The following is a 57671-nucleotide window of genomic DNA, read 5'->3' on the forward strand; positions in this document are numbered from 1 at the left end:
GTGAGTAACAATAACCATCTTTTTGCTGATGATGTTCTGCAACAGTACCTGAAAGAGGTGCGATCTATTCCGCTGCTCTCTGAAGAGGAAGAGATTCAACTGGCTCAACGGGTCAGAAAGGGGGATGAGGAAGCCAAAAAAAAGATGATTGAAGCCAATTTGCGACTGGTGATGCATCTGGTGAAAAAATATATCAATCGGGGATTGCCCGTTGCAGATCTGGTGGAGGAGGGGAACCTAGGGTTGATTAAAGCTGTTGAACGATTTGATCCGGCCCGCAACTGTCGCTTTTCCACCTATGCCGTCTGGTGGATCCGGCAATATATGAAACGGGCAATTATCAATCAGAGCAAAGTCGTGCGGCTGCCCATTCATGTGATGGAAGAACTGAACCTGTATCTCAAGGGTTGCCGGGATTTTATTATGAAATATAATCGTGACCCCTCCCTTGAGGAAGTTTCGCAATACCTTGACCACCGCTTCAGTACCATCCCCTCTTTTTTGGGTTCTTTCAGTCAGATGCTCAGCTTATCGTCCGGCCGAAATGACGATGATGATCAGGGCGGCTCATTACTGCTGGATCAACTGGCCGACAAAAACGCAGTGAATCCCATGGAGCATCTCCATCGGGTTATTCGTTTGAAAACCATTTTTCTCTGGCTTAATGAACTCACCCATAAGGAAAAATATATCATTATTCACCGTTTCGGCCTCTACAATGAGGATCCTCAAACGCTTGAGGAGATTGGCCAGTCATTGGGCTTGACCCGGGAGCGTATTCGCCAGGTTGAGGGTAGCGCGCTGGTGAAATTGCGCCATATTATTGAAAGTCACAAAATATCATTGGATGATCTGGTGTGAAAAACTGTTTTTGAGAGTACCTATGAGTTTTCTGGAAAATATCAATGATCCCGCTGATCTGAGACAATTGAATATTGTCGACCTTATGGACCTGGCGGAGGAAATAAGGGAAGTGATTATCCGGACGGTGGCCAGCAACGGCGGCCATCTTGCCCCTTCCCTGGGGGTGGTTGAATTGACGCTGGCCCTCCATTATGTCTTCCAGACCCCCGAAGATCTGCTGGTGTGGGATGTCGGCCACCAGGCTTATGCCCACAAATTGATTACCGGCCGGCGTGACCGCTTCTCGACCCTGCGCCAGCTCGATGGCCTCAGCGGCTTTCCCAAACGTCAGGAAAGCCCCTATGATGCCTTTGACGTGGGGCACAGCAGCACGTCCATATCAGCTGCTCTGGGGATGGGATTGGCCAGGGAACAGCAGGGGAAAAAAGGTCGGGTGCTGGCGGTGATCGGCGATGGCTCCATGACCGCTGGCATGTCCTTTGAAGCCCTGAATCATGCCGGCAGTCTTGACCGTGATCTGATTGTTGTTCTCAATGACAATGAGATGTCCATTTCCAACAATGTGGGCGCGTTGTCCAGTTATCTCAATCGCCTGATGACCGGAGAAAAAGTGAACCGTTTTCGCCATGATGTAAAATCGGTGCTGACCCACATTCCCGGTGTTGGCAACCCCATTTTCAAGATGGTCAAACGGGCCGAAGGTACCTTTAAAGGTTTTGTTGTTCCTTTGGGTACCCTCTTTGAGGATCTGGGTTTTCAGTATGTGGGGCCGTTGCCCGGGCACAGTCTTGAAGATCTGGTTGATACCTTCAATAATGTGAAAAAGCTTGAAGGACCGATTCTGGTTCATGTCATCACTAAAAAAGGCAAGGGGTACGCCCCGGCGGAAAAAAATCCGGCCGATTTCCATGGGGTAGGACCCTTCGACATAGATACCGGGAGAGTGCTGAAAAAGAAAAATGCCCCCATGTCCTATACTGCTGTTTTTGGCCAGGTGCTGGTGAAGTTGGCGCGGGATGACGAGCGCCTCATGGGGATTACCGCTGCCATGCCGGCGGGTACCGGGATGGAGGTTCTGGCGCGTGATTTCCCCGGCCGGGTCATTGATGTGGGCATTGCCGAACAGCATGGTGTAACGCTGGCGGCCGGAATGGCAACCCAGGGTCTGCGCCCCTTTGTCGCCGTTTATTCCACCTTTATGCAGCGGGCTTACGATCAGATTATCCATGATGTCGCCCTGCAGCAGCTGCCGGTGACGTTGTGTCTCGATCGGGGCGGCCTGGTGGGCGAAGATGGTCCCACTCATCATGGGATGTTTGACCTTTCCTACCTGCGGCTGATTCCCGGGTTGACCATTATGGCACCAAAAGATGAAAATGAGTTGCAGCATCTGATGAAAACCGCCCTGTACCTGAACGGGCCGGCCGCAATCCGCTATCCCCGGGGCAGTGGTTTGGGGGTGGAGATGGACCAGGTTCTCAGCTGTGTACCGGTGGGTTCCTGGGAGGTGCTGCGCGAGGGAGTTGATGGTGCGGTGCTGGCTGTGGGTTCGTGCGTTGAGCCGGCTCGTCAAGCAATTGAGGCACTCATGGCAGAGCGGAACAACCTTAAGCTGGCATTGATCAACTGCCGTTTTGTCAAGCCGATGGACGAAGATTTATTGTGTTCCTGTCTGCGGGAGCAGCCATTTATCCTGACGGTTGAGGAAAATTCGGTGGTTGGCGGTTTTGGCAGTGCTGTGGCCCAGTTTCAGGCAATAACCGGTGGTATTGGTGGTGCCAGGGTTGTTAACCATGGCCTGCCGGACCGGTTTATTGAGCATGGCAGCTTGACCCAGCTGCGCCATAAATATGGCCTTGATGCGGAAGGGATAACCGCGCTCCTGAAGACCTTGTTGCAAAACAGCTGATTTTTTGCTCGTTTTCTTGTGAACATGAAAAAAGGGCCTCGATGTACTCCGTCATCAAGGCCCTTTTTTTGGCTTACTATCCGGTTATTGGCCTGTTGCCGGCGCGATTTTTATCTCTACCCGGCGGTTCATCATCCGTCCTGACTCGGTTTCATTGGTGGCAATGGGTGAACCTTCGCCAAAGCCGATCCGTTCAATTCTCGATGAGCTGACCTGACGCTGGACAAGCAGATCCGCCACCGCCCGGGCCCGTCTTTGGGACAACTCCATGTTATACTGTTCGGAGCCTGTACTGTCAGTATGGCCTTCAACGCGGATTAAGGTTTGGGGATACTGCCGCATGATTTCTGCTATCCGGTCAATCTCCGCATATAAACCCGGTCGAATGGTGGCCGAATCAAAATCAAAGGTCAGGTCGCTTTTGAAGAGAATGGAGAGCAGGTTCCCCTCCCGGCGGATCGTAGCTGCTTCGGAGGCTGCCAGAGCCGCCCGCATATCGCGTTCCTGGTTGTCCATCATCTTTCCGACTCCGGCGCCTGCCGCTCCCCCCAGGGCTGCGCCGATGGCGGCTCCCCAAAGTGTACCTTCGGTGTCTCCACCGATGACCTGCCCCAGCACCGCTCCCGCCACGGCGCCACCGGTGGACCCATAAAGGGTTCCCTGGCCGGTTTTGGTCTGGGGCATGCAGCCGGCCAGCAACAACGCGAGCGTGCACAAGCATAAAGCTATTTTTTTCATCATGATTCTCCTGTTATCCCAGCAGCGCCTCTTTCAAACGGGCATCGGCGGGATTGTTTCCCAGCCAGATGGACCATAAGGCCTGCATGAAGTCCTCACCCGGGATGATCCCCTGCTTCGTACCATTGATGGTGACCGTGGTACCCAGGGCCGGCTGATAGGTCAGTTCCACCCGGTCGCCTTTCACCATATCACGATTAAAAAAGCCGTTGAACTGGTTGATGCGGTCCTGCAGCAGGGAGAGCTTTTCCTGAGAATTGTTAAAAAAACCATCATTCCAGGCGGCGACAATCTTTTCCTGAGCAACCTTGCTGTGGACAAAAACCATGACAATCTGTTTGGCGGCATTGGTGGTGATTGCAACGGCGGCATCTGTGGTTTTTTTTGGCAGATAGAGACCGGTGACATAGACATTGAAAATCAGCTTTTTGCGCATGCCAATGCCGTTCAGGGTCAACTCCTGGCCTGTAACGGCAATCGTGTCAGCCAGGGTTACGCCCTTTAGCGATGCTGCCTCGACTGCTGAGCTAGCCAGTATGGAGCCGACGATAACAACCAGTAGTGTCCGAATCAGTTTTCCCATCATGCTTTCCCTCCTGTCAGTATGGCAACGTACATTCATGCCGGATTGGCATCCTTGCCTCTGCTTTTGTCATAATCAAATTTCTGCTGAACAGCAACGAAAAAAAGAGCAGGTTTTTTATGGAGCAAATTCGATTTTTACCGGTTGGGGGATGAGTCCCGCCTGGAATCCCCGGCGGAACAGCTCAGCCATCCCGGCTCTGGCTGCATCGGGAAATTCAAGGGTGTCCCGGTTGGCGTAGAGAGAAAGATAGCAATCCAGCAGCTGCCGATTATGCAGTGCACGGTCAGTGCGGGTTTCCCTGGCCAGCAGATACTCAATGACCTCCTCCCGGTGTTCCAGTGCATACCTGATGCTTTCCCGGAGCAGCTGAGAAATCCGGTTTATTTTTTCCATTCCCAGTCCCCTGCGGATGACATTTCCTCCCAGGGGCAGGGGGTAGCCGGTTTGTTCCCACCACCAGGCGCCTAAATCAAGAATTTTATAAAATCCCCGTTCGGCATAGGTCAGATTTCCTTCATGGATGACCACCGCGGCATCGACATCTCCTGATCTTAGGGCGGTAAAGGTCCGTTCAAAAGGGGTAATCGGGATAATGACCGGTTCAAACTCCGGGCAGGCAAGCTGAAAGACCAGTGCGGCCGTTGTGTCAAGGCCGGGAAGCGATATCTTCCGGCCGGCAAGCTTGTCAAGCGACCCCGGCTGGTTGGCCAGAACCAATGGGCCATAATTGACCCCGATACTGCCGCCATGGGGCAGGAGCAGGTAATGTTCGGTGAGATAGGCATAAGCATGGATGGAAACGGCGGTAATGTCGACTTGCTGCTGCCGCGCCATCTCGTTCAGGGTTTTGGTATCGTGCCGCAGATGCTCAAACGACATGGCGCCGGTATCGATTTTTCCTTCAAGCAGGGCATAGAACATGAACAAATCATCGGAGTCAACGCTGTAGGCAAGGGTGATAGGGGCGGCAGGCATGATTCCTCCAGTCAGAGTTTTGTTGATCAGGAAAAGTTCGGCAGCACCAGGTTCAGTATTCCCCCCACCGTCACCGCCGTACCCACCATAATCACGCTTGCCAGCAGCATGGCTTTTATCCCCAGTTCCCGCATCAGGACGGCAAAGGTGGCAATGCAGGGGAAATAGATGGAAAGGATTGTGGAGGCAATAATCAGCTGTTTGATGGACATTCCCAGTGGTTCCAGCATGCCGATTGCCACATCCTTGCGGAGAAAGCCGATGATCAGTGAGGAAACTGCTTCTTTGGGCAAGCCCATGATTTTAACGATTACCGGAGCCGTTAGGCTGGCAAGACCATCAATGACGCCGGAAAGAAAGAGGATGTTCACCAGCAGCACCCCAACCAGAACGAGAGGTATCGCTTCTGCCAGAAAACCACGGATTCTCATCCACAGTTTCTTCAGCAGAGTTCCTAGATGGGGAATATGATAGGAGGGAATTTCCAGAAAAATTTCCGGACTGTAGCCGGGGATCAGGGCATTCATCAGACTACCCATCACCAGGGCAACGAGGGCCAGGGTTCCATAGATAATGGCAACATAGGAGAGCCCATAGCGGCCCACCAGGCCGATAATCATGGCCGTCTGGGCCATGCAGGGAACGGAAATGGCCATCAGTGTACCGGCAATGAATTTTTCCCGCCGGCTTTCCAGCACCCGGGTGGCCATCGCCCCCGGGACATTGCATCCCAGCCCCAGAATCATGGGAATGATGGCAAACCCATGCAGACCGATTTTGTGCATGAAGGTGTCGATCAGAATGGCAAAACGGGGCAGGTAGCCGAAATCTTCCAAAAAGGATAAAATCAGATAAAAACTGAAGATATAGGGCAGCACCATGGCAATGGGAACATAGATTCCGGTGGTCAAAAGCCCCAGAGATTCAACGAAATCAGGTGAGGTGCCCAGCAGCAGATTGTGGATGAAGCCACTGGGAAAAGCGTAATTAACCACCTGGTAGATGAAGGGTCGGTAATAGGTTTCAAAAAAAGGATCAAAGACATGACTGATCAGATTCTCACCAATCAGGCGGATGAAGAAGAAGGTAAGAAAGATAACAATGGCTGCCAGCGGCAGACCGGTGAGCGGTTTGATGCTGACATCTTCCAGGCGTTCCAGCCAGGTATGGTGGCGATGGGTTACCCGCTGAACCTGCTTGATAATCATTCCCACCTGCTGCCAGAAATCGCCATCGCTGCACTGGGGGCACGGTCTGGAAACGGTGGCTTCCGGCAAACGGGAAATGAGGTTTTTAATTCCTTCAGCGGTAACTGCTACCGTTGGGATGACGGGAATCCCCAGCAGTCTTTCCAGGGCTTCGACGTCAATGTAAATTCCTTTATGCCGGGTTTCATCCCAGAGATTAAGGACCAGAACCATCGGCTTACCCTGGTCCATCAATTCAAGGGTAAAGCGCAGGTTGCGTTCAAGGTTGGTGGCATTGGCAACATTGATAATCAGGTCGCCGGCAGCCATCATGTCGACGGCAACCTCCTCCGCCTTGCAGGTGGGTTCCAGAGTGTAGGTGCCGGGCACATCAATAATATCCAGGCGTTTCCCTTCATGGAACATGAAGCCTTTGGTGTATTCAACGGTTGTGCCGGCATAGTTGGCAGTTACCACCCGGGCTCCGGTCAGCCGGTTGAAAACCACGCTCTTCCCGACATTGGGGTTGCCCATCAGGAGGATATTCATGCCATCGCGGAGTTCCATTAGAGAGGCTCCACCATGATCCGGGTGGCCATGCCATGGCCGATGGCCAGTTCCAGTTGATCAATTCTGACAACCACCGGTCCCCGGAAAGGGTTGTTGCTTATTTTTTTGACAATTCTACCCCGCAGAAGGCCAAGATTTTCCAGCTTTTTCGTCATTCCTGGGCCGCCGGTAAAATCAGTTACCCGCGCCTGTTTGCCGCTTTCAAGTTCTGCTAATGTCATGAGGTGTGATCTACTCCCTATTTCTTTCCAATACTTAACCTTATATGGCGTACCTAACAAATACCATATAACAGTCTGATAAAAATTATCAATTAAATTTTTTGAGGAATTTTTACAGGTCTGTTTCCATCCTGATAACAATGGCCCGATCAGCAATGACCGGCAGCGAAGCAATCTCTTTCAAGGCGTATTGTAAATCCCTTTCAAGGGCTTGGTGGGTTTGCATAACTATGGGTACGGTGCCACCGGCATCGTTTCTTCCTTTCTGTATAACAGAAGCAATGCTGATACGATGTTGCCCCAGAATGCCGGCAATTGATGAAAGGACACCAGGCTGATCATGGGCCGTAAAACGGAGATAATATTTGCAGCTGATCTCCTCAATGGGAAGGTAAGGCAAAGTTTTTATTGCCTGTGGCTGGCTGCCAAGAAATGGCACCCGCTGGCTGCTGGCAGGAAGAATGTTGCGGGCAATATCAATAACATCGGCGATCACCGCGCTGGCGGTCGGCAGCATACCGGCTCCCTGACCATAGTAAAGACTGGGGCCAAGCATGTCGGCGTCAATATAAACGGCATTGTAAACGCCGTCAATTTTGGCCAGCATGTGCTGTTGGGGGATCATGGTCGGATGGACGCGAGCCTCCACCTTGTTGTCATACGACTTGGCAATTGCCAGCAATTTAATCTTATAGCCGAATTCCTGGGCAAACTCCAGATCCACCGGCTGGACATTGGTTATCCCTTCAACGTGAATGCCGTCAACATTGATTGGTGTGCCAAATGCCAGTGCCGCCAGGATAGCCAGTTTATGGGCTGTGTCAATACCCTCGACATCGAACGTAGGATCTGCCTCGGCATAGCCCAATTCCTGGGCTTCGGCAAGAACATCGGTGTACGCTCGCCCTTCATCGGCCATTTTGGAGAGAATATAGTTGCAGGTACCGTTGAGAATGCCGCTTACCGAAATGATATGATTGGCAGGCAGCGACTCTCTCATGACCTTGATGATCGGAATACCACCGCCAACACTTGCTTCATAGTAGAAGTCAACTCCAGATGCCGCCGCAAGCTGGAAAAGTTCATCCCCATGTTTGGCCAGCAGTGCCTTGTTGGCGGTGACCACCTGCTTGCCGGCTGCCAGTGCCCGGCGGATAAAGGTTTTGGCCGGTTCATAGCCGCCAATCAGTTCAATGACGATGGCAATGTCCTTATTTTCCAGCACCTCACCAACATTGGTTGTCAGTACCCCGTCAGGAAAGGTAATGCCCCGATCGGTGACAATATCCAGGTCGGCAACTTTTACCAGTTCCAGCCGGGCGCCTAACCGGCCGGCAATAAGGTCAGCGTTATCCTTCAGTACGCGGGCGACACCCGTACCGATTGTTCCCAGGCCAATTAATCCGATGCCTATTGTTTTCATGGAGATACCATTCTTGATGCTTTCAACGCCATCTTCTTCATCGCGCTGCAACCTGAGCGGCAGGGCTCTCTTCTAACCCATTCTTCAGGCTTAGCTCGCCTTGAATCTGGAGCCGCTGCTGCACCATCGGCTTGTTAAGGGTTTTGCCAGTTAGTATGAAGCCATCAGAGTTTTGGTGAAAGACTATGAAAATTTTTGCAGCATCTGGCGGATCCCCCTGATTGCCTGCTTGGTACGGTGTTCATTTTCAACCAGGGCAAAACGAACATAGTCATCGCCATACTCGCCAAAGCCGATGCCCGGGGAAACCGCCACCTTAGCCTCCTGTATCATCAGCTTGGAAAATTCCAGTGAGCCCATACCCTTAAACTGTTCAGGAATTTTCCCCCAGACGAACATGGTTCCCAGTGGCTTGTTCACCGGCCAACCAATCCGCTGCAACCCGTCGCATAAGGTGTCACGACGTTTTTTATAGACCCCGACAATATCATCGACACAGCTTTGGTCACCGTTGAGAGCCGCAATGGCGGCAATCTGGATAGGCTGAAAAATCCCATAGTCGAGATAACTTTTAATTTTGGTCAGCGCCTGGACGATGCGCTGACTGCCAACGCAGAAGCCAACCCGCCAACCCGCCATGCTGTAGCTTTTGGAGAGGGAATAGAACTCAACCGCCACCTCTTTGGCCCCATCCACCTGCAGAATCGAGGGGGCTTTATAACCATCGTAGGTAAGATCGGCATAGGCAAAGTCATGGACGATGATCAGCCCATGCTCCCGGGCAAAATCAACCATCCGTTTGAAAAAATCGAGATCCACAACAGTGGTGGTCGGGTTGTGAGGGTAACTGATGATGACCATTTTAGGGCGCGGCCAGGTAAGCTTGGTGGCCATCAGCAGGTCGTCGAAGAAATCCCGGTCCGGGGCGATGGGGATGCTGCGCAGATCGCCGCCGGCAATAATAACGGAATAGGGATGTATCGGGTAGGTGGGGGAAGGCGCAAAGACCACATCACCGGTGTTGATGACCGCCAGTGCCAGGTGTGAAATGCCCTCCTTGGCACCGATGGTAACAACAATTTCCCGGTCGGGATCAAGCTCGATATCATAGCGGCGTTTATACCAGTTGCCCATTGCCAGCCGGAGTTTTTCAATGCCTTTGGAGGCTGAATAGCGATGGTTTTTCGGATTGTAAATGGCTTCAGCAAGCTTGTCGACAATGTGTTGCGGGGTCGGCAGATCAGGGTTCCCCATGCCCAGGTCAACAATATCCTCACCACGATGGCGAGCGTCCATCTTAAGTTCATTGACAATGCTGAACACATAGGGTGGCAGCCGTTTGATGCGGCTAAATTCTTCCATGATAGGACTCCTGTTTAAGTAAACGCTCTGCTTGGCTAAAAGTAAGCTTCAACTACCATATTTCTCAACAGTTTTCAATGCCAACAACGAATAGCAACCGGCTTTTTCTTCGCCCTTTAGCTGACTAAGCAGAAGTTGGCAACAAAAAACATGCTGCTTGCTTGGGATGCAATCCCTTGTCAAGCAAATTCTGTGTGTTTGAAGCCGTCAAAGGCTGGAAGCCGGATCCATTTTTTGCTATCGGTAGATGCCGCAGGGCGGGAAAACCGGTTCTTGGGGATAAGAAACCCCTGGTTTGGCTCGAGGTGCTTAAGTCTGTAGAGGTGGCAAACACTCAGCGCCGGGGATAGGTTTGCTGAAAACTGCAGGGAATGGCAGGAAAAAGGCGCCCTGGCCTTGGAAGCTGAAAAGTAACCATTGCCAGGATAAATTCTAGTGTGTTAACAGGCTTTGGATTGTTTGAGCCATCAGGTTGATTTTACATGGTTTGGGCAGCACGGCCTTAAAACCATAATCGGCGTAGTTTGCCATGACCGGATCATCACAATAGCCACTGGTTGAAATGCCGTTCACCTCGGGGTCCAGTTTATGCAATGCCGCCATGGTTTCAACTCCGCCCATGCCACCCGGGACAGTCAAATCCATAATCACCACCTGATAGGGATCACCGGTGGCCATCGCCTGGCGGTAAAGGGTAACAGTTTCCTCTCCATCCGCTGCCGTATCAACGTTATAGCCTAAAAAATTCAGCAGCTCGGCAGTTGTTTTACGAATCATCTCCTCATCATCCATTACCAGAATCCTGCCAGAGCCGGAAATGAAGGTTTCCTCAAGGGGGTCAACTGGGGATTGAGTTTGCCGGCAGACGGCCGGCAGATACACCTGGAATGTTGCTCCAGCCCCCATGTCAGACTGAACCGTAATATGCCCCTGGTGTTTGTGGATAATGGCATGGGAAGTGGAAAGTCCCAGGCCGATACCTTGCTCCTTGGTGGTGAAGTAGGGGTCGAAAATCTTCTGCTGGATGTCACGGGGAATACCTTGCCCCTGATCAGCGATAGAAATGCAGACATAGCTGCCGGCAGCAAGAGGAACGGGATCATCCTCCGAGATGGTAATGTTCTGACAGGAGACCTTGATTTGACCTCCATCCGGCATTGCCTGGTCACTGTTGATAACCAGATTCTGGATCACCTGATCTATCTGGCCGGGGTCAGCCTTCACCTGCCATAGATTGTCCGGGATGGAGAATACGCTCTCGACGTTGGAGCCTGAGAGGGAAAACCGCACTGAATCATGGAGCAATCTGGCGATGGTCACATCCTGCACCACCGGCATCCCGCCTTTGGAGAAGGTTAGTAATTGCTGGGTCAAATGTTGCGCCCGGACGACGGCCTTTTCGGTTTCCAGCAGACGTCCGTTGGCCTTATTGTCAGCTGGCAGGTCAAAACGGGCCAACGTAATGTTGCTGAGGATGCCGGCCAGCAGATTGTTGAAATCGTGTGCTATGCCGCCAGCCAGGATGCCAACCGATTCCAGTTTCTGGGTCCGGCTCATTTCCAGTTCCAGGCGGCGCTGGATGGTGACATCGCGCAAAATAGCTCGAAAGGCCACCGGTTTGCCATCTGCCATCTGGCAGCTGGCGCTGCCCTCCACCTCAACCAGAGCCCCGTCTTTAGTTTGCATCACCGTACTTATGTGGTCCTGGCCGCTGCCGTTCAGGATAGCTCTGAATTGACGGCGGGCCGTATACTTCTCCTGGGGAGCAATAATATCCTGGATGGCAAGGGCATAGAGCTCATCCTGCCCATATCTCAAAGCATTGCAGCAGGCTTGGTTGACATATTGTATCTGTCCGTCGAAACTGACAATCAGAATCAGATTGGTGGTGTTTTCAAAAAGGTTTCTCAGCCGTTCTTCACTTTCCCGCAGTGCCGCTTCGGAACGGAGCCGTTCGGTGATATCGGTAAAAACAGTTACCACACAGCTTACGTTGCCGTTATTATCCAAAATTGGGGTGGCAACCAAATCATACTGATGATTCTGCAAAGACAGATTCTTTCTGGAGCATCTGCTGCCGCTGGATGTTGCCCGGCTGATCAGGCAGCTGTCAGGCTCGCAGGGATGGTGACAAATAGCGTCATAACAGGTTTGGCCGATAACGTCACCTTGCCCCTGGAAAAGTTGTTTGGCAGCCTGACTGTTATAGGTGAGAATGCGATACTGGGCATCAACCAGAACGATGCCCACGGAAGCGGAGTCGAAAATGGCCTGCAGCTCATCATGGGTTTCCTGCAGTTTGTCGTTCGTCACCCGGAGGTGATCAAGAATCTGGGTAAAGGCATCGCTGACAATGCCTATGGGGTCGAGCTCAATGAGGGTGTCATCGTCAAGCTCTTCCGGCTTTAGCGGTATGGTGCCAACGACGCCAAGCAGTTGATTGACCTTGTCACGAATGTAGAGCAGCGACTGATGATGTTTTGTTTTCAGGACGGCGTTCTGGTGACGAAGCTGCTCAATTTCTGTCATCATTGCCTGGCGGTCTTCCTGATTCATTTTAAAGTAATGCATAATCCTTGATTATTGAAGATGCAATGATCTGTTGGTTGCTGAGTCAGACGGGTTGCCCTGTTACCGTTATGACATAGTAACTGCCTTCTTTGGCAACGGAAACGTTATAACCCATATTGATCAAGGCTTCGGGAATGGTTGTCGTGGCATCCCGGTTGTCGGTCAGCAGGATCAGATGTTGGCGGCCTGCTTTAATCTCCTGTTGCCGCTTGTTGACCTCCCGCAGGGCAACAAGCAGTGAAGAGGGGCATATCTGGCCGCGAATGTCAAATTGTGGATTTTCAGACTGATCAAACGTCATGGTAATGCTTTTCCCGCAGATTGATTTTAGAGAACATTACGAATCATCCCATCGATGGATATCAAGAATTCATAACCAGAATGGTCAGCAAACGACTGCCAAGCCAAGCACCGGGAAGCAGGGCGACCAGAAATACCATGCTTTGCAGACCGAAAATCGGTAGACCACCCATCAGATGCCAGACGTTGCAGGCCGGCGTCATGCGGGATGCCAGAGCCATGATGATCCCCCCGATAAGAACACTGGCATATTGGCGCCGGGGTGCCCGCCAGTAGATTTTGAATTCACCGTTTAGTATGGCTGACAGGGCAGAACCCAGGATAATCCCAATGATTACCGGACCCTGAATGTAGGCGATTGCATCAATCCTGGGGGCGGCGCCACCCTGCAGATGCAAGCCAAGCCACGGCAAGGTGACATTCAGGGGGACTGCTTGGAAATAGCTCAGTGATTCGAGATGCCGAGGCCAGAAAAAATGTTCTCCATAAGCGGCAAGCTTGGCATAGGTGGTTGTAATGCCCAATGGCATGCCGACGATAATGTAGCTGAATAGATTGATAATTGCCAGCCCCAATGCGGCCTTCCACGGCTGCAGGTAATTATTCGCATAAGCGGTTCGCTGCCAGAGGTTTTGTTGCTGCCAGCGATGGAACAGCCAGAGCGAGAATCCGCCAATGGGAAGAATCAGCCAGCCGGGAGCGAGCTGGAGAAGGTGGGGAAGAGTGATAATCCCGGGAAAAAAGGTTGTTTTCTTAACGAAAGTACTCCAAAACGGATGGATTTCAGCGTACAAGCCACTGCCGAAAATCAAACCGATGAAAGCCACCAGGCTGAGAATGCTGCCGGCTCCCATTTTGTAAAGTGTACCAACGACACAGCCGCCGGCCAGGACCATGCCGACCCCAAAGATGAAACCGCCGATAAGTGTTGCTACCGACAGTGCACCCAATAGTGGAAATGGATGAGATGGCAGCAGACCAAGAAGGTGTGCCATTTCAAAAAGCACCATTGAGGTGACAACCAGCAGGAGGAGAATGCGGATTAAAAACCATGAGCGGAACAGAAAAAGATCACGAAACGTGGCGACCAGGCAGAAATCTGAGCGGTGCATCAGAAAACCACTGGCCAGGCCAAGAATCAGGCAGGTCCCGGCAATAATAAAAACTGACAGCATGGATTAATCCTTAATGACCGTTGCATTGTTCTATTTTTAACATAACTATCGGCATGCTGGTAAATATCTTGAGAATAATCATTCAGCATCATGCATAAAAAAATACAACGCGGCAGCCAACGACAAGGGCAACGGTCTTGCATGACATCACACCGTATGTGGCAGCATGTGATGCCGTGACTTACTGGAAAAGCGCTGGGCTGGCGAGGTGCTCTTGCGGATGACCCAACAAGGTGCCAACGGCACGGGGATTCTTTTTTATTGTCAATATTTGGGGTGATATGGTAACGATACAGGAAGCTGGCTGCAGGATGACCGCCTTGCGAAAAGGAGATGGAGATGACGGACCAAGATACTGCCACGGTTGAAACCGGCGAACCGGAAAAGAAGCCCTCGTCCCGGGGATGGATTGTGTTTCTTTCGCTGATCGTTCTTTTTGTGCTGCTGTTCCTTTTTTTCTGGACTTCAAGGTTCAGTTGTCAGATCAGCCAGCTGTCTGCTGAGCTGCATGCTCTCAAGGCCAGCAACCACCGTCTGACTCAGGTGGAAGATATGGTTGGTAAAATGGAGTTGGAAAACCGCCTGCAGACCATCGAACGTTCACTTGGCGACATATCCCGCTTGGCAGGGTTTTTCAAGCATACAGATGCTAAAAAAGCAGCTGAACTGCAGACGGTGGTTTCCTCGCTGGAAAGCGAGAAGGAACTGCTGCAAAAACAATTGGAAAATTTTCAGCAGGCCTTGGACAGACAGCCGGAAGCAGGGGGAAGCATCCCCCGTTTTCAGGCAATGCCGGAAAATGCGGCTGCCGGAGAGATGGACAGCGTCATTGAAAAACCTTCCAGCTGGTGGGAGAAAATTGTCATGTTTCGCCTCTTCCAGGGTCGTTAAAGGTAGGGAGCGTGAGCAAGCCGCAGCATCCAGATGCTGAAACAGAGATAATTTTCGGCATTAATGCCGTCAATGAACTCCTGCAGTCAGGGAATCGGGATGTTGAGGTTTTCTATTGTGAAGAGTCAGCCGGCAAGCGGATAAAGGTCCTTGAATCCCTGGCCAGGCGACAGGGCCTTCTGATCAAACATCTTCCCAAAGCGGCTCTCAGCCGGCTGGCAGGAGTTGACCGCCATCAAGGGGTGGCAGTCAGTGTCGCCCAGTTCAATTATTCTCCCCTCGCTGCTCTCTTGCCTTCCGCAGCTGTTCAACGTCACCCATTACCGGCGATTCTGGCCCTAGATGGGGTTACCGATCCCCAGAATCTTGGAGCCATCCTGCGCACCGCTGCGGCTGCCGGGGTAGCCGGGGTTATCATTCCTGAACGGCGAGCTGCCGGCATCACGCCGGTGGTGGCCAGGATTGCTTCAGGAGGGCTTGAGTATGTGAAAATCTGCCGGGTCACCAATCTGGTGACGGCCCTGCAGCAATGTCGAGAACAGGGCTACTGGATAGCGGGTACGGTGACGGCAGCCGAAGGTTTGTCCGTGTACCAGGCAGATCTGTGCCGGCCACTGGTTATTGTTGTCGGTTCCGAAGCCAAGGGTATGCGGCCGCTGGTCCGCAGGACCTGCGATCTGCTGTTGACCATTCCACTGCGGACGTCAATCGAATCTCTCAATGTTTCGGCTGCTACGGCGGTGGTTCTTTTTGAGATGCTTCGCCAACAGGAGATGGCGGCCGTAGGCCGTTAGCCCGACAGCAGCTGCATCAGGTAGGGAGCGAAAACCAGCACGCCGATAATGGCCGCGCCGATTGCCGCAATCAGTACTGCGCCGGCGGCCAGATCTTTAATGACGGCAATTCGTGGATCCGGTTTGGTGCTCACCATATCGGCCAGATGCTCGATGGCCGTATTCATGGCCTCAGCCGACCAGACCATGCTGGTGGCAATGGCCACCAACGCCCATTCAAGGGATGTCAGGGGCAGGAATATACTGACGGCCAGGACCGCTGCGGTGGCCATTGCGTGTAGGCGGGCGTTGATTTCAGTCCGGAACAGAAATTTAATTCCTTTGGCCGCCCAGAGGATACTCTGCAGACGGCCATGACCGATCCCATGCGGTTTCTCTTTGGTAAAGCGTGGCATCATAGTAGCCGGCCCAGTTTTGCTTCTCATGCACTGCCGGGGACAGTACTCCAGAAATGATTCCGCTTCCAGGTAAGCACATTACCATGAAACGGGCATTTCACCGTTACCTCCTCATCGGTAACGGCAATCACATCCCAATCTTCATTTTTCCCATTTCTCTGGCGGACGATACGCTGACCTACGGTGAAGGGATAGGGTGTGAAGACGATTGCATGGCTATTCATGGTTTCTCCTGCAGGCTGATTTGGTTTATTATTTATCTAATCTAATCCCTGGAAAAAGAGAGTGCAAGGAATAATTGCTGTGTCTTGCGGGATGGTTTCCTGGCCAGCTAAGGGGCTCTGCCGGAATATGGCTGGCAACCGGTAGCAATCTTCCAGTGAAAGTCGGAAAAAATGGGCAAACAGGGAAAAAATCCACGAAACGACAATCGTTTATCCCGGATCAGTATCGTGCTGGTCAAGCCGAAACTCGATGAGAATGTCGGGGCAGTGGCTCGGGCGATGAAAAACTTTACGGCCGGCAACCTGATTCTGGTTGCTCCCCAGTGCGATCACCTTACCGAAGCAGCGCGACGCCGCTCCTGTGATGCGGAAGAAATTCTTGAACAGGCTTGCTGTTTTACTGATCTGGCTGAGGCGCTGGCTCCCTTTCCCATGGTGGTCGGGACCACCGCCCGCCTGGGCAAATACTGCCAACCGGTTTATACTCCGGCCGATATGGCGGCAAAAATAGCTGACCTTGGTGCTCAGATTCCGGTAGCACTGGTTTTTGGCCGGGAGGATTTTGGCATGGACCGGGAAACCAGACGCCAATGTCACTACCTGAGTTCGATTCCGGTTAACCCTGCCTTTGCCTCTCTCAATCTGTCCCAGTCGGTGCTGCTCTACTGCTATGAACTGTTTCGCGAACATGGAGGCGGTCTTGCCACCCTGCCGGCCCGGGATTATGCCACCCATGCTGAGTTGGAAGGCATGTATGGCCACCTGCGTGGCACCCTCCTCGACAACCATTTTTTTGATGATGAAAATCCCGACCACCTGATGGAATATCTGCGGCGGTTATTTGGCCGGGTACAGATGAGCCGGCGGGAAGTGAACATGATCCGGGGGATCATGCACCTGATCGACAAGATGAACAAAAGGGTTGACGGGGATTAATGAGCCTTGCGCGTCAGTTCTTCCATGGCTGATTCAAGGCCTTCCAGGGAAAGGTGATGCATGGGAAAGGTTTTGGCAATGGCACTGACGGTGGGGTGCCCCCAGTAGCGGGGGGAGGTGGGGTTCAACCAGATAACATTGCGAAAATGGCTGGCAATCCGTTCCAGCCAGACAATACCGGCTGTTTCATTGCGGTCGTAGTAATCGATGATGCCGTTTTCCATAAACAGCTCATAGGGTGCCATGCTGGCGTCACCGACGATAATGACCTTGTGGGCGCTGTCGAGGTTTTTCAGCAGATGGGCTGTTGCAATCCGCTCTCCACTTACCATCCCTGTACGCAGATAATCGTAGATGCAGTTATGAAAATAGTAATAGGTGAAACTCTTAAAATGGTTCACTGAGTTGGCGGCGGAAAACAGCCGGTTTACCAGTTTTGCATAAGGCAGCATGGAACCACCGGCATCCATCAGCAGCAGCAGTTTGACATCATTTTTCCGCTCCGGGTGGTAGACCAGCTCAATCTCGCCGGCATTTTTACATGTCTGGTCAATGCTTTCATCAATATCCAGTTCCAGCCGGGTGCCGGTACGCCGCAAATGTCGCAGTTTCTTCAGCGCCACCTTGATCTGGCGGACGTCAAGGGTGAGATCCTTACGATAGTTGCGAAATTTCCGTTCCGTGGCGATTTTAACCGCACTCAGGTTATTGCTTTCACCGCCAACCCGGATGCCGCCGGGATGAACGCCGCCATGACCGAACGGAGAGGTGCCGCCGGTGCCGATCCAGCGGTTGCCGCCATGGTGGGCTTCCTGCTGTTCCGCCATCCGCTCCTTAAACATCTTCTGCAGGGTTTCCCAATCATGTTGAGGCAGGGCCGACAGGTCAACGGAATCCCGATGCCGTTTGAGTGTTTCTTCGCTGAGCCATTGGAGCAGTTCATCGAAGAGTGCTTCAGGCACCTCTAGACCGGTAAAATACTCCCGGAAAGCCAGATCGTACTGATCATAATAATTTTCCGATTTGACCAGCAGCGAACGGGCAAGATAGTAAAAGGTAACCAGGCTGTTACCGCCAAAACCCTCCTCCATAGCCTGGAGGAGGACCAGCCATTCAGTCAGGGTCACCGGCACCTTATGTGCTTTTAAGGTGTAAAAAAATGGGGTAAACATCGATCTTGACGATTATCTCAACGGAAATAGGTGGGCCGCCTGGTAGTGCGGGATGTTCCCAGGTTGGCAACCTGGTCGTAGTCCTGTTCATTCTTCAATAAAGCGCCGAGGAACGGCAGTTTGGGGCCGATATCTCCGGGGCTGGTACCGGATGCCACCAATGCCTTGATCCAGTCAATCAGCTCACTGGTGGATGGCTTTTTCCGCAGATCATCCAGCTGACGCAGCTGAAAAAAGGCCTGCACGGCGGTTGACATGATTTTTTTATTGAGATCGGGAAAATGTACTCTGACAATATCCTCCATGAAGTCTGCTTCGGGAAATTGAATGTAATGGAAAACACAGCGCCGTAAAAAAGCATCGGGGAGTTCTTTTTCCGAGTTGCTGGTGATCACCATGACCGGCCGGTGGAGGGCGGCAATGGTTTCGTCGGTTTCAGGAATATAAAATTTCATTTCATCAAGTTCACTGAGAAGATCATTGGGGAACTCAATATCCGCCTTGTCAATTTCATCAATCAGCAACACCACTTGCCGGCTGGCGGTAAAAGCCTGCCCCAATTTGCCGAGCTTGATATAGCGTTTGATATCGGAGATGTCATGGTCGCCAAAACGGGCATCATTAAGGCGTTGGACGGTATCATAGATGTAAAGGCCATCCTGGGCTTTGGTGGTTGATTTTACGGTCCAGGTCAGCAACTCTGTTTTTAACCCTGCGGCGATGCTTGAAGCCAGCAATGTTTTGCCGGTTCCCGGTTCTCCCTTGATAAGCAGCGGTCTTCCCAGGGCGATGGCAACATTGACATCATTTTGCAGTGCCTCGGAGGCAATATAACTGCTGGTGCCGCCATATCTCTTAAAACGCTCCATTCCCACCTCTTTTTTCCTGATTGAATCAATCCTGTTGAAATCGTTACTTTTTCCTTGCACCTTCGAGCTTATTTTGGATACTATCATAGGCTGTGGAGCACTGTAAAGGCAATTAGTGCTCGTCGTCGGGCCAGAACAGTATCGATTGAAGTCAGCTCTTGGCATTCAGGAACAGTTTCAACCTCTTGTTATCAAGTGCTTTTTTTCAGAGCTGCAGGGCAGCTGGTCTCCAGTTTTCCGGAGTCGGCAACTAAAGGGGAATGCAGGGGGAAGGACGAAGCGATGAGTAAACAGGCGGCGAATGTTCAGGATCAGTTTCTCAACCGGGTGCGGCGGGAGCGCGTTCGGGTTGCCATTCAGCTGGTGAGCGGCAATGTCAATGAAGGGATCATCACAAGCTTTGATAATTTTTCCCTTATTCTCAATGATGGCTATGCCAGCCATCTGATTTATAAGCACGCTATTGCCATGGTTTCACCGCTGGGTGACGTGAGCGGGGCATTAAAAAATTTTGGGGCTGAAGCAGGCCTTGATGAATGAGCCGGATCTAATGCAGGGGTTTGCTGAACGGCAGCAGATGTTTTTGGATTATCTTGCCATGGAGCGGGGATTATCGCCAAGGACCATTCAGTCCTACAAGGGTGACCTGGACCATTTCAAGGCGTTTGTCGACCGGCTGTCGTTGGCATCCCTGGCTGATCTGACATCCGAGCAGTTGATGGAATATCAGTTTATGCTGCAGCAGGTCTATGCCCTGCGCAGCATCAGACGAAAGCTTTCAAGCCTGAAAATGTTTTTTCGTTTTCTGGTGGGGCGGCAGTTTATTGCCAGCAATCCGCTGATCCATCTGGAGATGCCCCGCCTGGACAAAAAGTTGCCGCCGGTAGTTTCTTTTGAGGAAATACGGCAGCTGCTGGCTGCTCCCGATCTGGCTACGGTTCTTGGCCAGCGTGACCGGGTGATGCTGGAAGTTCTGTATGGTACCGGAATGCGCGTCTCTGAACTGGTTTCTCTGCACTTGCTGCAATTGAATTTCAACCTGGGGGTGGTCAGTGTCATCGGCAAAGGGAACAAGGAGCGGCTGATTCCTCTTCCTTTCGGCGTTTTGGGGCGGCTCATGGAGTATCTCCAGGCTGTCAGGCCGCAACTGCTTAAACAGCGGCATAGTGACTACCTGTTTTTGAACCGCTCAGGCCGACCCCTTAGCCGTGAAGGTTTCTGGAAGAACATTACCCGCTATGCCAGGAAGGCCGGTATTCGCCGGAAAGTATATCCCCACCTGCTGCGCCATGCCTTTGCCACCCATATGCTGGCCGGAGGAGCTGATTTGCGGGTGGTGCAGAGCCTGCTTGGTCATGCGGATCTATCAACAACCCAGATCTATACCCAAGTGGACAGCCGACGATTGTTGCAGGTCTATCGGCAGTTTCATCCTCGGGAACAATAAGGGAAAGGGATGCGGTAGATGGATGTTATCATCACCCACCTCAATGCTGATTTTGACGGCCTGGCCTCAATGCTGGCCGCACGTTTGCTCTATCCTGATGCGGTGATGGTTTTTCCCGGCAGTCAGGAAAAAAGTATCCGTAACTTTTTTCTTCATTCATGCACCTACGCCTATCCCTTCAAAAGCCTGAAAGAGGTTGATCTTTCCCAGGTAACCCGCCTGATTATTGTTGATACCCGCCAGCGGGAAAGAATCGGTGCTTTTATTGACCTGCTGGACAAACCAGGCATGGAAATATGCCTCTATGATCATCATCCGGACAGTCCCGGTGATATCCAGGCAACCCAGGAAGAGATTGTCGCCCCGGTGGGGGCAACGGTAACCGTGATGGTTGAAAAGTTACAGGCTGATCATGTTCCTATCCCTGCCGACCAGGCAACCATGATGATGATCGGCATTTATGAAGACACCGGTTCCCTGACCTACAACTCCACCACAGTCCGCGATTTTCAGGCTGCCGCTTTTCTGCTCCAGCAGGGAGGTAATCTGCAACTGGCGGCTGATGTCATCAATGCCACCCTGGACCGCGCCCAGGTTTCACTGCTTAATGATCTGCTGCTGTCATCCAGCGAAGTAATCGTGCGAGGTCAGCGGGTGATTATCGCTGAAGCCAGCCGGGAAAAATATATCCCTGAAGTGGCACTGATCGTTCACCGTTTGCGTGATATGGAAAAAATGGCAGTTCTTTTTGCCCTCATCAGGATGGAAGGGAAAATTTATCTTATTGCCCGCAGCCGCAATCAGCACGTTAACGTCGGCCAGGTCCTGGAGCATTTTGGTGGCGGTGGTCATCAGTCTGCAGCAGCAGCCGTAACCCGGGAACTGACCCTGGTCCAGTGTCGCGAGCAGCTGCTGGCGGCCCTGGACGCAGAAGTTGAGCCATCGCTGGTGGCCGCCGATCTCATGACTTCACCGGTTATGACGGTGTCTGACAATGCGACGCTGGCCGATGCGGCCCTCCTGCTGACCAAATATAACATCAATGTCCTGCCGGTGGTGGTTGGCGAGTCAAAAAAGCTCTGCGGCATTATTACCCGCCAAGTGGTGGAAAAAGGGGTTTTTCACGGGTTGCAGGAGGTGCCCATCCGGGAGTATATGACCACCGAATTTCAACCGGTTGACCGGAGTGCCGATTTATTGCGGATTCAGGAACTGATTGTGGAGCGCAACCAGAAATTTCTGCCGGTGGTGGACCGGGAAAATCAAGTGATCGGTGCCATTACCCGTAAGGACCTGCTGCGGACCCTCCATGAGCAGGTGGTCAAGGAGGGGCAGCTTCTCAATGGCGCCGGCGAAGGCCGGCTGAGGGTAAAAAACGTCACCTCCCTGTTGCGAGAGCAGTTCCCGGCCGCGATTATTGAAATACTGCATCAGGTTGGTGACCTGGCAGATGAGATGCAGCTACCGGTTTTTCTGGTGGGGGGTGTAGTCCGTGACCTGCTCATGCGGCAGAAAAATCTTGATATCGATATTGTTGTTGAAGGGGATGGCATTGCCCTTGCCCGTGCCTTTGCCAGGCTGTATCGTTGCCGTTGCCATGTTCATGCGACCTTCAGGACAGCTGTTATTGTTTTTCCCGATGGGTTTAAAATTGACGTTGCCAGCACCAGGATGGAGTATTATGATACGCCTGCCAGTCTGCCAAAAACATCAGAAAGTTCATTAAAGGTAGATCTCTATAGGCGTGATTTTACAATCAATACCATGGTTGTCAGTCTGAACCGCAAACGCTTTGGCGAACTGAGGGATTATTTTGGTGCTTTTCGGGATTTGAAAGAGAGAACGATCAGGGTTTTGCATAACCTGAGTTTTGTTGAAGACCCCACCAGGGTCTTCCGGGCGGTTCGTTTTGAACAAAAATTTGGCTTTGCCATCGGCCGCCAGACAGAACATCTGATTGCCAATGCCATAAAAATGGGGTTTATCACCAAGCTGTCAGGGATCAGAATCGTTGGCGAACTGAAGCTGATCTGCAGTGAGGCAAATCCACTGCCTATTTTTCGCCGGCTGCATTATTTTGACCTGTGGTCACAAGTATTTCCCGGCATTGATATTGAAGCCGCTCTGGAGAAGATCGTTCCCTCAGTCCGTGATGTCCTTTCCTGGTATGAATACCTGTTTCTAGAACAGAAAGTCGAAAACTGGCAGGTGTATCTGCTGGCTATCCTCAACGGGGTTGCAGCCGATCAGGCGGCCGTGCAGGTTGCCCGCCTCAACCTTCAGCAGACGGTTGCCTATCAGTTTCTGCAGGCCAGGGAACAGGGTATCAGGGCTGCAAAGCAGTTAACCAAGGAGTTCCATCAACGAAGGATGGTCAGTAACTCGCTGGTGGCTGGTTTGCTTAAGCCGCTGCCGCTGGAAGTGATTCTCTATGTGTTAGCCGGTCATGAGCAGCGGGAAATTCAGCGGCTTATCTCAACCTATATTACCACCTTGCAGTTTATCAGTCCCCAGGTAACCGGCCATGATCTTATTGCCATGGGGCTGGTTCCCGGGGTGCATTTCAAGGTGATTCTGGAGAGGCTCCGGGACGCCCGCCTGGATGGTCAGGTGCAAGATCGCGATGACGAGGTCGCCCTGGTGCATAGGTGGTTGGCTGATGAAGAAATAATCAATCAAGAGGGCCTGGTAACAACCGGCAAAACGCCTCGAAAACCGGATGGCACCGTCAAGGCTCCCGATTCGAAACAGGCAGAGTTTGAGTGAGGCGTAACATGCCCAAGGTTGGAGCGTAACTTCCAGCAATCATGGCGCAGCAATAAATAGAGGGAGCGCCACGCGGACGGTCAGCAGGAGCAAAAACCGTGAAAGAAGAAATTTCCTGTCCCCGTTGCCGGTATTCATGGTCAGTGTATAAAAATCCGGTACCAACAGTGGATATTATTATCCGCTACCAGCAGGGGATTGTCCTCATTGAGCGGCAACATTACCCTTTTGGTTGGGCAATCCCCGGTGGTTTTGTTGACTACGGTGAGTCCCTGGAGGCGGCGGCGGTCAGGGAGGCAAAAGAGGAGACCTCGCTGGATGTGGTTCTGGAAGGGCAGTTTCACTGCTACTCGGACCCTCAACGGGACCCCAGACAACATACCATCAGCACGGTTTTTATTGGCCGGGGATATGGCGTGCTCCAAGCAGCGGATGATGCCGTCGCTGCTCAGGTCTTCGGTCAGCATATCCTGCCCGTGCCCCTGGCGTTTGACCATGGCACGATTATCCATGACTATTTTGCCAGCCGGTGGGCGGCCGGCTAAGGCAGCGGTAAACATCACCGTGGAGGCCATCGGCTGGATGGATGAGGTCAGCAGTTAGTCCTCAAGCCGGTCGACAAATTCCTGCAGTCGTTTCATGCCGGTTTTGATGTTTTCCAGCGATGTGGCGTACGACAGCCGAAGATAGCCGGGGGCACCGAATGCTTCTCCCGGAACAGCGGCAATTCTCGCCTCATCAATGAGCAGATCGCACAGGTCCAGGGACGACGTGATGGCGCGCCCGGCGGACGTTCTGCCGATCAGGTCTTCGACCCGGGGAAAGACATAAAAGGCGCCCGCCGGGTTGAAACAGCTGATGCCGGGAATCGCATTCAGCGTTGCCACAATGTAGTCGCGCCGCTCATTGAAAGCCGGCAGGACGCGGGCAATGAAGTCCTGGGGACCGTCATACGCTTCCAGGGCCGCTTTCTGGGCGATGGAGGTGGGGTTGGAAGTGCTCTGGCTCTGAATTTTGGTCATTGCGGCCACCAGGGGGGCCGGGGCGGCAGCGAAACCGATCCGCCAGCCGGTCATGGCGTAGCTTTTGGAAACCCCGTTGAGAATGATGGTCCGCTCTTTCATCTGCGGTCCCACCTCAGCAATGCTCCGCTGGTTGAAGCCGTCATAGACGATGTGCTCATAAATTTCGTCAGAGATAACGAGGATATCATTTTTGACAATTACCGCGGCCAGTTCCTGCAGCTCCTCCCATGAGTAGGCTGAACCGGTGGGGTTGGAGGGGGAATTGATCACCACTGCCCTGGTTTTGGTGGAAATGTGCTGCTGCAACTGTGCCGGCGTTATTTTGAAGCCGTCTGCCTCGGTCGTCGGAATAATCACCGCTGAACCACCGGCCAGCTGAACCATGGGTGGGTAGGAAACCCAGTAGGGGGCGGGGACAATCACTTCATCTCCCGGGTCAAGCATAGCTTGGGCAAGATTGTAAAAAGAATGTTTGCCGCCGCAGGAAACAATAATTTCATCACTCTGATAGGTCAGTCGATTTTCCCGCGCCAGCTTCCTGCAGATGGCTTCCTTAAGCTCCGGGATGCCGGGTACCGCGGTGTAGCGGGTGAACCCGCTCCGGATTGCCTCTATTCCAGCCGCTTTGACATTGTCAGGGGTATCAAAATCAGGTTCACCAGCACCAAAATTTATCACATCAATGCCGGCAGCTTGGAGAGCTTTGGCTTTTGCTGAAATGGCCAGCGTGGGTGAGGGCTTGATTTGTTGAACCCGGGATGCCAGTTTGATCATGGCGCAGCTCCTTGATGTACTCATGCTGAAAGATGGTGAACAAGACCCATTCGTCCCCTATACCATGCTCCGAAAAGCAAGTGCAATGGTAAATTGCAGTTGCTTTTAAGGATTAACTGCGATATGCATCGCCCTCGTCACCATCGACCGACAGGAGAATGACTGATGATCATCACCGACATGACGATGAACGATTTTGCCGCCGGCCTGGAGCAGAGCAGGACGGTGTTTATTCCTTTTGGATCAACCGAAGAGCATGGTTTTCATCTGCCGCTGGCCACCGATACGTTCCAGGTTTATGAAGTCCTGAAACGGGTGGTGGAACGGATTGCGGTGTTTGTGGCACCGCCGGTTCACTATGGTGTCTGCCGCAGTACTGCCAATCATTCGGGGACCATCGGCATTTCTGCCGATACCCTGCGATCCCTGGTCAAGGATCTGGTGGGCTCCTTCTACCGTCAAGGTCTGCGGTCGTTTATTCTTATTTCAGGCCATGCTGGCAAAACCCACATGAGTGCCCTGGTGGAGGTCGGCGAACTCCTCCTGGAACTGTACGGGGATATCAAAATTGCCGTTATCTGCGAGTATGACCTGGCCCGGGAAGTATGCCGGGAAGAGGTGGAAACTGCTGATGATTCCCATGCCGGTGAGATAGAAACATCACGGATACTGCATTCAAGTCCGGAACTGGTTTACGGAACAAGCCCCGCGGAATATCCTGATTTCCCCCGATTCATGCTGGTGCGCAACAAGCAGTCCTATTGGAAAAATGGGGTTTGGGGAGATCCCGGCAAGGCAACCCGGGAAAAAGGCAAGCGGTACTACCAACTGGTGGCCGACCGGTTGGTGGCCTTTGTCCAGGAGATGGAACAGTTCAAGGAGCGGCATTGATGCGGTTGTTTGATAGTCACAGTCATATCAACATGGATGCCTTCGCCGATGATTTGGATGATTTGCTGGCACGGTCTTTTGCGGCCGGCATGGCGGGCATAGTCGCTATCGGAACCACGGTCGCTGATTCAATTAGAGGGGTGGAAATTGCCGAACAATGGCCGCAGGTCTATGCTACCGTGGGTATCCACCCCCATGAGGTCAAAGACGCTACCCTGCAGAGTTATGAGGTCATCAAATCTCTGGCTGCCAGCAGCAAGGTGGTTGCCTATGGCGAGATAGGCCTGGATTTTTTCCGCAACCATTCACCTCGAAAGGTACAGATCACAGAATTTGTCCGGCAGCTTGGCTATGCGGGCGAACTGCAGCTCCCGGTCGTCATCCATGACCGGGAAGCCCACCGGGAGGTGCTGGAAATCATCAAAGCTGAGGAGGCCTATGGGCATGGAGGTATTATTCACTGCTTCTCAGGAGACTACCGGTTGGCTGCCGCTTATGTTGACCTGGGTTTTATGATTTCCATCCCCGGCACCATTACTTTCCGCAATAACCAACTGCAGGCCGAGGTGGTCAAGCATCTTTCCCTTGAAGACCTGCTGATTGAAACCGATTGCCCCTACCTGACGCCGGTTCCCCACCGCGGCCGGCGCAACGAACCACTCTACGTCCACTATGTTGCCGAAGCGGTAGGCCGGCTCAAAGGCATCCCGGCAGCGGCGGTCGCTGAACAAACCTGCCGCAACGCAACACGGCTGTTCGGTGTTGCCAGTGGTGAGTGTGAGAAATGATGCTATCCGGTGACGGGTTTGGCGGTGAAGGTTTTTCTACAGGTCTTTTTCGGTGGCAATCATATTTTTGCCACTTTTTTTCGCCCGGTAGAGGGCATCATCGGCACGCTTGATGAGGTTGTCGACGGTATCCCCGGCTTGGCACTGGGAAATCCCCATGCTGACGGTTATTTTGATCTTTAGAGTTCCATTTTCCGTCTCAAAAACCTTTTTACCCAGCAGCAGCCGCATTTTTTCGGCCACCTGATGTGCCTGCTCAAGGCTGGTTGATGGCAGGATGGCAATAAACTCTTCACCACCAAAACGGGAAATAAAATCAGAGGTTCGCAAGCTGCCTTTAATGAAGTTGGCCAGTTTTCTTAAAATGGCATCCCCCACCTGGTGACCGTGCTGGTCATTGACATCTTTAAAGTCATCAATATCAAGGATCAGCAGGGTGAAAATTTCCTGGTAGCGCTCAACCCGAGAGTGTTCTTCCACCAGTCGGCTGAAGAGTGCCCGGCGATTGTAGAGGCCGGTCAATTCATCAATGGTCGCCAGGTTGGTAATCTGGCTTAGCTGCGACTGCAGTTGCTGAACCTGCTGCTGGGCTTCAGTCAGTTTATGTTTCAGGGAAACATTGCTTTCTCGAACTTGATTGATTTCATCACTGATAAGATGCCGTAAACTGACCAGATCAACGACCTTTTCCATGCCTTGAAGATTTTGCTGATTGCGTTGCAGACTTTGGTCGTGGGCCGCTGCTGATTGATCCAGGCCTTCAATGACCTCGGTGACGGCAGCAACAAGTTGCAGCGTCGCTTCCTGCTGCTTTTTCAGTTCCCGCTTGCCACCGTTGTCCTGCTTATCGATAATCTCCTTGATTTCCTGATCGACTTCATCCAGAAAAACATAAAAATACTTGCTGTAGAGGTCGGGGAGCAAAGGAGTGTGGTGGGCAACCATGTGGTTGAGGGTCTTTTTGGCGATCCGTGCTACCGAGATGTAAAATTGTTCCATGGATGTAGCTCCAATATGGTCATCAATGATATCTATAGCGGACTATTGACTATGAATCGACATGTAGCGAAAAAAAATTGAATTTTTTTTTAGCTTTGCTATATTTTCATCAGGACTGGTGGTTGGAATGACACTGATCGCAAGACAGTTTGCAGCAGGCTTCCAATCAATCGAGAGACTGACAGTCATTTACCGGGTGGGCCATTAGATGATTTCTTCTGAAAAAGCAGCAAGAAAACTTCATGTTGTCCTCATTGAAGACAGTCATACAACAGCGGCCGCCATTGTCAATAAATTGGTCGATGTCCATGGTTGTCGTGTTTCTCATTTTGTCAATGGAAAAGATTTTTTTTCCGGTTTTAATCTGAATGTATTGCCGGATATTTTTCTTGTTGACAGCATTTTAAAAGACCAACAGGGCAGATTGCTGGCCAGTGGTGTAGATATTGTTTCCCGGATAAAAACAATAAAGCGATATCTGAACGTCCCGGTTATCATGATGTCCAGCGCTGGTGACGAACAGGAGCCGCCGTTTCAAGCCATGGTTGACAGCTTCTATTACCAGCAGAAAATCAATGGTCTGATGGCCGGAGCCGCAGATGTTATCTATAAGCCGCATAGCGCTGATCTGGAATCGAATCCAGATATGTTCCCCTTCGATGAATTGGTTCACAAAATCCGGATGCTGACTCAAAGAAGACTGCTGCAGCAGGAACTGAAGAAGAGCAATCGGCAGCTGCGTCAGAAAAACCGTGAGCTGGCCATGCTCAACAATAATTATATTAATGTCCTCAGTTTTGTATCCCATGAACTGAGAAACTCCCTGGTGGTTGTCGGTGGTTTTCTGCGACGCCTTTCCCGGAGTATTATTGGTGATGCGGAACAGAGAGACCTTGACACCATTATTTCCAACTGTGAATTCATGGAAGATATGATCGATCGCTATCTCATCCTGTCGCGGATAGAGATGGGCCGCCTGCGGCTGAATATCACTGATATCGATGATTTCTATCAGATGATTATTGCCCCGGTTTTTAAACGACTTGGCCGGCAGAACCTGGAGAAAAGGATCTCCTACGATGGTCAGCTTGAACTGGCTGCGGTCTCTTTCCATGCCGATCGTTACCTGCTCCAGGTGGTGTTCAGCAATCTTTTCAACAACGCTCTTAAATATGGCATCCCTGAAGGCAAGATATCATATGGTGTCACCGCCTACGACGATGGTCTTCAGTTCCATGTCTGGAATGAAGGAACCGGGATTGCCGATGATAAGATCAATAAGGTGTTTCAAAAATTTCAGCGACTGAAAGATCAGAATATTCCTGAACAGAAAGGCATCGGTCTGGGACTCTACAACGTCAAGGAGATTGTCGAACTCCATGGCGGCAAAATCTGGGTTGAAAGCGAATACGGCCAATGGGCTGATTTTATTTTCCGGCTGCCACGAGTGGTATCGGAATCCCATTGACCTGCACGGCCATTATGTACTACGGTTTTGCAAACAATCTACTGTCTTGAGCATGGAGAGGAGGTCTGCAGATGGAAATGTTTTCATTGGCCCGTAAATTTCTGCTGATGGGGGTAGGGGCACTGTCGCTGACCGAAGAACGTCTAGAGCAGCTTATTGCCTCAATGGTCAAAAAAGGGGAGATCAGCAGCCAGGAGGGGCGTGAGTTGGTTGAAGAACTGCTTGCCAAAATAAAACAGGAGAAAGATGCTTTTTCGGAAAAGATCAAAAAGGAACTGGACAGCCTGATGGCCAGAATAGATGCACCAAAACGCAGTGAACTTGAGGCCTTGAAAAAAAGAATCGAAGAACTGGAAACAAAAATTGCTTCCCACCAGCATGCTTCTGACTGATGGGTGGCTATGGATATCCTGCAGATTGACCGCACATACCGAAACATCAAACGATACCGCCAGATTATCGGTGTCTTTATCAGTTATGGCTTTGGCGGCATCATTGAACAGCTCAACATTGACTATTATCTGGCCCTGGGGAAAAGCATTGTCACCCTGAACAAGGGCGGCCGCAAAAAACTCATCCGCTACACCAAAGCCCAGCGCCTCAGGATGGCTCTTGAGGAACTGGGACCCACGTTCGTTAAGCTGGGGCAGCTGCTGTCAACCCGTCCCGATCTTATTCCTCCTTCGATCGTTAATGAATTAAAACATCTCCAGGACCAGGTGTCGCCCTTTCCCTATGCCGATGTTGTGCAGGTGATTGAATCATCGTTGGCGCGGCCCCTTGCTGAAATGTTTCCGGAATTCAACCGGGAGCCGGTGGCTGCCGCGTCCATGTCTCAAGTTCACCAGGCCAGGCTGGCTACCGGCGAGCTGGTGGCCGTCAAAATTCAGCGGCCGGGAATTACCCAGACCATTGAGACCGACATCGATATCATGATGAGCCTGGCCTATCTGATCGCCAAACATATCCCGGAATTGCAACTCTATGATCCGGTGGGAATTGTCAAGGAGTTTGCCAAAACCATCCGCAAGGAGCTTGATTTTCAGGTTGAAGGGCGGCACCTTGACCGCTTTGGCCAGAATTTTGCTGATGATCCGACAGTGAGCATCACCAGTGTGCACTGGCCGTTCACCGCCCGGGAAGTCTTGACCATGGGCTGGATTGAGGGGGTTAAAATCAGTGAGCGCCAGGCTTTGATTGATGCCGGTCTTGATCCGAAAATAGTCGCCCGGAACGGCGCCACCCTGGTTTTGCGCCAGGTACTGGAGTTCGGCATTTTCCACGGCGACCCCCATCCGGGAAATCTGTTCGTGCTGCCCGGCAATGTCATCGCCCCCCTTGATTTCGGCATTGTCGGCCACCTGGACGAAGAACAGAACCACCTGGTGCTTGACCTGCTGATGGCGGTTATCAACCGCGACATCCGGCGGTTGACCAATGTCCTCTCAGCGGTCGGGGTTATCGATGAAGACCGGATCAATATGCGGGAGCTGCGGGCCGATCTCTACGATTTTGTCGACCGCTACTACAATATTCCCCTGCAGCAGATCGAGGTGGGGTCGCTGATCAGGGATTTCATCGCCATTACCAGCCATCATCACATCCGTTTTCTGCCCGACATGATGCTGCTCCTCAAGGCCCTGATGACCATTGAAAGCGTCGGCCGCAGCCTCGATCCTGATTTTGACATGATCAGCCATGCAACCCCTTTTGTCAAACAGCTGCTCACCAGGAAGATGTCGCCGGAATATCTTGCCAAGGTGGTCTGGAGGCGGGTGCAGGAATTTCAGTCACTGGTGGAGATGCTGCCACGGGAAACCCAGGAGATCATTAAAAAACTCAGCAAGGGCAAACTGAAGATCGAGTTTGAGCATGTGGGGCTTGACCCCCTGGGCAAAAATCTCGACCGGATCACCAACCGCCTGTCGTTCAGCCTGATTATTTCCGCCACCATCGTCGCCTCGTCGCTGATCATGCAGACCAATACCGGCTTCATGTTCATGGGCTATCCGGTGCTGGGGATTATCGGCTACCTGGTGGCCGGCGGCCTGGGGTTCTGGCTGGCGATTGCCATCCTGAGATCGGGAAGAATATGATCCTGCGCTTCCGGTATGGTAAGCTCTCAGGGCATGGTTGCCGCTCATTCTCGCCGGCCATTCATGGCCAGTTCTGAGGTGTCAGCCGCGAATCACCATCCAGGTGGTTCGTCCGGCGCATAACCTCTGGCAACGATACCGTGGCAGCTCTAAGCAATGGTTCAGCTCTGGCTGCCGGATCAGGCAGGGGAGAGCAGCTGGTCCTTGATATATTTTTTTACTATGGGCGTGCTGGCTGGCAGGATGGCAAATCTTGACGGCAGCTGCTCGATGCCCTGGAGGGAAACCGGGACCGGCGGCGGAAAGCCGATCGCTTTCTCCACCGCCTGCGGAAACTTCGCCGGGTGGGCGGTGGCCAGGCAGATGGTAGTCACCCGGTCGCTGGTACGGGGTGGATTGAGCTTGCGGGCAACCTGAACGCCGACCGCGGTATGGGGATCGAGGATATAGCCGGTCTGTTGGTAGAACTCGGCGATGGTGGCAATGTTTTCCTCGTTGCTGGAATACCCGCTGGCAAAATCTGTCTGTACCCGGGCGAACCGGTGGTTGCCGATGGCAATCCTGCCACTCTCCTGAAGCTCTGCAAACACCTTGCAGATTGCGGCCGAATCACCGTCAAGAAGATAGTAGAGATAGCGTTCAAAATTGCTGGCCACCTGGATATCCATTGATGGACTCCAGGTGGGCACCACCTGACTGCGTTCGTAGACCCCCGAGGCGATGAAGTGGGAAAGGATGTTGTTTTCGTTGCTGGCCAGGATCAGCCGGCGGATCGGCAGGCCCATCTGTTTGGCCAGGTAGCCGGCAAAAATGTTGCCGAAATTGCCCGTGGGCACGACAATGTCGACAACCTCTCTCGCCGCCGCCGGCAGTTGCAGGTAGGCGGTGAAATAGTAGACGATCTGGGCCATGATCCGGGCCCAGTTGATGGAATTGACCGCCCCCAGATGAAACTCCCGTTTGAAGTCAAGATCGGCAAAAATCTCCTTGACGATTCGCTGGCCATCATCAAACGTTCCTTCAACGGCGACATTGAAAACGTTGTCATCAAGCACCGAAGTCATCTGTTTTTCCTGGATCGGGCTGACTTTGCCGTGGGGGTGGAGAATGAAGATGTTGATATGCTTTTTGCCGCGAACACCGTAGATGGCTGCACTGCCGGTATCACCGGAGGTGGCGCCGAGGATGTTCAGCTCCTGCTGCCGGTCGGCCAGCAGGCGGGCGAACAGATTGCCCAGCAGTGAGAGGGCGATATCCTTGAAGGCCAGGGTTTGGCCGTGAAAAAGCTCCAGAATATAGAGATCCCCCTTTTTGACCAGCGGAGCAACCAGGGGGTTGGTGAAGGTAGCATAGCTCGTTTTGACCAGTTCCGCCAGGACGTCGGCCGCCAGACAGTCACCCACATAGGGCTGAAAAATCCTCAGGGCCAGCTGCTGGTAGGAAAGTTTTCCCAGCTGCTCCAGCTCGCCGGCAGAAAAGACAGGAATCTCCTCCGGCAGCAGGAGACCGCCATCCGCCGCCAGCCCCATCATCACTGCATCGACAAAGGAAATCGGGGCGATGCCGCCCCGAGTACTGATATAGTTCATCGGTGATATCCTTCTCTCGGTCAACGGGCTGAAAACTCATGGACCGCGTCGATCATCGCCTTGGCATGGTCAATGGGGGTGGTGGGTAGAATGCCATGGCCGAGATTGAAGATATGGCCCGGCCGACCGGCGGCCTGATCGAGAATCCCCTTGACCCGTTTCCTGATCTCCCCGATGGGGGCAAAAAGGGTGATGGGATCGATATTGCCCTGGATGCCGCGATCCTCGCCGATGATTTTCCAGGCAGTGGCCAGGTCAATACGCCAGTCGATGCCGAGGATATCGCCGCCGGCATCGCGGACCAGATCAAGAAACGTAGCTGCCTGGTTGGCGAAATGGATCATGGGAACATTGTAGGGCGCCAGCGCCTGGAAAATTTTTTGGCTGTAGGGGAAGACATACTCGCGATAATCAGCCGGATTCAGGCAGCCGACCCAGCTGTCGAACAGCTGAATGACCTGGGCGCCGGCTTCAATCTGGGCTGACAGGTAGGAGATGACCACCGCCGTAATTTTATCCATCAGGCGATGAAACAGCTCAGGCTCGGCATACATCATCGTTTTGATATGCTGATACTGTTTGGACCCGCCTCCCTCAACCAGGTAGCTGGCCAGGGTGAACGGTGCGCCGGAAAAGCCGATCAGCGGCACTTTGCCGGTCAGTTCCCGGCGCAGCATCCCGATGGCTTCCATTACGAAAGGCACCACTTCACGGGCGTCAATCACGGTCAGCCGATCGACGTCGGCGGCGGTTCTGATGGGGTGATCAAGCACCGGTCCGCGGCTTTCAATAAATTCAAAACCGGCGCCCATCCCTTCCAGCGGCACCAGAATATCGGAAAAAAGAATTGCGGCATCAAGTTCCATCCGGCGCAGTGGTTGCAGGGTTACTTCAACCGCCAGCTCCGGCTGCTTGCACATTTGCCAGAATGAATATTTTTCCCGCAGAGCCCGGTATTCAGGCAGGTAGCGACCGGCCTGGCGCATCATCCAGACAGGAGTGCAATCAACCGCCTGCCGGCGGCAGGCTTGTAAGAAACGACTGTTTTCCATGCTATTCTCCTTGTATAATAGTTATGTTTCCATAGCATGGTACTGAAACCTGATTCAAGCAATTTGTGTACAATTGCATTGATTCACCTCCTATGGTATGTAGCCGTTGACCAGATCGCTGACCATACTGATGGATGCCCGCAACCCATGCCTCCTTTTGTTATTCACTCACCATTCGAACCCCAGGGCGACCAGCCGGCGGCCATTGACCGGCTGACGGAAGGTCTGCGCTTTGGGGCAAGAGCACAGACCCTGCTGGGAGTGACCGGTTCCGGTAAAACCTTTACCCTGGCCCAGGTCATTGCCAGAGTCCAGAAAACCACTTTGGTCATTGCTCCCAACAAAACCCTGGCCGCGCAGCTCTACCAGGAATTCAAGGATCTCTTTCCTGACAATAAAGTCGAGTATTTTGTCAGCTACTATGACTACTACCAGCCGGAAGCCTATATTCCCAGTACTGACACCTTTATTGAAAAGGATTCATCCATCAATGAGCAGATTGACAAGCTGCGCCATGCGGCCACCGTCGCTCTGTTGGAGCGTGAGGATGTCATTATTGTCGCCAGCGTTTCCTGCATTTACGGCCTGGGTTCGCCGGAAGCCTACAAAGGGATGCTGCTTTACCTGGAAACCGGTCGGGATATCAACCGTGAAGAAGTGATGCGCAAGCTGGTGGAAATCCAGTACCAGCGCAATGAGATTGATTTCCATCGGGGAACCTTCCGGGTGCGGGGTGACGTGGTGGATGTTTTCCCTGCCAATATGGAGGATACCGCCCTGCGGCTGGAATTCTTCGGCGACGAGCTTGAACAGCTGTCCCTGTTTGATCCCCTGACCGGCAGGATGCTGGAAAAACGGCTGAAGTTTACTATTTATCCGGCCAGTCACTATGTCACTCCGGAAGAGAACCTCGGGCGGGCAATCAAGGCCATTCAAGATGAATTGAGGGACCGGCTGCAGTATTTTCAGGCCAATCAGCAGTTGCTGGAGGCCCAGCGACTAGAGCAGCGGACCATGTTTGATATTGAAATGATGGAGCAGATGGGCCACTGTCAGGGGATTGAAAATTATTCCCGCCATCTCACCGGCCGGCAGCCGGGCGAACCGCCGCCGACCCTGATGGATTATCTGCCCCGTGACCACCTGCTGATCATCGATGAATGCCATGTTACCGTACCCCAAATCCGGGGGATGTACCGTGGCGACCGCTCCCGAAAGGAAACCCTGGTCAGCTACGGCTTCCGTCTGCCCTCAGCCCTTGACAACCGGCCTTTGCAGTTTGAAGAATTTGAGCAGCTGACCAACCAGGTCATTTATGTCTCTGCGACTCCCGGTGATTATGAGCTGGAGCAGTCCGGCTCCCAGGTGGTCGAACAGATCATCAGACCCACCGGGCTGGTGGACCCGGAAGTCATGGTACTGCCGGCCAGCAGCCAGGTTGACGATCTTCTCGGCCGCATCAGGCCGGTAGTGGAGTGGGGCGAGCGGGTGCTGGTAACCACCCTGACCAAACGGATGGCCGAAGATCTCTGCGATTACCTGCAGCAGCTGGATTTCAAGGTTCGCTACCTCCACAGCGACATTGATACCCTGGAGCGGACCGAGTTGATCCGCAACCTGCGCCTCGGAACCTTTGATATCCTGGTGGGCATCAATCTGCTGCGGGAAGGACTTGATATCCCCGAAGTTTCCCTGGTGGCCATTCTGGATGCTGATAAAGAGGGGTTTTTACGCTCTCACCGTTCCCTTATCCAGACATCAGGGCGGGCAGCCCGTAATCTCCACGGCAAGGTGATCATGTACGCCGACCGGGTTACCGGTTCGATGCACAGCGCTCTTGACGAAATGGAGAGGCGGCGGGAAAAACAGCAGCAGTACAATCTGCTCCATCATATCACCCCCACCAGTGTGGTGAAAAAAGTGCAGGAATCCATTGAGGTTGGCTACGGGGAGGGAGTGCCAGCGGCTGAAAGTGGTGCCGAAGAGCTGGCAGGCATTCTGGCCAAAGGGGAAAAAGCCTGCGAGCGGATGGTCAAGCGCTGGGAAAAGGAGATGGCTGCCGCCGCCAAAGCACTCAATTTTGAGCGGGCGGCCGAACTGCGGGACCAGATCAAGCGCCTGAAAACCGAAATGATCCTTGCCTGACAGGCATGCCGGCAGCAGAGTATCGTCATTTCAAGATGTTTGGCTGTGGTTATTGGCAGCGGATGTCCGCAGGGATTACAAAAAACCCCTTGCTTTATTCTGTAAAGAGAGTAAAAGAGATACTCATTGTAAAGTATTGCCTGTTTTTTGTTATGAGAGACTGCTGTATCGAATCGCGCAATCCTCTTGTATTGGGATCGCGCGATTTTTTTATTTTCCGTTAAAAGGCGCCTTGTCTATGCAGGGTGTTTCAGTTCTGGTTGCATCGTGATGCAATCCCCAACATACCCATCAGCAGAAAGAACACACATTATGAACACATTTGCAGATTTTGGCATCAACAACGAAATTCTCAAGAGTCTGTCATCCCTGGGTTTTCAGGAGCCAACGCCGGTTCAGGCCAAAGTCATTCCCTTGATGCTGGAACGGCAAAGTGACCTGGTCAGTCTGGCGCAAACCGGAACCGGCAAAACCGCCGCGTTCGGCCTGCCGCTCATTCAACTGACTGATACCAACAGCAGACAGACTCAGGCTTTGGTTCTGTGTCCCACACGGGAGCTGTGCGTTCAGGTCGCCAGAGATTTGACCGCTTTTTGCCGGTATATCGAGGGGATAATGGTGTTGGCGGTGTACGGCGGCGCCAATATTGAACCACAGATCAGAGCCCTGCGGCGCGGAGCCCAGATTATTGTCGCCACCCCGGGCCGCCTCAATGATCTGATCAACCGCGGTAATGTCAACATTTCAGGGGTGCGCTATGTTGTTTTCGATGAAGCCGATGAGATGATGCAAATGGGTTTTCAGGAGGAATTGAACGCCATCCTGGCGAATACGCCCGCCGAAAAAAACACTTTGCTGTTTTCGGCTACTATGTCGAGAGAAGTTGCGGCCATTGCCAGCAAGTATATGACTGATCCGGTGGAAATTACCATCGGCAAGCGCAATGCCGGTGCCGAGAATGTCGATCATGAATATTACATGGTCCATGCCAGGGATCGCTACCTCGCCCTGCGGCGGATCATAGACAACTGTCCTGACAACTACTCGATTGTTTTCTGCCGTACCCGGCAGGAGACCCATGACATTGCCAATCAATTGATCCAGGACGGCTACAATGCCGATGCCTTGCATGGCGATCTGACCCAGGCCCAGCGCGATCAGGTAATGGGGAAATTCCGCTCCAGAAAACTGCAGATCCTGGTGGCCACCGATGTTGCTGCCCGCGGTCTGGACGTGAATGATCTCACCCATGTGATCAATTACAACCTGCCTGACGACCTTGCCAACTACACCCACCGCAGCGGTCGTACCGGCCGGGCCGGTCGGACCGGCATCTCGGTGGTTATCATCCATATGAAGGAACGCTACAAGATCAGTGAGATTGAGCGGAAAATCAATAAGAAGTTCAAGCAGTGTCGGATTCCTTCAGGGCTGGAGATCTGCAAAAAGCAGTTGGTGAGCTTGGTTGACGACATTGCGAATGTTACGGTGAACCATGAGCAGATTGATCCCTTGTACGGGGAAATTGCCGAAAAGCTTGAGTCCCTGGACCGTGATGAGCTCATCAAACGATTTGTTTCCCTGGAGTTTGACCGCTTCCTGAAATACTACCGGAACGCTCCCGATCTCAATGTCAGGGACAGCGCACCGAAACGATCCGGGCAAAGGGAACGGCAGGGGAGAGTTCCGGTTGTCCAGGCAAACCAGAAACAGAAATTCACCCGTTTTTTCCTTAATGTCGGCCGGCGCGACGGGATTATTCCCCAGGGGCTGATTGGCACGATTAATGACGTTCCTGGAGGCGGGCGGATCAAGGTGGGAAAAATTGAAATTATGCGCAATACTGCGCTTCTTGAAGCCGACAGCAGGTACACCCACCAGATTCTTGATGCTTTTCAGCGTCTGAAAATCAATGGCAAAACAGTGTCCATTAAAGTCGCCCGCGGCAACCATGCCGCCAATCAGCCCCAGGTCTAGCGGGAAAGACCGATATCAAGGGCTAACTAAGACTGCAGGAAGGGTTGTACAGCAAACAAGAAACCGATAGTGGCAGCCATGCCGATGCAGCAGAAACTCCAAGGAGAGTGATGATGGTTATTTATGTCGGTCAACTGCCTTTCACGACGAACGAAAGTGATTTGAAGGAACTTTTTGCGGCGTTTGGTGAGATCGCCAGTGTCAAATTGATCATGGATCACTATTCAGGCAGATCAAAAGGCTATGGCTTCATTGACATGCCGAGCAACTCGGAAGCTGATGCAGCGATCAAGGCCCTGAACAAAACCATGTTTCAGGGCAGGGAGATCAAAGTAAATCAGGTGCATAAAGAGCGCCGTGGCAAGCGTTCAAAGCGCCGTTCTCGCTATTAATCGTCTGGTCTGATGTGTTTATGGTCCATGCCAGCAGGTCACTCAGGGCGGTGGAGGCAGTGAGATAGGGCTCTTGGCTAGCCAGGGCGCGATGTTGAATCTCCCGCAGCAGCCGGCATGATGACCACGACTCGACCTTGGCTTTCGGCCCAGGCGGAGAGTCGGATACATATCCCCACATGTGCTGCAGGGCGTTTTGCAGGCCGCTGGTCGATGGTGGCTGGCGCAGCAGCGCCGTCAGCAGCTCAGCCAGTTCTGCGCAATCATTTTTGGCCCGCCGTCCAGCCACCTGCCGACCTATTTCCCGATAAAGATTGACATCCCGGGCAAGCACCGAATATTTATGCTGGCTCCACAGCTGCTGGACATTTTTTGGTAAGGGTATCCGGCCAGGTTCCTTGTCGCGGTATTTTTCGGCCAGCAGCTGAAACTGCCGGCCGGGCAGATCAATATACGATTCCGGCCAACGGCCTTGCCCGTCCTCCGTTACCACCGGCGATCTGTCGGTAAATCCCCGCAATGACATTTCAGCTGCCAGCAACGTGTGCCGCTGTCTCAACGCCCAGCCATAACCAACCCAGCGCAGGGTTTCGGGATGTCTCGCATAGCCTTTTTTCCCATTGGTAATAATTGAGACAATGCCGTGCAGCTCTCGATGTTCACCAAGCAGACTTCCCCGGTTCAAATAACCCGGATTGATATCCCAAACTCTCATGTTTTATTCCGTTTACTGTTTGGCTGCAATTGCAATGCCGGCCGCCATCATCACCGCCACGGCAGAGCGGTTGAGCCGGCCGATTGCTTTATGACTTGAAAATAACCGCCGGGCATAGGTGGCGGCGGCAGCGTAGACGATGAGAACACCACTTAAAACAATGGCGACAATACCAGCGATCATCGCCGCATCCGTTGCCTGCAAACTCGACAAATCGATAAAGGTTGGCAGAAAACCGCAGTAGAAAACGATGACCTTTGGATTGGCCAAGGTGACCAACAGGCCGCTTATGAGATTAGCAGTCGGCCGCGCATCTTTTGACTGGGGAGCTGACGAAGCAAACGCGTGCGGCTTTGCCCGCCAGATGGTGATGCCAAGCCAGAAGAGGTAGGCGCCGCCGCCGATTTTCACGACAATAAAAAGTTTCCCCAGGGTTTGCGCCGCCAGGGAAAGCCCGAAGAGGACAAACAACAGATAGATGAGGTCACCCATGACAATGCCGGCAATAACCGCCAGGGCGGAGTGAAAACCGGAGGCCAGTGACCTGGACACAGTGGCGGCCACTCCCGGTCCGGGGCTGGCCGCCAGAATCAGCATGGCAACAGAAAAACTGACAAGTGAAAGCGTATTCATGGTCATTCCGCTTGGATGCGGCCATCATTGAGATGGATGACGGTTTCAGCGTTTTCTGTGATCTCAAGGTCATGGGTTGCCATAACGATGGTGCACTGATGATCCCGCCCCAGGTCATGCATCAGTTCGACCACCAGTCGGCCGGTTGCCGAGTCCAGGTTGGCAGTCGGTTCGTCGGCCAGCAATATTCTGGGATTGTGGGCGATGGCTCGCGCCATGGCCACCCGCTGGGTTTCCCCGCTGGAAAGCTCATGGGGCAGGGCCGTTGCCGCTGAGGCAAGTCCGATCCGCTCCAGCAGTTCACTGATCCGCCGGGCCTGGCTGCTTCCCGTAATGTGATTTAAGGTAAGGGGAAAGCCGATATTTTCGGCAACGGTCAGATAGGACAAAAGATTACCCCGCTGAAAGACAAAACCCACTGAGCGGCGTTGAAACAGGCTCAGTTCGCGGGCACTGAGGTCATAGATCGGCGTGCCGAAGCAGGTGATTGTTCCGGTATCCGGCGGCTCCAGGCCGCCCATGCAGTTCAAAAGCGTTGATTTGCCCGACCCAGATTTGCCGATAATGGCGGCAAATCTGCCTGCTTCCAGGCAAAAGGAAATGTCGTTCAACGCTTTTACTTCCCGACGTCCTGATTGGAACACCTTGGTTACCGATTCCAGTTGTATCATCGACTCAAATCATCCTTATAATCTCAGCGGCTTTTTTCCTGGCCAGCAGTACTGCCGGCCAGGTTGCGGCTATCAGACTGAAGCAGAGTGCGGTTGCCGGCGGTGCCAGGAGGGAAAAAACCGTCAGACGCGGATAGATGATTCCCGATACGCTGAAATAGCGGTTGTGGGAGGTCAAGGCGGTTATGTCAAGGCCGCCGGACGCGGCAATCCCCCATACCGCCAGCAGGCCGATCAGCAGGCCGACACCGCAGGCAATGATGTTCATCAACGCTACTTTCAGGACGATCAGAATGGACATTTCTGTGGTAGTTACTCCCATGGCTTTCATAATGCCGTATTCACGGATGTTCTTGATGATGAAAATGACAAAGGAGCAGGCGATGCCAACGGCAACCACACCGAACACCAGAAAAATGACGATGGCCATGGAGATGTACTGCAGATCAATGAGCTGCCGCAGGTCCGGCATCAGCATTTCCCAGGAGTCAAATTGGTAGCTCTCCGGCCATTGCTGCCGATAGGCGGCAATGATGTCCCTGGTGTCTTGGCCGCGCTGGAGAAAAACCGCTGCCGACCAGGTGAGGTCCCGCATCGGCAACAGGAACAACGGGCAGAATGCGACTCCATGATCCAGCTGATCAATGTTGGTCTGGTAGATGCCGGTCACCGTCAGTTCCAAAAAACCGGCCAGGGCAGGGGAGCGGAATTGCAGGACGTTACCCACATGAATGCCCAGCTCCTCGGCAATGGGTCTGCTGATCAGCACTTGGGCAGTGCCGCTTTGCAGGTAGCTTCCGGCAACAATCTTTTTCGGCAGAGCGGTCATGGCACTTTCGCGGCGGGGATCGACAGCGCACATCATCAGGGGTTTGTCAAGATTTCCGCGGGTGACAACTCCCGGCAGGCAGACCCGCTTCAAAACCCCTTCAACTCCATCGACCATCAGGTCCTCGGGCACAACCGAAGCGGCCAGCTTATGGCCGCTAATATGCCCCGAAAACAGTCCAATGGTATTCCGGAGCATGGCGTCGTTGACGCCGACCGCCAGGGCTGAAAGAAAAATCAGCGCCGCCACTGCGGTGATTACCATGATGGACAGGGATGCGGTGGAACGACCGGAGCGGATGAGAAACAGCAAAGCGACGCGGGCCCAGAAGCCAATACCGTTGATTCTCATTACCGTGCCATCCCCATGAACCGGTCGGCGCCGATTCGCTCTTTAAGAAACTGACTTGCCGGGGTTACCAGGGACTGATGGTCGGCGGAAAAAAGCAGGGAGAGGCCGCTTGCCAGAAACCGGCTGGCGGTTGCGGCTGCCTCTGACAGGCTTGCGGGGAAATCAGTTGTCAGATCCACGGTCAGCAGCTGGCGTCCCCGGGCGGCGAGCAGTTCCTGCAGCCGCTTTTTTTCCACCTGGTTCTGGCTGTGATGGATCAGCGAGACCAGGAAATTGTGCCGTTTACGCTCCAGATCAGAAGTGAAATCCACCATGTCATCCATGACCTGGCAGCCCATACCGGTACGGTAGAGTCCCTGCAGCAGTGGCGTAACGCTGGACTCATCCATCTCCTCAATGGCCAGGGGAATATCCCACGGGCAGGTGAACAGCATTCCTGTTTTGTGGTGATGGACCGTTTGCAGCAGCTCATCCGGGGCGATAATAGTCGTTATACCCGCTTCCTCCGAAGCCTCCTGGACACCGCTTCTGGTCATTGTCCGCATTGATGCGCTTGTTGCCGCCGCAACCTGGTCCATGGTGATTTCCTGCCGGCGGCAGGCTTCAAGAAGGAGCTGGAAAAGTACCCGGTCCGAAACCATGATATCGATCACCGAACGGAAGCGGAGAGCGGTTTCTGGAATATCGGTGTCCAGTGTCTTCTTGTATTCATCGTCCAGCAGGTTGTCGCAGCCGGTAACCATGCCCCGCAGGCACTGGAGTGCGGCCGCGTAGAGGATGCGGCGCGGTTTCGGCAGCCGGGCACGGTGAAAGGAGTAGAGAAACAGAAGCGAGAAGAAATTCCGTTTAAAGGAAAAATCAGCTTCCCCGGGTGGCTTGAGTTCAACCCCGCCCTGGCGGAGAATGTCGTCGGCAATCTGCCAGTAATCGGCAAGGCCGGCTCTCAGCTCCCCAGACAGCGTCTTCATCTGAGAAACGTTTTCCATTAAGGTAATGGGGTTCAAGGGCTTTTTCACGATTACCCCTTATAATCCTGGTTTTCTGGTCTGGAACAGGGAAACATACCCAAAATAGGTGGCAACAATTTCCGGTCGTTGAAAGCCGGCTTGTTCCATAACATCCGGCAGGACGCCGCGAATATTCTCCCCGATCTGCGGCTGCATGAAGAACCATCGGGAGGCGTGAGAGAGCAGGGCGCCCATCCAGGTGGTGGGTATGTGCATGTCAGCGATGACCAGCCGACCGCCGGGCCGCAGGACACGGAATGCCTCTGTGAAGGCCATTGTTTTTAAGCTCAGCGGCACATGATGAAAAAAAAGACTCGATACCACGGCATCGAAGGAATCGTCCTCATAGGACAGGGATTCGGCGGCCACAACCTCAAAGATGCAATTGACCGCAGCGCGTTTTTTCCGGGCGACCTGAATCATCTTTGCGGCTGCATCAATGCCCACCGCCATTCCACCCGCCGCCGGGTCAAGCTTATCGGCAATCATCCGTGTCAGTACGCCGGTGCCGCATCCCAGGTCAAGGACCCGATCAGAGTCCGCAAGCTCAAGCAGGGAAAGAATATGCTTATCGTAATCGGCTTGTTTCCCGAGCAGCAGAAGCGGTTCGAGAGTATCATAAACAATGGCGGCATGATCAAGGGTCCTGCCCCGGGTCGGTACGGAATGTAATGCCATTGCTTTAGCTTCCCGTGCTGAAGTCCAGTTGTAATGAGGTTTCACCCCAGCCTGCCTACATTCTCCACCAGTCGGATGGCCGCCATCTCAAGCGGAACACAGCCGGCAAGCTTTGGGCTTATGGCTTACTGATCGACAGTTCCACCACCTGCTTTGACCTTGGGTGGACCGACCACGGCCTTTTTAACGCGGATTCTGTTGCCGGCCACATCCGTGCCATTGAGGTTCCTCATTGCCGCATTGGCCTCACCTGGCTTCGGCATTTCTATGAAACCGAAGCCTTTGGAACCACCGGTCTTCTGGTCCAGAACCAGGGAGCAGAACTGCACACTCCCGTAGGCTTCAAACATCTCTCTGAGTTCTTTTTCAGACGTGGTGCGGGCAAGATTGCGGATGAGCAGTTTCATGGAATTCCGGATCCTTCTCAATGGTTGATGTTATGGCCTCTGGAGAGGCTGATACCTGAATTATTTTTTTTAACCGCTTCTGGTACTGCACAACGTTGTTGAGTTATTTGGTTGAGAGGTCGCTGGCGGGCTGCCTTTCGATGGCCATTTTCGGGCAGTCACCGCCCTATGGCAAAATCCCAATCCATTTCAATCGCCAGCCACTGGGGCAGCAGCATCTGTGATCGGGGGAAATCCAGCCCGGCATGTTCAATATGTTTTCGTATGGCCATTGAAAACGGCTGTGCTGCCGTCACTACGGCCATCAGCACCACCGGCGCCTCTTGGGGCAATTGCGGATCGCTTGCTGCACGGCAGAAAAGAGAAGGGGACGAGACAAAATGGGTCCGACAGACCACCGGTCTGACGGGATAGGCGCTGCATGCACCCTTTACCAGCAGCGGGCAGTAGGGAACATAGTTTTCTATATCAACCTGTTCACCGAAACTGTCCGTCAGGTGCCTGCCCGGCCGGGAATTGTCCCAGGCATGCCATTGCCTGGTTCGCATCTGCAGACCGTTTATCTGATCACCCGAAAACGTCCTTTTGACGTACTGCGCCAGGGTATGGGCCTCGGCACTGTTGGTCAGGATATGAAACCGGCAGCAGTGGCAGCAGCCGAGTTTGCAGGTTGGGGTGATGCCCTCTTCAGTGCGCAGTCGATCAAGGCCGTCCGCCGTCGTTTCATCCACCGAGGAGAAAATCCCCTTGATGAAATTCTCCTGTGTTTCAACGGGGCGATCAGCACCGAATCCTTCGGGGTTCACGCTAAAATGGCTCTTTTCAATCAGGTGCGCCATACATCCTTTTCGTGCCGGCATTGCAGGGTTGCATCGGGTGTCCACCGTCAAGCCGCTGGACTGGCTGGATGAAATAAACGGCGTAATCGTCGTCTGCTCAGGAAACCAGGGCCGGCCAGTCGCCGTTCATCTCCAGGTAGGCGGCAAGGTTGCGCGGCCGATATTGTGGCTCATTGTCCCATCGCTGTTTCACGCTGGCATGGAGCAGCACCGGTCCCTTGCCGTGGTCGATGGGCCGGTAATAGGGACTCTTGGAACGGTAGATATGGCGCCGTGAGTTGTGCAATGTAGCATCGGCGCGACCGTTCAAACTGGCCGTCAGATGGGGTTCCAGGGTCAATCCGGCCTGCTTGGCCTCAGCCATCATCCAGCCCAGCGGAATATCCGACAGCAGCCCGCCGGTTTCCTTGTCCGGCGCATAACTGCCGCCGATGTTGCTGTGCACCCCGGCAAACCAGACCTGTTTCAGGTCGAGCCCCGGCCGCGGCAGCCAGACGGTGGGCTCGAAGTCAGAGCGTAGTTCGTCAATGGCCAGGGCGTGGCGGGCAATCTCAATGTTGGGGCCGATCTTGGTATCGTAGAATTCATCCTTTTTATCCAGCAGGCCGAGGAAGGAGAAGGGAATTCCCAGGGCGCCCACCGTGTCCCACACCCCGGCAAAGGTCACCTGGCGGCTCGGATGGGCATGGGCCTCGCGAAAAGCAATGGATTTCTCCCCCCTGGGGGCGTAAGCCTTGCCCGGGTTTTTATAGTGCGCAAAAGCCACCTCGATGAGTCGGGCATCGGGCCGTTTGAGAATGCCGCAGTTGTATATCAGGCCGCACAAGCTGCGCACCGTATAAGCGCCGCGGCTGAAGCCGAACAGAAATATCTCGTCACCGGGGGCATAGTTCTGGACGATGTAGCGGTAGTCGTCCATGATGTTTTTGTTCAGGCCCCTGCCGGTGGCGCCGCCGATCACCGGATCGTAATAGGAACCAATTCCCCAGTCGTAGAATACCTGCTGCGGTTTCCCGTCGTCAGCCACCGGGCTTACGGCCCGTGCCAGACGCAGCACATTGGTGGGAAAATCGTTGCTCAGATCCTTTTCCGGCCGGTTCCAGGTGCCGTCGGCACAGATCACAATGCGCTTTTTCATCGGCTGGCTCCTTGTTCAATCCACCTCGACCGCTTCCTTGCACTTTCCACAGCGTCTGGCGCCGCGGAAAAGCTGCTCACCGCAATGGGGGCAATGGTAGCGCTTTTCCTCGGCTGCCACCCATTGTTCATCCCCCAGCTTTTTGCGCTCGGGAACCGCGCGGAGGATAACCTTTTTGCCAACCGGCACCGGAAAAGCTTCGATCAGCCGGCAGGGGAAATCGTCGCACTGGTGGCAGCCATCAATCTTTTTATCGGTGACGCAGGTCCGGATACCGCAGGTTTGACAGTAGCCAAACCGGTTATCTGACAAACATCCGCTGCAGGCTACCTGCTCAGGGGTGACGCCATAGGCACCGGCCAGTTTTTCCTTCAGCTTCTGGTTGTTGTCGCGGCTGGCCAGATAAATCCCGCAGACGCCGCAATAGAGCCCGCAGGGGGCCAATAATTCTTTATTCATGAGCTGCATCTCCTCATCTTTTATCATGAACCATGTTCATGAGCGCTGCATTCTCTTCCCATGGAAGAGTGCTTCTTGGCAAGTGCTTTTTCCCGCTTCGCATAGCCGCTGCCGATGGCCGAAAAGGGGAGCTCCAGCTCCAGCTGCGGCACCTGCCGGGCAACCCAGGCGGTAAAGGTATTGCTGTTGGGGCCTGGAAAAGCCCGGTAGGTTGTCTTCCAGGGGTAGGCATGGGCCGCCCGGTCAACGGCCTTAATCAGCCCGTCGATGCCAGTTCCCCGGTGTTCTTTGATGACCCAGGGTTTGGCATCGAACCAGATGCGATCAGGAATATCGCGGGCGATCCGCAGGACAGGCTGGCCACGGCGGAGCCGCCAGCCGACCACATCGTAAACGGTATAAAAATTTTCACCGGCCCGTTTGGCGGCAATCCAGGTGTGAATGGCAAACCAACCCCGCCAGCCCCACGCCCTGGCCCCGTAAACCTGCAGCACCGCTTCATGGGTAGCGGCAGGGTCGGGAGCGATGCCTGCCGGTTCCCGACTGGCAGTCCGCCAGTCTTTGGCGTCCAAAGAGCTTGACAGCAGCAGGACAACCGCCAGCAATGCCGCCAGGAGCTTGAGCATTATTCGCCATTTCTGCTTCAAAGAGTACCTCACCGGGCAAATACTTATGGAGAGAGCTTCCCAATAATTCTATTTCCAATCATTAACTACTGGGTGAGGAATCTGCCGGGCAACCGATCTTTGACGACTACTTTTTATTTTTCAGCAGTTCCCCGGGCGGCAAGGGTCGTTTGCACCATCAGACGAAACAAAGATTCCAAACCCTGCTGTACGTCGATTGATTCGATGATGCCAAAAGCTCTCGCAATGGCCTCAAACGTCGATAAACCATAGGGATGAACCTCTTTGCGGATTCTCCATTCGCTTCGTGGCCCTTCCGGCAGGCGAACCATCTCAGCGTGTTCAATGCCGGGAAGTCTTTTTCCCATGCGGGCCGATTGGCTCCAGGTTCCGTCGGGAACAACTAAGGAGACAGGCCGGCTGTCTTGTGCCAGTAAAGAACGACTCAAGACAGGGGCCCCTTCTCCGGGGTAAAGCAGCAGCGTTCTGCGGCCCATTCCATGAAGGTCCGTAAAATCCAGGATCTCATGGGAGTTGCCTTGAACCCGCAACTCACTGTTGGGCAGGGCTGCCAGGGCAAGAGGCCCCGTTGCGGTGGGTTTGCCCTGTTCCCGACGATGCATCACCAGGATAAGGCGAGTTGCCAACATATAGTTGGGAATGAACGCGCAAATGCACTGGTGGCTATGCATCCGACATCGCGGGCAGCGTATACTTCGTTTCGTTCGAATTCCCACGTTTCATCCTGTAAGCAGGCAGCTTTCCGGCAGGGGAGTGCGGGGCAGGCCAACAATAAAAGATTGGCTAATATAGTGATATTTTAGATTAACAATAAATATGCAACAGGTTTATATAACATGATAATTTATTGATAGCTATTGATTCTACAGCCATTCATCAAATCCAAGGAACATTTCAGCCAAGAGACGCATAAATGTGCATAGCCTCATCAACAAAGCTCTTCAGCTCATTCGGTTTCACCTTCTTTCCCTGGTGATACATCAACGTCCATTGATCCATTGCTTCGACAGTCCATCCTGGATATTGCATCAGGACCTCTTGGGTTTTTTCGGCAACCAGATCGCTTACATGCTCAAGTTTGACACTGCTGAAAACGCGATAATGCTGTGCGAACTCTGGATAGAGACTCAGATCAATTTCTTCGTATCCGGACATCCAATTGGCAAGTTTCTGCGTCAACGACCGCATGAATTGGACGGTAAATCGTTCTTTCATTTTGGTTTCAACAACCAGCTTCGGCCACTTTCCGCCATTGGTTTCAAACAGCGCAGCAGTCTGCCTTACTGTCTGATCACGGGGGATATCGTATTCATAGTCGAAAATCATCAATTTTGGTTCGGTGCGAATAAACACATTTTTCATGTCGCCACCCGATGGTTCAAGACAAAATAATCGGAGTGGGGCTATATCATCCTTGGGATTGGTTGCGATATACTGGTGTCGGGAAAAACCTAGCTCTGCGGCGTATGCTGTCAATTCATTGAGTCGTTTTTTGGGGAGGATAAACGACCAGTAAAAAATAGCACCACCGACAACAAGCGCGAGAATGATAAAAAGGAAAATGGTGGTCATATATGATCCTTCCTCATTGTCAATACGAAGATATTATCGGGCTCCGGGGCAAGCCCCGGGGAGTTTCGCTGTCCGAGTACATGTGCATGTCAGCTACCTATTTCATGGTTTTTGCCTCTGGCATACAACCACGATCCAGCCGTTAATAATACATATATCCCCACAATAAAAAGCAACTGTCGGGGCTGATTATTAAATTCGTAATATAAAATCAGTGCTGTTCCAGATAAAAGCCCAAGAAAGGAAAGAACAGTAATAAATGCCGATGAGTTGGTTGCCTTACGGATCTGGTAATTGGCAAATGCCATCAGGAGAGATACCAGCAAAAAAGTGATGCTGCCAAATTCAAGAATAACCTCCAGCCCACCGGTAAGCACAAGTAGAAATGCCAAGATAGCCATAGTCAGAATAGCAAAAACAGGAATGTGGTTGATGCGCTTTGCCAGCAGGGAAGGGAAGTAGCCGTCATCAGCAATGACAGCCATTTGTCTTGACGCTCCAAATACCGTTCCGCTGATAGCGCTGCTTGTTGCCAGCAAAGCTCCCAGAATAACGAGTTCCGTTCCCCAATGGCCCAATATCTTCCCTGTGCCGGCAGCAAGGGCATATTCCTTATTGCGTATGATTGAGTCAAAGGGGATTGCCAGGATCGCCCCCAGAGAAATAACCACATAAATCAGAATCGCAATGAAGATGGCGGAATAAATTGCTTTTGGAATGTTCTTTTCAGGGTTTTTCATTTCGCTGACAGCATTAATAACGAGCTGAAAGCCTTCGTATGCCACAAAGGTGATGGAAGCAACTATGAGTATTGATACGATGCTTGTGTTGCCGTTATGCTGTAATAACACCGGCAGAGTCGTTTGACTGTTGTTAATAAGTACGAATGAGATAATTGCCAGCAGCACCAATTTGGTATAAACCATAATATCTTCGATTTCACCCATGCCTTTAACACTCCATATATTGACAAGTGTAAAGGTAAGAATGACCAATCCGGCGACAAGTTTTCTCAGCAATTCACTATCAGCATAAGAAAAACTACTGAGAGCATACGATGCGAAAGTATACGCATACAGTGCAAGAGTGCTGATGTAGCCGAAGATTACCCACCAGCCGATAAGGGATGCTGCAAAATGAGAGTTTGAAAATGTTTTTTTGAAAAAAGAGTAGGTGGCCCCCTCATCCTGATAGTAAACCCCCAGTTTGACATAGGAATAGGCGGCCAGCAGGGCAACTATTCCACCAAGAACTATCACCAATGGCGTAAATACGCCAACCATTGCGACTGAAATCCCGAGAATGGTAAAAATTCCACCCCCCACCATCCCACCGAGGGCGATGGCAATGAGTTCGGGAACGCCGAGAACTTTGTTTCGTTTTCTATGGCATGAATGATTATGGTTTGTTGGACAAGTCATCTAACACCCGTGCAACTGACGTCGAGCTGGCCTAATTGGGCGACCAGAACTCAATCCTATTGCCCTCAGGATCATAAAGGTGAACGACTTTAGCCCCCCAGGGATGATCTCTTGTTGGTGTTGGCTTAAGTCCTGCCTCGTGCAAATATGAATATGCCGCTTCAATATCATCGACTTCAAGCGTGATGGTAATGCCTTTGCCATCGCTGCTGTCAATAGAGGTCATCTTTTCATCTGCAATGCTTAAACGAGATGCCTCATTTAATTCGAACTCTACGAACCATGGACGAGAAGTCGTCACCTTCAACCCCAGTTGCGTTTGATAAAATGCGACCGTCTCTTGCCATTTCCGACAATACAAGATCGTGTTAACGGTTTTTATAGCCATCATCCAGGTTGAACCGATCCCTTGCTATGCAATCTTTAGCTTATCAAAGCGGATTTAATTTCCATATGGTTTACAAAAAACACAAAATATTGCCGCGAGTAGTAATAGATGAAATTTGAATAGAGCTCTCAGTGTTTTATTCATACTGTTTATGAGTAATTTTTGTGGGAGAGGGATCATTTTTGGATGATGTTCCACTTGAGGGGCTGTCAGGATTAAAAGGCAGTTTCTGCCTCTATGACCATCATGCCTTCAGAGATTCATGCACCTTTTTAGACAATTCTCGAATGTTGAACGGCTTGGAAATGAACTGAACGCCCTTGTCCAAAACACCGTGGTTAACGATAATGTTTGCTGTATAGCCGGACATATAAAGCACCTTGAGATCCGGTCTTACTGATTTCAGTCTTTCATAGAGAACCTTGCCATTCATTTTGGGCATGACGACGTCCGTAATGAGCAAATCGACTGTGTCTTGCTCCTTGGCGAAAACGGCAATGGCTTCTTCCGGCCCAGCAGCGGACACAACCGTATATCCCAGTTCCCGTAGACTTATTTCGGTCACTTCGCGCACCATTTCATCGTCTTCCACCAGAAATACCGTTTCCGATCCAGACACCGGTTCCTGATTTTCGGCTATCTTTAACGGCTCGGCTTCACCCGTTGAAGCCGGTATGTATATCCTGAAGGTGGTTCCGCGGTCCGGTTCGCTGTAGACATTTATGAAGCCGCCGCCCTGTTTCACGATTCCGTATACGGTGGACAACCCTAGCCCGGTGCCTTTGCCGATTTCCTTTGTGGTGAAGAAGGGTTCGAAAATATGGTCGATGTTTTCTGCATCCATGCCGATGCCATTGTCGCTGACTGAAATCTGCACGAAATCACCCGGTATGAATCCTATGTGTTTCCGGCAGTAGGCCTCATCCAGACTCACGTTGGCTGTTTCAAAGGTCAAACTGCCGCCTGCCGGCATGGCATCGCGGGCGTTGATTGCAAGATTCATAAGAATTTGCTCGATCTGGGTCTGGTCAAATTCGATATTCCTGATATCTCGGGAGGGGAAAAACTCCAGGGTGATATCTTCCCCGATCAATCGCGATAGGTTGTTTTCGAAACTACTGATGAGGTCGTTGATGTTCAGTACTTTCGGCTCGAAAACCTGTTTTCTGGAAAAAGCCAGTAACTGTTGGGTAATTTCCTGGGCACGCTTGGTGGCCTGTTGAATCTGTTCAAGCTCGCGTATAAACTGGTCGTCTGGAGCGAGCTTGATTTTAATGAGCTCCGAGTACCCCATTATGACGCTCAGCATGTTGTTGAAGTCGTGGGCAACACCTCCGGCCAGGCGTCCGACGGACTCCATTTTCTGGGATTGAATGAGTTGGGCCTCAAGCTTTTTGCGCTCATTGTTGGCATTCACCCGGTCAGATATGTCGCGGACATAGGCGACATGGTGCACCTGATCCTCGAAGTCAATATTTGTGGAAGAAATCTCCACTGGGAATACCGTGCCATCTTTTCGCCGGTGCAGCCTTTCGAGCCGTGCACCGCCGCTTTTTCTCACGTTCTGCCAATGCGGTCCCCACAGCTCTTGCGTAAATCCCACGTCGATATCCCACAGGTTAAGTTGCATAAGCTCGTCCCGGCTGTAACCCAGCGAACGGCAGGCTTGCGCGTTGACATAGGGGAACTGGCCTTCAGCGTTTATCCAAAACACCGCATCGGGCGACGACGCCACCGAAAGCTGGAACCGCCTGAGGGCGTCCTCTTTTGCCAAACGTAGAGATATATCCCGCACGATGGCCCACATGCCCATCGGCTGGCCATTGGGATCCTTGGCCAGGACGATCCTCAGCTCCACCGGCACGATGCTGCCGTCTTTGCGGAGGATCTCTTTTTCAAATATGTCGGAGTAACCCTTTACCAGTACCTGCTCATCGATGATCCGTTTTTCAAGACTATGCCATTTCGTAGGGGTGAGATCGAAAATGCTCAATTCAAGCAGTTCGTCCTTTGTATAGCCGACCAGATCCAGATATAGTTGGTTGGCCTCTATCACTCGGCCATTCACATCAGCAACCCCAAAGGCGTCCATCATATTTGCACAGAGTTGTTGGTACAAGGTTTCTGGATAAGTTCCATTTGTCATATCAAGTCTCCAAGCGAGAGCGCGGGGCATCTACGATGGCCCCGAGCAGCGCCTTGACCTGCGGGGTAACTTGCAGGGTATCTTGCGGGGTGACTTTTCTAGTGACTTGGGCCTCATGGGCCTCGACTTGTCCGCTCATTTGCCCGGTGGCCACACTGATATTCATGGGCGGCCCTTTCCCTCTTCCAGCTGTTCCATTACCCTGCGGCCCTGCTCGGTGGTTTGGTAGCGCTGTTTGCTGCTTTTGGGCTTGTCCGGAATTGTCATCTGAACCAAACCCTCGTCAAGAAGAGGCTTCAGGACTTGGTTCCTGAACTTGGTGCGATCCGTTCGTCCCGCAATCTCCATAAGATCACCAATTTGGCTTGCTATCAGACAGTTACGCATGATTTCGACTTGGTGCCCACTTAGTGCCAACATAGTGCCGACTTGGTGCCGACTGGGCCCTGACTGGGCCCTAGCCTCAGGATTTTTCCTCCGGATCGTCACCACAAAAAAACCGCCGTCAAGCCTGATTTCAAGCTCAGGAAGCCCGGCTTTCCGGCATCGCCGAATCATGTCACGGATACCGGTTCCCATGCGCTCAATGTACTTGGTCAGGTACATGGGCTCGGCAAGAAGCGGATTATGAGGAACGGAGGCATGGGGGCCGCGCAATTTTTCAAGCGTCAGGGTCGGTGGCAGTGTGCCGGGGTTCCAGACCTCGAGCCGGTCCTTAAAGAGCATGACCTGGACGCTCGCATTGCTGGTGTAGTCGCGGTGCACGACGGCATTGACGATGGCTTCGGCGACTACTTCCTGGGGAATTTCGTATTTCGTCGGAGCTTGGGTGCTTTCCGCCCGGGTTCCCACCCAGAGGTCTATCTTGGAGAGCACGAAATCCTTGGCCTGGTCCACGAGATCGAAAACCGTGCCTTTGTACACCTGATAGGAGGGAATTGGTTTTGCCACCTCATAGCCGTGGAAATGGGCGCATTTCACTTCGGAGGTGATCAGGAAACGTTGGGGCTGTTTGCCGAACAATAATATGGCGGCATGGGTCGGCCGTCCATTGTCGAGCAGATTGAGATGTGCAAGCACCTCATGGGGCGGCGTATCCCCCGGCAACGGGAAATTACGACCGCGCCGGGCAAGCATGAGAAAGCGAGTGACCTTCTCTTCGTCAAGGTTGTCAAGCGTTGCATTCCGGCAGAATGTGGCATCGAACGGACCGGAACGGATCAGTTCCTGCTCTTCAAGAATCCTGACGAGACTCGCATACACCGCGGCGATAAGCTCCTCGGCGGAATTGATCCGGCGTCGGATAAGACTATCGGCGACATCCGTTATCAGGGCTCTCATTTTCGGATGCCGAAGGCTGTCATCGGCACCCTTGACATAGATCAGCCGGGTCTTGCCCTTTTCGGTGGCCCGATTGAATTCACAGTGTGTCGGCGAAACTCCCCCGGCATCTTCCCGACCATACTCATTGCCGAAAATACCGAGATAGATATCACAACGATCCACCTCATCGAGGTAACACTGGTCCGCCCGCTGATCGGCCGCCGGCTGATCTTCGAACAGGAAATATTCGAAAAAGCGCCTCAGCAGCAGATCGCCTGAAAGGTATTCGGCCAACGCCTTGCGTTCGGCGGCAAACTCCTTTTGCACGCTGCTGATGAAAATCTTCATGCGCCAAATCCCAGTTGCTTGAGGATGCCCCGCAGGACGTCATCGGTTTCCCTGGCCGCCAGTTCGATCGCATTCAGTTCCGCCACAATCTCGGCAATGGGCCGGTAGGTTTCAGCGTCGCCGGTGTGGATGTTGTAGTCGTTTTTCACAAGCTCCCAGTTTGCCATCAATGCTCAGACCTTTGTTTCTCTGCGTATAGTATTATCAGGTAAATTTAACCTTATAAGTTGATAATTAAAGGGAAATATGGCATAACTATTTTATTGAAATCATTCAAAATGATGTTAGTATAATGCCAGGTAGGGGTGATGTCAACGCATAAACAGCTGATACTGCTTGAGGAGATGAGCAGGGTTATGCGGCGGCATTACTCGACTCACGCTGGGCATTCCTATTTGACCTGAAAGCGAGGAGGGTACAGGATTTTCTCACCCATCTGGCCATCAATGTGGAGGTTTATCCGGCAACTCTGAACCATTTCTTCCATACCCTTTAAAAACCTTTCAATCAGCAAGCGATAACAAAGCATGGGCGATCAAACCATTGTCAGATGGTTCACCATAACCTTTATCGCCTTATGTATCACTCTTTCCTTTTCATCTTCCCTGCAGGCTTTTGTGGCTGGCTCTGGCCATTCATGGTCTTTTGCCGATTTTACGACAACCATTCAATCGATCAAGATTCTCCGGCCGACCGTTGTTATCGATGTTGATGATTATAAGCCTGGCTCCCAGCCTGAGAGTGGGGCCGGGGGAGACCTGCAGCGGGTGCTCAGCCGGCTGCCTGCCGTAGAAAAGGGCTTGGTGGAACAACTGCGGGTGGTCCTGCTCAGCAGTGCAGCCGGTTGGCGGCTGACTCTGGATACTGTCATGGTCAGGATAGATGATTTCAAGGCTGATCAGGGTGGCGCAGGAACGATTACCGCCCATTGCGATTTCCAATATCCGCAGCGCTCGCTGTCCGCCGCCGGCAGCTTTGAACTGCAGCTTGCCGTTCAGGGAAAAATGGTTGCCGGTTCCGGCATGCTGGCACTGAACGGGACCCTGAACGATTCTTCTTACACCCTTGCCATCCCGCTGGAACTAGACCGAATCTTGAAACTTTCTCCCCGGTTGACCATCGCCGGGGGGGACCCCGTTGAAAGCCTGATAACCTGCGAATTGCCGACCGATGCATCACCGTCCTGGCGGTTTGAAATCGGTGGCAAGAATGCCACTTGCAATCAACTGCAGGAAATAGTTTCTTTAGTGCAGCCAGGGTGGGCAGCCATATTGCCGGGTGCCGGCACTGCTGACTACAAGATTGCCGTTCAGGGGCGGGATAAACTTTTCCAGGCACCGTATACCGCCTTGCTTTCCATGCAGGCACAAGGTTTGCGCTATCAGTCGCCCGATGGCACGATGGTGATGGAGGAGGTCGGCTGTTCCCTGGAGGCATCCATCTCGGTACCCGACCATGGCGAGGGTTCCCTGTCCCTTACGGTTGACGGCCATGGCGGCCCGGGCCTGTGGCGTGATTATTTCTGGGATTTCAGCGACCAGAAAATTGTGGGCAATCTGCAGGCGGTATGCAACGTTCGTGACGGTCGGCCGGTTTTTGCTTCAGGAGTGAAGGTGGTGGGAAGGCTCAGTGATTCTCCCTTGTGGGTTGGAAAGCTGCATGGGCGCTGGACGCCGGATGAATGGTCGGCGGTTTTTGACGGCCAACGGATGGATCTGGCCCGCCTGCTGGCTGTCTGGATGCCCGAATTTCTCGGCGGTGCTCCGCCGGGCATTGTCAAGGAGTTGTCGGTGGCCGGTCATGGACAGCTTTCAGCAGCCATGCGAAAAACTGGTGACCAGATTGTCGTCACCGGTGGGACGGCAAGGCTTGCCGTCAGTGAATTTTCGGCGGGGCGCTACGGCCGGCTCCTTGACAGCAGCTTGGAAATTCCCCTGGACGGGCTGGCCTGGAACGGCAAAACCCGAAAGATAGTCATTAAAGAATACAGTGCGCCATCGACCCTTGTCCTGGGAACGTTGACGGGCGACTATGTGGAGACAGCCGGACCACAGGATTTCCATCTTGCGTTCAGCAATGATGGCTTTGCCGTTGCCGAACCTTTGGCAGTGACCGCCCTTGGCTGTCCAGTAACTGTTTTCGGAATCCGGACCGGTGCTGCTACCGGCGAAAAAAATATCGCCCTGCAGGTGGCAGTCAGTCCGGCGATTGCCGGCCACCCGCTGCCATCGTTGCCGTTGCCGGATATCGCGGTGAATATTGTCGATGAAGTCCGCCAGGGCATCAACGCCAACCTGCAGCTGGTGCTTGCCGGCGAGCAGGTGACAACTGAAGGAAGTATCGCTTTTCCCCTGTTTCATGGCCAGGTGACGCTGGACAAGATCCGGCTTCGGCGGCCGTTTTCCCCGTCGCGGGTCATGGGCATGAACTGCCGGGCTGAAAAGCTTGATCTGCAGGAGATCACCGCCCAGGTGCCGGTTGGGTCGGCCAGCGGCATCATTGATCTGCAGCTCAACAACCTGGAACTCTCCTATGGGCAACCATCCAGTTTCGATTTAGAAGTACGATCGGTGAAGAGGTCCGGTGTGCCCCGTACAATCAGCGTCAAAGCCATTGAGAACCTGTCCATGCTGAGTTCAGGCACCTCCGCCGGCCAGGGGCTGCTGAACGTGGGCATCAACCGTTTTTTCAAACATTATCGTTATTCCGCTATCGGCTTGCGCTGCAGCCTGCGGGATGATATGTTTCATCTACGGGGCCTGATCCACCAGGGGGGCAGGGAATATGTAGTCAAAAGGGGGCTGCTCACCGGGGTTGATGTGATCAACCACCGGCCCGACAACCAGATCAGTTTTCGGGATATGCAGAAGAGAATCAACCGTATCTTCAACAAACCTTAAGCTCATGGTATGAATAACCGTTAAGGGAGGAACATGATGAAGAAAGTTCAACTGATGGCAACATTTCTGGTGGTCATTCTGGTGTCCTGTGTCACCATCAATATCTATTTTCCGGCGGCGGCGGTGGAAAAAGCGGCCGAGCAGCTTGTCGATGAGATCCGTTCGGGCATCCCGGTTCCCGAGGCTCCGGCGGCGCCCAACAACCTCCAGGAAGGTACCGAAGGCAAACCCCAGAGCTGGTTTATCAGCTTCGGCCGGCAGGCCTGGGCGGCGGAGGAGATCAATATCAATGTCTCCACGGCAACCATCAGGGGACTGCAGGCGTCAATGAAGAAGCGCTACCCGCAGCTGGTTGACTTTTATCAGCAGGGTTTTATCGGCGAGGGCAGGGACGGCCAGCTGCACCTGCAGCAGGCGGACCAGCTGGCTCTCAAACAGCGGGCCCGTTTGACCGGCCTGATCAATGATGAAAACAAGGACCGCCAGGCACTGTACATCGAGATCGTCAGTGCCAACCGTCTGGGCAATGATGCCCTGGAGAAAGTGACCGCCATCTTTGCCGATACCTATCGCAAAAAGGCCCAGAAGGGATGGTGGATTGAAGATGACCGCGGGAAGTGGTCGC

55 protein-coding genes (1 of these 55 running past the window's edge) are annotated in these 57671 nt (G+C 52.9%); 19 read left to right on the plus strand and 36 right to left on the minus strand.

Annotated features, from left to right (window positions below):
- Both JXO50_07530 and JXO50_07535 read left to right on the plus strand, forming a co-directional pair.
- On the plus strand, nt 1-861 hold an 861-nt coding region (locus JXO50_07530; protein MBN2332940.1), incomplete at its 5' end, for a sigma-70 family RNA polymerase sigma factor.
- 22 nt (nt 862-883) lie between these two features.
- Nucleotides 884-2773, plus strand: a complete 1890-nt coding sequence (locus JXO50_07535; GenBank protein MBN2332941.1) for a 1-deoxy-D-xylulose-5-phosphate synthase — start codon at nt 884-886, stop codon at nt 2771-2773.
- 84 nt (nt 2774-2857) lie between these two features.
- Here the strand turns inward: JXO50_07535 and JXO50_07540 are convergent, their stop codons facing one another.
- From JXO50_07540 to JXO50_07585, 10 genes are all read right to left on the minus strand, one after another.
- Nucleotides 2858-3511, minus strand: coding sequence for an OmpA family protein (locus JXO50_07540; GenBank protein MBN2332942.1), 654 nt, complete (start codon nt 3509-3511; stop codon nt 2858-2860).
- Between the two features lie 13 nt (nt 3512-3524).
- Nucleotides 3525-4097: a chalcone isomerase family protein gene (locus JXO50_07545; GenBank protein MBN2332943.1), complete on the minus strand. Its 573-nt coding sequence runs from the start codon at nt 4095-4097 to the stop codon at nt 3525-3527.
- A gap of 114 nt (nt 4098-4211) precedes the next feature.
- Nucleotides 4212-5072 carry an ABC transporter substrate-binding protein gene (locus tag JXO50_07550; GenBank protein MBN2332944.1) on the minus strand — a complete coding sequence of 287 codons (861 nt, stop codon included), beginning with the start codon at nt 5070-5072 and terminating at the stop codon, nt 4212-4214.
- A 26-nt stretch (nt 5073-5098) separates the two neighbouring features.
- A complete protein-coding gene (locus tag JXO50_07555; protein MBN2332945.1) occupies nt 5099-6808 on the minus strand; it encodes a ferrous iron transporter B in 1710 nt (569 codons plus the stop codon).
- 17 nt (nt 6809-6825) lie between these two features.
- On the minus strand, nt 6826-7050 hold the full coding sequence (locus tag JXO50_07560) for a ferrous iron transport protein A (GenBank protein ID MBN2332946.1): 225 nt from the start codon (nt 7048-7050) through the stop codon (nt 6826-6828).
- A 112-nt stretch (nt 7051-7162) separates the two neighbouring features.
- Nucleotides 7163-8473 carry a homoserine dehydrogenase gene (locus JXO50_07565; protein MBN2332947.1) on the minus strand — a complete coding sequence of 437 codons (1311 nt, stop codon included), beginning with the start codon at nt 8471-8473 and terminating at the stop codon, nt 7163-7165.
- Between the two features lie 183 nt (nt 8474-8656).
- On the minus strand, nt 8657-9835 hold the full coding sequence (locus tag JXO50_07570) for an aminotransferase class I/II-fold pyridoxal phosphate-dependent enzyme (GenBank protein ID MBN2332948.1): 1179 nt from the start codon (nt 9833-9835) through the stop codon (nt 8657-8659).
- 432 nt (nt 9836-10267) lie between these two features.
- Nucleotides 10268-12391, minus strand: a complete 2124-nt coding sequence (locus JXO50_07575) for a PAS domain S-box protein (protein MBN2332949.1) — start codon at nt 12389-12391, stop codon at nt 10268-10270.
- Between the two features lie 58 nt (nt 12392-12449).
- Complete coding sequence (locus JXO50_07580) at nt 12450-12707, minus strand: sulfurtransferase TusA family protein (protein MBN2332950.1); 258 nt, start codon at nt 12705-12707, stop codon at nt 12450-12452.
- Between the two features lie 61 nt (nt 12708-12768).
- Nucleotides 12769-13881: a YeeE/YedE family protein gene (locus tag JXO50_07585; GenBank protein MBN2332951.1), complete on the minus strand. Its 1113-nt coding sequence runs from the start codon at nt 13879-13881 to the stop codon at nt 12769-12771.
- Between the two features lie 339 nt (nt 13882-14220).
- On the opposite strand from JXO50_07585, the gene JXO50_07590 reads away from it, so the two are divergent.
- Nucleotides 14221-14772, plus strand: coding sequence for a hypothetical protein (locus JXO50_07590; GenBank protein MBN2332952.1), 552 nt, complete (start codon nt 14221-14223; stop codon nt 14770-14772).
- An 11-nt stretch (nt 14773-14783) separates the two neighbouring features.
- Complete coding sequence (gene rlmB, locus JXO50_07595; protein MBN2332953.1) at nt 14784-15566, plus strand: 23S rRNA (guanosine(2251)-2'-O)-methyltransferase RlmB; 783 nt, start codon at nt 14784-14786, stop codon at nt 15564-15566.
- Here rlmB and JXO50_07600 read toward each other — a convergent pair.
- Nucleotides 15563-15991 (minus strand): diacylglycerol kinase family protein, encoded by a 429-nt coding sequence (locus JXO50_07600; protein MBN2332954.1) that lies wholly within the window; start codon nt 15989-15991, stop codon nt 15563-15565. The genes rlmB and JXO50_07600 overlap by 4 nt on opposite strands.
- On the minus strand, nt 15988-16188 hold the full coding sequence (locus JXO50_07605) for a hypothetical protein (GenBank protein ID MBN2332955.1): 201 nt from the start codon (nt 16186-16188) through the stop codon (nt 15988-15990). The genes JXO50_07600 and JXO50_07605 overlap by 4 nt, the downstream gene beginning before the upstream one ends.
- A gap of 171 nt (nt 16189-16359) precedes the next feature.
- On the opposite strand from JXO50_07605, the gene JXO50_07610 reads away from it, so the two are divergent.
- The gene (locus tag JXO50_07610) at nt 16360-17124 is read left to right on the plus strand and encodes an RNA methyltransferase (protein MBN2332956.1); all 765 of its coding nucleotides are present in this window, start codon (nt 16360-16362) and stop codon (nt 17122-17124) included.
- Here JXO50_07610 and JXO50_07615 read toward each other — a convergent pair.
- Entirely contained in the window at nt 17121-18296 is a 1176-nt protein-coding gene (locus JXO50_07615) for a VWA domain-containing protein (GenBank protein MBN2332957.1), read from the minus strand. The two genes, JXO50_07610 and JXO50_07615, sit on opposite strands and share 4 nt — an antisense overlap.
- A gap of 17 nt (nt 18297-18313) precedes the next feature.
- The gene (locus JXO50_07620) at nt 18314-19165 is read right to left on the minus strand and encodes a MoxR family ATPase (protein ID MBN2332958.1); all 852 of its coding nucleotides are present in this window, start codon (nt 19163-19165) and stop codon (nt 18314-18316) included.
- Between the two features lie 282 nt (nt 19166-19447).
- On the opposite strand from JXO50_07620, the gene hfq reads away from it, so the two are divergent.
- The 4 genes from hfq (at nt 19448) to JXO50_07640 (ending at nt 23923) form a co-directional block, all read left to right on the plus strand.
- Entirely contained in the window at nt 19448-19705 is a 258-nt protein-coding gene (gene hfq / locus JXO50_07625; protein ID MBN2332959.1) for an RNA chaperone Hfq, read from the plus strand.
- Nucleotides 19706-19742: 37 nt separating this feature from the next.
- Nucleotides 19743-20612, plus strand: a complete 870-nt coding sequence (gene xerD, locus JXO50_07630) for a site-specific tyrosine recombinase XerD (GenBank protein MBN2332960.1) — start codon at nt 19743-19745, stop codon at nt 20610-20612.
- A gap of 18 nt (nt 20613-20630) precedes the next feature.
- Nucleotides 20631-23378 carry a CBS domain-containing protein gene (locus tag JXO50_07635; protein MBN2332961.1) on the plus strand — a complete coding sequence of 916 codons (2748 nt, stop codon included), beginning with the start codon at nt 20631-20633 and terminating at the stop codon, nt 23376-23378.
- Nucleotides 23379-23476: 98 nt separating this feature from the next.
- Nucleotides 23477-23923 (plus strand): NUDIX hydrolase, encoded by a 447-nt coding sequence (locus tag JXO50_07640; protein MBN2332962.1) that lies wholly within the window; start codon nt 23477-23479, stop codon nt 23921-23923.
- A 54-nt stretch (nt 23924-23977) separates the two neighbouring features.
- Here the strand turns inward: JXO50_07640 and JXO50_07645 are convergent, their stop codons facing one another.
- Nucleotides 23978-25174: a pyridoxal phosphate-dependent aminotransferase gene (locus JXO50_07645; protein ID MBN2332963.1), complete on the minus strand. Its 1197-nt coding sequence runs from the start codon at nt 25172-25174 to the stop codon at nt 23978-23980.
- A 168-nt stretch (nt 25175-25342) separates the two neighbouring features.
- On the opposite strand from JXO50_07645, the gene JXO50_07650 reads away from it, so the two are divergent.
- Together JXO50_07650 and JXO50_07655 are read left to right on the plus strand one after the other, a co-directional pair.
- A complete protein-coding gene (locus tag JXO50_07650; protein ID MBN2332964.1) occupies nt 25343-26068 on the plus strand; it encodes a creatininase family protein in 726 nt (241 codons plus the stop codon).
- Nucleotides 26068-26856, plus strand: a complete 789-nt coding sequence (locus JXO50_07655; protein MBN2332965.1) for a TatD family hydrolase — start codon at nt 26068-26070, stop codon at nt 26854-26856. The genes JXO50_07650 and JXO50_07655 overlap by 1 nt, the downstream gene beginning before the upstream one ends.
- A gap of 36 nt (nt 26857-26892) precedes the next feature.
- Here the strand turns inward: JXO50_07655 and JXO50_07660 are convergent, their stop codons facing one another.
- Complete coding sequence (locus JXO50_07660; GenBank protein ID MBN2332966.1) at nt 26893-27855, minus strand: GGDEF domain-containing protein; 963 nt, start codon at nt 27853-27855, stop codon at nt 26893-26895.
- A gap of 208 nt (nt 27856-28063) precedes the next feature.
- On the opposite strand from JXO50_07660, the gene JXO50_07665 reads away from it, so the two are divergent.
- The 3 genes from JXO50_07665 to JXO50_07675 all read left to right on the plus strand — a co-directional run bounded on the left by JXO50_07665 (nt 28064) and on the right by JXO50_07675 (nt 31419).
- Complete coding sequence (locus JXO50_07665; GenBank protein ID MBN2332967.1) at nt 28064-29323, plus strand: hybrid sensor histidine kinase/response regulator; 1260 nt, start codon at nt 28064-28066, stop codon at nt 29321-29323.
- 71 nt (nt 29324-29394) lie between these two features.
- Nucleotides 29395-29715, plus strand: coding sequence for a hypothetical protein (locus tag JXO50_07670; GenBank protein MBN2332968.1), 321 nt, complete (start codon nt 29395-29397; stop codon nt 29713-29715).
- A gap of 9 nt (nt 29716-29724) precedes the next feature.
- Entirely contained in the window at nt 29725-31419 is a 1695-nt protein-coding gene (locus JXO50_07675; protein ID MBN2332969.1) for a ubiquinone biosynthesis protein UbiB, read from the plus strand.
- Nucleotides 31420-31598: 179 nt separating this feature from the next.
- Here JXO50_07675 and JXO50_07680 read toward each other — a convergent pair whose 3' ends face one another.
- Nucleotides 31599-33008, minus strand: a complete 1410-nt coding sequence (locus JXO50_07680; GenBank protein MBN2332970.1) for a threonine synthase — start codon at nt 33006-33008, stop codon at nt 31599-31601.
- Nucleotides 33009-33028: 20 nt separating this feature from the next.
- Nucleotides 33029-34060, minus strand: coding sequence for a uroporphyrinogen decarboxylase (gene hemE / locus JXO50_07685; protein ID MBN2332971.1), 1032 nt, complete (start codon nt 34058-34060; stop codon nt 33029-33031).
- Nucleotides 34061-34207: 147 nt separating this feature from the next.
- On the opposite strand from hemE, the gene uvrB reads away from it, so the two are divergent.
- The 3 genes from uvrB to JXO50_07700 all read left to right on the plus strand — a co-directional run bounded on the left by uvrB (nt 34208) and on the right by JXO50_07700 (nt 38574).
- Complete coding sequence (gene uvrB, locus JXO50_07690; GenBank protein MBN2332972.1) at nt 34208-36205, plus strand: excinuclease ABC subunit UvrB; 1998 nt, start codon at nt 34208-34210, stop codon at nt 36203-36205.
- A 312-nt stretch (nt 36206-36517) separates the two neighbouring features.
- A complete protein-coding gene (locus tag JXO50_07695) occupies nt 36518-38182 on the plus strand; it encodes a DEAD/DEAH box helicase (GenBank protein ID MBN2332973.1) in 1665 nt (554 codons plus the stop codon).
- Between the two features lie 113 nt (nt 38183-38295).
- Nucleotides 38296-38574, plus strand: a complete 279-nt coding sequence (locus tag JXO50_07700; GenBank protein ID MBN2332974.1) for an RNA-binding protein — start codon at nt 38296-38298, stop codon at nt 38572-38574.
- On the opposite strand, the gene JXO50_07705 is transcribed toward JXO50_07700, so the two are convergent.
- From JXO50_07705 to JXO50_07790, 18 genes are all read right to left on the minus strand, one after another.
- Nucleotides 38510-39289, minus strand: coding sequence for a DUF1722 domain-containing protein (locus JXO50_07705; GenBank protein MBN2332975.1), 780 nt, complete (start codon nt 39287-39289; stop codon nt 38510-38512). The genes JXO50_07700 and JXO50_07705 overlap by 65 nt on opposite strands.
- Before the next feature lie 12 nt (nt 39290-39301).
- Entirely contained in the window at nt 39302-39922 is a 621-nt protein-coding gene (locus JXO50_07710; GenBank protein MBN2332976.1) for a LysE family translocator, read from the minus strand.
- Between the two features lie 2 nt (nt 39923-39924).
- Nucleotides 39925-40593: an ABC transporter ATP-binding protein gene (locus tag JXO50_07715; protein MBN2332977.1), complete on the minus strand. Its 669-nt coding sequence runs from the start codon at nt 40591-40593 to the stop codon at nt 39925-39927.
- Nucleotides 40594-40597: 4 nt separating this feature from the next.
- Nucleotides 40598-41773 carry an ABC transporter permease gene (locus tag JXO50_07720; GenBank protein MBN2332978.1) on the minus strand — a complete coding sequence of 392 codons (1176 nt, stop codon included), beginning with the start codon at nt 41771-41773 and terminating at the stop codon, nt 40598-40600.
- Nucleotides 41773-42741, minus strand: coding sequence for a class 1 isoprenoid biosynthesis enzyme (locus tag JXO50_07725; GenBank protein ID MBN2332979.1), 969 nt, complete (start codon nt 42739-42741; stop codon nt 41773-41775). Before JXO50_07725 ends, JXO50_07720 begins: the two co-directional genes overlap by 1 nt.
- A gap of 57 nt (nt 42742-42798) precedes the next feature.
- The gene (locus tag JXO50_07730) at nt 42799-43458 is read right to left on the minus strand and encodes a class I SAM-dependent methyltransferase (GenBank protein MBN2332980.1); all 660 of its coding nucleotides are present in this window, start codon (nt 43456-43458) and stop codon (nt 42799-42801) included.
- Nucleotides 43459-43583: 125 nt separating this feature from the next.
- Nucleotides 43584-43865, minus strand: a complete 282-nt coding sequence (locus tag JXO50_07735; GenBank protein MBN2332981.1) for an RNA-binding protein — start codon at nt 43863-43865, stop codon at nt 43584-43586.
- Between the two features lie 158 nt (nt 43866-44023).
- The gene (locus tag JXO50_07740) at nt 44024-44704 is read right to left on the minus strand and encodes a hypothetical protein (GenBank protein MBN2332982.1); all 681 of its coding nucleotides are present in this window, start codon (nt 44702-44704) and stop codon (nt 44024-44026) included.
- Nucleotides 44705-44801: 97 nt separating this feature from the next.
- On the minus strand, nt 44802-45842 hold the full coding sequence (locus tag JXO50_07745; protein ID MBN2332983.1) for a DUF2235 domain-containing protein: 1041 nt from the start codon (nt 45840-45842) through the stop codon (nt 44802-44804).
- Nucleotides 45843-45857: 15 nt separating this feature from the next.
- The gene (locus JXO50_07750; protein MBN2332984.1) at nt 45858-46301 is read right to left on the minus strand and encodes a DUF3795 domain-containing protein; all 444 of its coding nucleotides are present in this window, start codon (nt 46299-46301) and stop codon (nt 45858-45860) included.
- A 23-nt stretch (nt 46302-46324) separates the two neighbouring features.
- Nucleotides 46325-46927: a DUF3750 domain-containing protein gene (locus tag JXO50_07755; GenBank protein ID MBN2332985.1), complete on the minus strand. Its 603-nt coding sequence runs from the start codon at nt 46925-46927 to the stop codon at nt 46325-46327.
- A 134-nt stretch (nt 46928-47061) separates the two neighbouring features.
- Complete coding sequence (locus JXO50_07760; protein MBN2332986.1) at nt 47062-47664, minus strand: DTW domain-containing protein; 603 nt, start codon at nt 47662-47664, stop codon at nt 47062-47064.
- Between the two features lie 178 nt (nt 47665-47842).
- Entirely contained in the window at nt 47843-48520 is a 678-nt protein-coding gene (locus JXO50_07765; GenBank protein ID MBN2332987.1) for a hypothetical protein, read from the minus strand.
- Nucleotides 48521-48609: 89 nt separating this feature from the next.
- A complete protein-coding gene (locus JXO50_07770; protein ID MBN2332988.1) occupies nt 48610-49941 on the minus strand; it encodes an APC family permease in 1332 nt (443 codons plus the stop codon).
- 31 nt (nt 49942-49972) lie between these two features.
- Complete coding sequence (locus tag JXO50_07775) at nt 49973-50329, minus strand: VOC family protein (GenBank protein MBN2332989.1); 357 nt, start codon at nt 50327-50329, stop codon at nt 49973-49975.
- Between the two features lie 244 nt (nt 50330-50573).
- Nucleotides 50574-52475: a PAS domain S-box protein gene (locus JXO50_07780; protein ID MBN2332990.1), complete on the minus strand. Its 1902-nt coding sequence runs from the start codon at nt 52473-52475 to the stop codon at nt 50574-50576.
- Between the two features lie 162 nt (nt 52476-52637).
- Entirely contained in the window at nt 52638-54146 is a 1509-nt protein-coding gene (locus JXO50_07785; GenBank protein MBN2332991.1) for a DUF4062 domain-containing protein, read from the minus strand.
- Nucleotides 54143-54313, minus strand: coding sequence for a hypothetical protein (locus JXO50_07790; GenBank protein ID MBN2332992.1), 171 nt, complete (start codon nt 54311-54313; stop codon nt 54143-54145). Before JXO50_07790 ends, JXO50_07785 begins: the two co-directional genes overlap by 4 nt.
- 360 nt (nt 54314-54673) lie before the next feature.
- On the opposite strand from JXO50_07790, the gene JXO50_07795 reads away from it, so the two are divergent.
- A complete protein-coding gene (locus JXO50_07795) occupies nt 54674-57046 on the plus strand; it encodes a hypothetical protein (protein MBN2332993.1) in 2373 nt (790 codons plus the stop codon).
- Nucleotides 57047-57079: 33 nt separating this feature from the next.
- Nucleotides 57080-57671 carry the 5' portion of a DUF1318 domain-containing protein gene (locus tag JXO50_07800; GenBank protein ID MBN2332994.1) on the plus strand. Its footprint extends 8 nt past the window's final position, so only the first 592 of its 600 coding nucleotides appear in the window; the start codon lies at nt 57080-57082; its stop codon lies off the right edge, out of view.

This window comes from Candidatus Anaeroferrophillus wilburensis (assembly GCA_016934315.1).
GTDB classification, from domain to species: Bacteria; Desulfobacterota; Anaeroferrophillalia; order Anaeroferrophillales; family Anaeroferrophillaceae; genus Anaeroferrophillus; species Anaeroferrophillus wilburensis.

Bases quoted from the DNA above. Each gene is read 5' to 3' on its own strand.
- JXO50_07755 (MBN2332985.1), bottom strand. From the start codon at position 46,927: ATGCTCAAGCTCCTGGCGGCATTGCTGGCGGTTGTCCTGCTGCTGTCA.
- JXO50_07740 (MBN2332982.1), bottom strand. From the start codon at position 44,704: ATGGCGCACCTGATTGAAAAGAGCCATTTTAGCGTGAACCCCGAAGGA.
- JXO50_07770 (MBN2332988.1), bottom strand. From the start codon at position 49,941: ATGACTTGTCCAACAAACCATAATCATTCATGCCATAGAAAACGAAAC.
- JXO50_07575 (MBN2332949.1), bottom strand. From the start codon at position 12,391: ATGAATCAGGAAGACCGCCAGGCAATGATGACAGAAATTGAGCAGCTT.
- JXO50_07570 (MBN2332948.1), bottom strand. From the start codon at position 9,835: ATGGAAGAATTTAGCCGCATCAAACGGCTGCCACCCTATGTGTTCAGC.
- JXO50_07610 (MBN2332956.1), top strand. From the start codon at position 16,360: ATGGGCAAACAGGGAAAAAATCCACGAAACGACAATCGTTTATCCCGG.
- uvrB (MBN2332972.1), top strand. From the start codon at position 34,208: ATGCCTCCTTTTGTTATTCACTCACCATTCGAACCCCAGGGCGACCAG.
- JXO50_07795 (MBN2332993.1), top strand. From the start codon at position 54,674: ATGGGCGATCAAACCATTGTCAGATGGTTCACCATAACCTTTATCGCC.
- JXO50_07785 (MBN2332991.1), bottom strand. From the start codon at position 54,146: ATGAAGATTTTCATCAGCAGCGTGCAAAAGGAGTTTGCCGCCGAACGC.
- JXO50_07730 (MBN2332980.1), bottom strand. From the start codon at position 43,458: ATGGCATTACATTCCGTACCGACCCGGGGCAGGACCCTTGATCATGCC.
- JXO50_07560 (MBN2332946.1), bottom strand. From the start codon at position 7,050: ATGACATTAGCAGAACTTGAAAGCGGCAAACAGGCGCGGGTAACTGAT.
- JXO50_07635 (MBN2332961.1), top strand. From the start codon at position 20,631: ATGGATGTTATCATCACCCACCTCAATGCTGATTTTGACGGCCTGGCC.
- JXO50_07775 (MBN2332989.1), bottom strand. From the start codon at position 50,329: ATGGCTATAAAAACCGTTAACACGATCTTGTATTGTCGGAAATGGCAA.
- xerD (MBN2332960.1), top strand. From the start codon at position 19,743: ATGTTTTTGGATTATCTTGCCATGGAGCGGGGATTATCGCCAAGGACC.
- JXO50_07565 (MBN2332947.1), bottom strand. From the start codon at position 8,473: ATGAAAACAATAGGCATCGGATTAATTGGCCTGGGAACAATCGGTACG.
- JXO50_07545 (MBN2332943.1), bottom strand. From the start codon at position 4,097: ATGATGGGAAAACTGATTCGGACACTACTGGTTGTTATCGTCGGCTCC.
- JXO50_07585 (MBN2332951.1), bottom strand. From the start codon at position 13,881: ATGCTGTCAGTTTTTATTATTGCCGGGACCTGCCTGATTCTTGGCCTG.
- JXO50_07655 (MBN2332965.1), top strand. From the start codon at position 26,068: ATGCGGTTGTTTGATAGTCACAGTCATATCAACATGGATGCCTTCGCC.
- JXO50_07735 (MBN2332981.1), bottom strand. From the start codon at position 43,865: ATGAAACTGCTCATCCGCAATCTTGCCCGCACCACGTCTGAAAAAGAA.
- JXO50_07600 (MBN2332954.1), bottom strand. From the start codon at position 15,991: ATGAGAAGCAAAACTGGGCCGGCTACTATGATGCCACGCTTTACCAAA.
- JXO50_07790 (MBN2332992.1), bottom strand. From the start codon at position 54,313: ATGGCAAACTGGGAGCTTGTGAAAAACGACTACAACATCCACACCGGC.
- JXO50_07550 (MBN2332944.1), bottom strand. From the start codon at position 5,072: ATGCCTGCCGCCCCTATCACCCTTGCCTACAGCGTTGACTCCGATGAT.
- JXO50_07580 (MBN2332950.1), bottom strand. From the start codon at position 12,707: ATGACGTTTGATCAGTCTGAAAATCCACAATTTGACATTCGCGGCCAG.
- JXO50_07660 (MBN2332966.1), bottom strand. From the start codon at position 27,855: ATGGAACAATTTTACATCTCGGTAGCACGGATCGCCAAAAAGACCCTC.
- JXO50_07650 (MBN2332964.1), top strand. From the start codon at position 25,343: ATGATCATCACCGACATGACGATGAACGATTTTGCCGCCGGCCTGGAG.
- JXO50_07695 (MBN2332973.1), top strand. From the start codon at position 36,518: ATGAACACATTTGCAGATTTTGGCATCAACAACGAAATTCTCAAGAGT.
- JXO50_07780 (MBN2332990.1), bottom strand. From the start codon at position 52,475: ATGACAAATGGAACTTATCCAGAAACCTTGTACCAACAACTCTGTGCA.
- JXO50_07725 (MBN2332979.1), bottom strand. From the start codon at position 42,741: ATGAAGACGCTGTCTGGGGAGCTGAGAGCCGGCCTTGCCGATTACTGG.
- hemE (MBN2332971.1), bottom strand. From the start codon at position 34,060: ATGGAAAACAGTCGTTTCTTACAAGCCTGCCGCCGGCAGGCGGTTGAT.
- JXO50_07720 (MBN2332978.1), bottom strand. From the start codon at position 41,773: ATGAGAATCAACGGTATTGGCTTCTGGGCCCGCGTCGCTTTGCTGTTT.
- JXO50_07615 (MBN2332957.1), bottom strand. From the start codon at position 18,296: ATGTTTACCCCATTTTTTTACACCTTAAAAGCACATAAGGTGCCGGTG.
- JXO50_07665 (MBN2332967.1), top strand. From the start codon at position 28,064: ATGATTTCTTCTGAAAAAGCAGCAAGAAAACTTCATGTTGTCCTCATT.
- JXO50_07680 (MBN2332970.1), bottom strand. From the start codon at position 33,008: ATGAACTATATCAGTACTCGGGGCGGCATCGCCCCGATTTCCTTTGTC.
- hfq (MBN2332959.1), top strand. From the start codon at position 19,448: ATGAGTAAACAGGCGGCGAATGTTCAGGATCAGTTTCTCAACCGGGTG.
- JXO50_07710 (MBN2332976.1), bottom strand. From the start codon at position 39,922: ATGAATACGCTTTCACTTGTCAGTTTTTCTGTTGCCATGCTGATTCTG.
- JXO50_07555 (MBN2332945.1), bottom strand. From the start codon at position 6,808: ATGAATATCCTCCTGATGGGCAACCCCAATGTCGGGAAGAGCGTGGTT.
- JXO50_07605 (MBN2332955.1), bottom strand. From the start codon at position 16,188: ATGAATAGCCATGCAATCGTCTTCACACCCTATCCCTTCACCGTAGGT.
- JXO50_07705 (MBN2332975.1), bottom strand. From the start codon at position 39,289: ATGAGAGTTTGGGATATCAATCCGGGTTATTTGAACCGGGGAAGTCTG.
- JXO50_07590 (MBN2332952.1), top strand. From the start codon at position 14,221: ATGACGGACCAAGATACTGCCACGGTTGAAACCGGCGAACCGGAAAAG.
- JXO50_07540 (MBN2332942.1), bottom strand. From the start codon at position 3,511: ATGAAAAAAATAGCTTTATGCTTGTGCACGCTCGCGTTGTTGCTGGCC.
- JXO50_07670 (MBN2332968.1), top strand. From the start codon at position 29,395: ATGGAAATGTTTTCATTGGCCCGTAAATTTCTGCTGATGGGGGTAGGG.
- JXO50_07700 (MBN2332974.1), top strand. From the start codon at position 38,296: ATGGTTATTTATGTCGGTCAACTGCCTTTCACGACGAACGAAAGTGAT.
- JXO50_07675 (MBN2332969.1), top strand. From the start codon at position 29,725: ATGGATATCCTGCAGATTGACCGCACATACCGAAACATCAAACGATAC.
- JXO50_07620 (MBN2332958.1), bottom strand. From the start codon at position 19,165: ATGGAGCGTTTTAAGAGATATGGCGGCACCAGCAGTTATATTGCCTCC.
- JXO50_07750 (MBN2332984.1), bottom strand. From the start codon at position 46,301: ATGAATAAAGAATTATTGGCCCCCTGCGGGCTCTATTGCGGCGTCTGC.
- JXO50_07765 (MBN2332987.1), bottom strand. From the start codon at position 48,520: ATGACCACCATTTTCCTTTTTATCATTCTCGCGCTTGTTGTCGGTGGT.
- JXO50_07745 (MBN2332983.1), bottom strand. From the start codon at position 45,842: ATGAAAAAGCGCATTGTGATCTGTGCCGACGGCACCTGGAACCGGCCG.
- JXO50_07715 (MBN2332977.1), bottom strand. From the start codon at position 40,593: ATGATACAACTGGAATCGGTAACCAAGGTGTTCCAATCAGGACGTCGG.
- JXO50_07535 (MBN2332941.1), top strand. From the start codon at position 884: ATGAGTTTTCTGGAAAATATCAATGATCCCGCTGATCTGAGACAATTG.